The organism is Gilliamella sp. M0320, assembly GCF_016101635.1.
Classification (GTDB): domain Bacteria; phylum Pseudomonadota; class Gammaproteobacteria; order Enterobacterales; family Orbaceae; genus Gilliamella; species Gilliamella apis.
Genome location: NZ_JACFQD010000008.1, coordinates 1 through 57,671 on the forward strand (window position 1 = coordinate 1; position 57,671 = coordinate 57,671).

At 35.1% G+C, this 57,671-nt stretch carries 49 protein-coding genes and 1 riboswitch (1 of these 50 running past the window's edge); of the genes, 18 read left to right on the plus strand and 31 right to left on the minus strand.

All coding sequences use genetic code 11. The features are described from left to right. Positions 1-339 precede the first annotated feature (339 nt). Positions 340-885 carry an NADAR family protein gene (locus tag H3T83_RS09865; RefSeq protein WP_198215666.1) on the plus strand — a complete coding sequence of 182 codons (546 nt, stop codon included), beginning with the start codon at positions 340-342 and terminating at the stop codon, positions 883-885. Positions 886-954: 69 nt separating this feature from the next. On the opposite strand, the gene H3T83_RS09870 is transcribed toward H3T83_RS09865, so the two are convergent. From H3T83_RS09870 to H3T83_RS09920, 11 genes are all read right to left on the minus strand, one after another. Continuing rightward, positions 955-1,749: an ABC transporter ATP-binding protein gene (locus H3T83_RS09870; RefSeq protein ID WP_065578412.1), complete on the minus strand. Its 795-nt coding sequence runs from the start codon at positions 1,747-1,749 to the stop codon at positions 955-957. A gap of 2 nt (positions 1,750-1,751) precedes the next feature. Continuing rightward, positions 1,752-2,696: an ABC transporter permease gene (locus tag H3T83_RS09875; protein WP_065578411.1), complete on the minus strand. Its 945-nt coding sequence runs from the start codon at positions 2,694-2,696 to the stop codon at positions 1,752-1,754. A gap of 62 nt (positions 2,697-2,758) precedes the next feature. Beyond that, on the minus strand, positions 2,759-3,736 hold the full coding sequence (locus H3T83_RS09880) for an ABC transporter substrate-binding protein (RefSeq protein WP_065578410.1): 978 nt from the start codon (positions 3,734-3,736) through the stop codon (positions 2,759-2,761). A 247-nt stretch (positions 3,737-3,983) separates the two neighbouring features. After that, positions 3,984-4,946, minus strand: coding sequence for an ABC transporter substrate-binding protein (locus H3T83_RS09885; protein ID WP_198215667.1), 963 nt, complete (start codon positions 4,944-4,946; stop codon positions 3,984-3,986). A 119-nt stretch (positions 4,947-5,065) separates the two neighbouring features. Further along, positions 5,066-5,974, minus strand: a complete 909-nt coding sequence (fdhE, locus tag H3T83_RS09890) for a formate dehydrogenase accessory protein FdhE (RefSeq protein WP_198215668.1) — start codon at positions 5,972-5,974, stop codon at positions 5,066-5,068. An 89-nt stretch (positions 5,975-6,063) separates the two neighbouring features. After that, positions 6,064-6,762, minus strand: coding sequence for a formate dehydrogenase subunit gamma (locus H3T83_RS09895; protein ID WP_065614648.1), 699 nt, complete (start codon positions 6,760-6,762; stop codon positions 6,064-6,066). Beyond that, on the minus strand, positions 6,755-7,729 hold the full coding sequence (gene fdxH, locus H3T83_RS09900; RefSeq protein WP_198196256.1) for a formate dehydrogenase subunit beta: 975 nt from the start codon (positions 7,727-7,729) through the stop codon (positions 6,755-6,757). Before fdxH ends, H3T83_RS09895 begins: the two co-directional genes overlap by 8 nt. Before the next feature lie 15 nt (positions 7,730-7,744). Further along, positions 7,745-10,813 (minus strand): formate dehydrogenase-N subunit alpha, encoded by a 3,069-nt coding sequence (fdnG, locus tag H3T83_RS09905; protein WP_198215669.1) that lies wholly within the window; start codon positions 10,811-10,813, stop codon positions 7,745-7,747. A 287-nt stretch (positions 10,814-11,100) separates the two neighbouring features. Continuing rightward, positions 11,101-13,536 (minus strand): glycerol-3-phosphate 1-O-acyltransferase PlsB, encoded by a 2,436-nt coding sequence (gene plsB, locus H3T83_RS09910; RefSeq protein WP_232351152.1) that lies wholly within the window; start codon positions 13,534-13,536, stop codon positions 11,101-11,103. 334 nt (positions 13,537-13,870) lie between these two features. After that, positions 13,871-14,635: a type I 3-dehydroquinate dehydratase gene (aroD, locus tag H3T83_RS09915; protein ID WP_198215670.1), complete on the minus strand. Its 765-nt coding sequence runs from the start codon at positions 14,633-14,635 to the stop codon at positions 13,871-13,873. 23 nt (positions 14,636-14,658) lie between these two features. Continuing rightward, the gene (locus H3T83_RS09920) at positions 14,659-15,531 is read right to left on the minus strand and encodes a shikimate dehydrogenase (RefSeq protein WP_086320856.1); all 873 of its coding nucleotides are present in this window, start codon (positions 15,529-15,531) and stop codon (positions 14,659-14,661) included. A 359-nt stretch (positions 15,532-15,890) separates the two neighbouring features. Between H3T83_RS09920 and H3T83_RS09925 the strand changes: the two genes are divergently transcribed. From H3T83_RS09925 to radA, 4 genes are all read left to right on the plus strand, one after another. Beyond that, positions 15,891-17,234, plus strand: a complete 1,344-nt coding sequence (locus H3T83_RS09925; protein ID WP_065614644.1) for a Na+/H+ antiporter family protein — start codon at positions 15,891-15,893, stop codon at positions 17,232-17,234. Between the two features lie 31 nt (positions 17,235-17,265). Further along, entirely contained in the window at positions 17,266-18,555 is a 1,290-nt protein-coding gene (rsmB, locus tag H3T83_RS09930) for a 16S rRNA (cytosine(967)-C(5))-methyltransferase RsmB (protein WP_198215671.1), read from the plus strand. A 234-nt stretch (positions 18,556-18,789) separates the two neighbouring features. Then, positions 18,790-19,764: a phosphoserine phosphatase gene (serB, locus tag H3T83_RS09935; RefSeq protein ID WP_198215672.1), complete on the plus strand. Its 975-nt coding sequence runs from the start codon at positions 18,790-18,792 to the stop codon at positions 19,762-19,764. 9 nt (positions 19,765-19,773) lie between these two features. Next, a complete protein-coding gene (gene radA, locus H3T83_RS09940) occupies positions 19,774-21,150 on the plus strand; it encodes a DNA repair protein RadA (protein ID WP_198215673.1) in 1,377 nt (458 codons plus the stop codon). A 94-nt stretch (positions 21,151-21,244) separates the two neighbouring features. Here radA and ppnN read toward each other — a convergent pair whose 3' ends face one another. Further along, positions 21,245-22,621: a nucleotide 5'-monophosphate nucleosidase PpnN gene (gene ppnN / locus H3T83_RS09945; RefSeq protein ID WP_198215674.1), complete on the minus strand. Its 1,377-nt coding sequence runs from the start codon at positions 22,619-22,621 to the stop codon at positions 21,245-21,247. A gap of 417 nt (positions 22,622-23,038) precedes the next feature. Then, positions 23,039-23,162, plus strand: a riboswitch (molybdenum cofactor riboswitch). Between ppnN and moaA the strand changes: the two genes are divergently transcribed. Beyond that, entirely contained in the window at positions 23,160-24,134 is a 975-nt protein-coding gene (gene moaA / locus H3T83_RS09950; RefSeq protein WP_370528038.1) for a GTP 3',8-cyclase MoaA, read from the plus strand. Its footprint overlaps the riboswitch before it by 3 nt. On the opposite strand, the gene gluQRS is transcribed toward moaA, so the two are convergent. From gluQRS to syd, 5 genes are all read right to left on the minus strand, one after another. Next, complete coding sequence (gene gluQRS / locus H3T83_RS09955) at positions 24,114-25,004, minus strand: tRNA glutamyl-Q(34) synthetase GluQRS (RefSeq protein WP_198215675.1); 891 nt, start codon at positions 25,002-25,004, stop codon at positions 24,114-24,116. The genes moaA and gluQRS overlap by 21 nt on opposite strands. Positions 25,005-25,039: 35 nt before the next feature. Continuing rightward, entirely contained in the window at positions 25,040-25,495 is a 456-nt protein-coding gene (gene dksA / locus H3T83_RS09960; protein ID WP_065578398.1) for an RNA polymerase-binding protein DksA, read from the minus strand. Between the two features lie 135 nt (positions 25,496-25,630). Then, positions 25,631-26,116, minus strand: coding sequence for a 2-amino-4-hydroxy-6-hydroxymethyldihydropteridine diphosphokinase (gene folK / locus H3T83_RS09965; protein ID WP_065578397.1), 486 nt, complete (start codon positions 26,114-26,116; stop codon positions 25,631-25,633). 256 nt (positions 26,117-26,372) lie between these two features. Then, positions 26,373-27,548: an amino acid aminotransferase gene (locus H3T83_RS09970; protein WP_198215676.1), complete on the minus strand. Its 1,176-nt coding sequence runs from the start codon at positions 27,546-27,548 to the stop codon at positions 26,373-26,375. Positions 27,549-27,677: 129 nt separating this feature from the next. Beyond that, positions 27,678-28,211, minus strand: a complete 534-nt coding sequence (gene syd, locus H3T83_RS09975) for a SecY-interacting protein (protein ID WP_198215677.1) — start codon at positions 28,209-28,211, stop codon at positions 27,678-27,680. A 742-nt stretch (positions 28,212-28,953) separates the two neighbouring features. Here syd and rne point away from each other — a divergent pair. From rne to metA, 6 genes are all read left to right on the plus strand, one after another. Next, complete coding sequence (rne, locus tag H3T83_RS09980) at positions 28,954-31,638, plus strand: ribonuclease E (RefSeq protein WP_198215678.1); 2,685 nt, start codon at positions 28,954-28,956, stop codon at positions 31,636-31,638. 68 nt (positions 31,639-31,706) lie between these two features. Then, entirely contained in the window at positions 31,707-32,636 is a 930-nt protein-coding gene (locus H3T83_RS09985; RefSeq protein WP_198215679.1) for an ABC transporter permease subunit, read from the plus strand. Next, complete coding sequence (locus H3T83_RS09990; RefSeq protein WP_065578392.1) at positions 32,629-33,489, plus strand: ABC transporter permease subunit; 861 nt, start codon at positions 32,629-32,631, stop codon at positions 33,487-33,489. The genes H3T83_RS09985 and H3T83_RS09990 overlap by 8 nt, the downstream gene beginning before the upstream one ends. 2 nt (positions 33,490-33,491) lie before the next feature. Then, complete coding sequence (sapD, locus tag H3T83_RS09995; RefSeq protein WP_065578391.1) at positions 33,492-34,481, plus strand: putrescine export ABC transporter ATP-binding protein SapD; 990 nt, start codon at positions 33,492-33,494, stop codon at positions 34,479-34,481. A 21-nt stretch (positions 34,482-34,502) separates the two neighbouring features. Continuing rightward, entirely contained in the window at positions 34,503-35,315 is an 813-nt protein-coding gene (locus H3T83_RS10000; protein ID WP_086365112.1) for an ATP-binding cassette domain-containing protein, read from the plus strand. A gap of 188 nt (positions 35,316-35,503) precedes the next feature. Continuing rightward, entirely contained in the window at positions 35,504-36,436 is a 933-nt protein-coding gene (gene metA / locus H3T83_RS10005) for a homoserine O-succinyltransferase (protein WP_065614631.1), read from the plus strand. Positions 36,437-36,543: 107 nt separating this feature from the next. Here the strand turns inward: metA and H3T83_RS10010 are convergent, their stop codons facing one another. The 8 genes from H3T83_RS10010 to H3T83_RS10045 all read right to left on the minus strand — a co-directional run bounded on the left by H3T83_RS10010 (position 36,544) and on the right by H3T83_RS10045 (position 45,442). Beyond that, positions 36,544-37,320: a class I SAM-dependent methyltransferase gene (locus tag H3T83_RS10010; RefSeq protein WP_198215680.1), complete on the minus strand. Its 777-nt coding sequence runs from the start codon at positions 37,318-37,320 to the stop codon at positions 36,544-36,546. 16 nt (positions 37,321-37,336) lie between these two features. After that, positions 37,337-38,014 (minus strand): nickel pincer cofactor biosynthesis protein LarB, encoded by a 678-nt coding sequence (larB, locus tag H3T83_RS10015; protein WP_198215681.1) that lies wholly within the window; start codon positions 38,012-38,014, stop codon positions 37,337-37,339. A gap of 24 nt (positions 38,015-38,038) precedes the next feature. Further along, entirely contained in the window at positions 38,039-38,860 is an 822-nt protein-coding gene (locus H3T83_RS10020) for a hypothetical protein (RefSeq protein WP_081298843.1), read from the minus strand. After that, positions 38,857-40,158 (minus strand): LarC family nickel insertion protein, encoded by a 1,302-nt coding sequence (locus H3T83_RS10025; protein WP_065578387.1) that lies wholly within the window; start codon positions 40,156-40,158, stop codon positions 38,857-38,859. The genes H3T83_RS10020 and H3T83_RS10025 overlap by 4 nt, the downstream gene beginning before the upstream one ends. A 127-nt stretch (positions 40,159-40,285) precedes the next feature. After that, positions 40,286-41,563: an MFS transporter gene (locus tag H3T83_RS10030; RefSeq protein ID WP_065578386.1), complete on the minus strand. Its 1,278-nt coding sequence runs from the start codon at positions 41,561-41,563 to the stop codon at positions 40,286-40,288. Between the two features lie 75 nt (positions 41,564-41,638). Next, positions 41,639-42,937: a lactate racemase domain-containing protein gene (locus H3T83_RS10035; RefSeq protein ID WP_065578385.1), complete on the minus strand. Its 1,299-nt coding sequence runs from the start codon at positions 42,935-42,937 to the stop codon at positions 41,639-41,641. A 45-nt stretch (positions 42,938-42,982) separates the two neighbouring features. Then, positions 42,983-44,503: a UxaA family hydrolase gene (locus tag H3T83_RS10040; RefSeq protein WP_065578384.1), complete on the minus strand. Its 1,521-nt coding sequence runs from the start codon at positions 44,501-44,503 to the stop codon at positions 42,983-42,985. Positions 44,504-44,536: 33 nt separating this feature from the next. Next, positions 44,537-45,442, minus strand: coding sequence for a dihydrodipicolinate synthase family protein (locus tag H3T83_RS10045; protein WP_065578383.1), 906 nt, complete (start codon positions 45,440-45,442; stop codon positions 44,537-44,539). Positions 45,443-45,661: 219 nt separating this feature from the next. Here H3T83_RS10045 and H3T83_RS10050 point away from each other — a divergent pair, with 219 nt between their 5' ends. After that, positions 45,662-46,804: an iron-containing alcohol dehydrogenase gene (locus H3T83_RS10050; RefSeq protein ID WP_198215682.1), complete on the plus strand. Its 1,143-nt coding sequence runs from the start codon at positions 45,662-45,664 to the stop codon at positions 46,802-46,804. A gap of 56 nt (positions 46,805-46,860) precedes the next feature. Here the strand turns inward: H3T83_RS10050 and H3T83_RS10055 are convergent, their stop codons facing one another. Then, the gene (locus H3T83_RS10055) at positions 46,861-47,610 is read right to left on the minus strand and encodes an IclR family transcriptional regulator (protein ID WP_034901731.1); all 750 of its coding nucleotides are present in this window, start codon (positions 47,608-47,610) and stop codon (positions 46,861-46,863) included. Positions 47,611-47,867: 257 nt separating this feature from the next. Here H3T83_RS10055 and pgi point away from each other — a divergent pair, with 257 nt between their 5' ends. Further along, a complete protein-coding gene (gene pgi, locus H3T83_RS10060; protein ID WP_198215683.1) occupies positions 47,868-49,517 on the plus strand; it encodes a glucose-6-phosphate isomerase in 1,650 nt (549 codons plus the stop codon). A 58-nt stretch (positions 49,518-49,575) separates the two neighbouring features. Here the strand turns inward: pgi and crr are convergent, their stop codons facing one another. From crr to H3T83_RS10080, 4 genes are all read right to left on the minus strand, one after another. Next, the gene (crr, locus tag H3T83_RS10065; RefSeq protein WP_065578381.1) at positions 49,576-50,079 is read right to left on the minus strand and encodes a PTS glucose transporter subunit IIA; all 504 of its coding nucleotides are present in this window, start codon (positions 50,077-50,079) and stop codon (positions 49,576-49,578) included. Positions 50,080-50,088: 9 nt separating this feature from the next. Further along, the gene (gene ptsI, locus H3T83_RS10070; protein ID WP_034901725.1) at positions 50,089-51,816 is read right to left on the minus strand and encodes a phosphoenolpyruvate-protein phosphotransferase PtsI; all 1,728 of its coding nucleotides are present in this window, start codon (positions 51,814-51,816) and stop codon (positions 50,089-50,091) included. Between the two features lie 51 nt (positions 51,817-51,867). Further along, positions 51,868-52,125, minus strand: coding sequence for a phosphocarrier protein Hpr (ptsH, locus tag H3T83_RS10075; RefSeq protein ID WP_034901724.1), 258 nt, complete (start codon positions 52,123-52,125; stop codon positions 51,868-51,870). A 142-nt stretch (positions 52,126-52,267) separates the two neighbouring features. Next, complete coding sequence (locus H3T83_RS10080) at positions 52,268-52,612, minus strand: hypothetical protein (protein ID WP_034901722.1); 345 nt, start codon at positions 52,610-52,612, stop codon at positions 52,268-52,270. 123 nt (positions 52,613-52,735) lie between these two features. On the opposite strand from H3T83_RS10080, the gene H3T83_RS10085 reads away from it, so the two are divergent. Beyond that, positions 52,736-53,278 (plus strand): UPF0149 family protein, encoded by a 543-nt coding sequence (locus H3T83_RS10085; protein ID WP_065578380.1) that lies wholly within the window; start codon positions 52,736-52,738, stop codon positions 53,276-53,278. A gap of 32 nt (positions 53,279-53,310) precedes the next feature. Next, on the plus strand, positions 53,311-54,624 hold the full coding sequence (gene pepP / locus H3T83_RS10090; protein ID WP_232351154.1) for a Xaa-Pro aminopeptidase: 1,314 nt from the start codon (positions 53,311-53,313) through the stop codon (positions 54,622-54,624). Positions 54,625-54,730: 106 nt separating this feature from the next. Here pepP and H3T83_RS10095 read toward each other — a convergent pair whose 3' ends face one another. Continuing rightward, the gene (locus H3T83_RS10095; protein WP_198215684.1) at positions 54,731-55,576 is read right to left on the minus strand and encodes a TonB family protein; all 846 of its coding nucleotides are present in this window, start codon (positions 55,574-55,576) and stop codon (positions 54,731-54,733) included. Between the two features lie 155 nt (positions 55,577-55,731). On the opposite strand from H3T83_RS10095, the gene ispB reads away from it, so the two are divergent. Together ispB and H3T83_RS10105 are read left to right on the plus strand one after the other, a co-directional pair. Beyond that, on the plus strand, positions 55,732-56,715 hold the full coding sequence (ispB, locus tag H3T83_RS10100) for an octaprenyl diphosphate synthase (protein WP_198215685.1): 984 nt from the start codon (positions 55,732-55,734) through the stop codon (positions 56,713-56,715). Positions 56,716-56,880: 165 nt separating this feature from the next. Then, positions 56,881-57,671, plus strand: partial view of an EamA family transporter gene (locus H3T83_RS10105; protein ID WP_086356824.1) — the 5' portion only. 82 nt of this gene lie beyond the right edge of the window; 791 of the gene's 873 nt are visible here — the first part of the coding sequence; it begins with the start codon at positions 56,881-56,883; its stop codon lies off the right edge, out of view.

Below are 57,671 nucleotides of genomic sequence, written 5' to 3' on the forward strand. Positions count from 1 at the left end.
GTAGTGTGGGTATTACCCATGTGAGAGTAGGGTGCCGCCAGACTTTTAAATATACGAGCCCAGCAGCAATGCTGGGCTTTTTTGCGTTCTAGGATTAATAATACTATTGTAGATAGCCAAATAATTTCTATACAACGCTTTATCACAAAAATATAACGTTATATTTCTTTTACATATCATACCTAATCTTAAATACTTCTTATCGGCATCATTATTTTTGTTATATGAATGGTACACAGTTCTTTTCTATTAAAAACCAAAATATTTTTTTACTAATACAATATTGGTATTTGATGGAAATACATATAACATATTCGTTAGTGATGATAAGGAATTTCTATGGATTTATTGCAATTACACCAACAATATAGAAGTGGTAAACGGTATAAATATATATACTTTTGGGGACATGTAGAAAAGCAACCTTCTATCATAACAAAGAGTTGTTTTAGCCAATGGTATCCAAGTCGTTTTGAGATTGATAATATTTACTATCCAACTGCAGAACATTATATGATGGCTGAGAAAGCAAGATTATTCGGTGATAAGCAAATATTATCAAAAATACTTACTACTAATTCTCCTGGATTAGCAAAAGCATTAGGGCGTCAAGTAAAAGGATTCATACCGAAGATTTGGGATGAACACTGCTTTAATATTGTCATAAATGGTAATTATGCTAAGTTTTCACAGAATTCAAAGTTGACTGATTTTATATTATCAACCAAACAAAGAATATTAGTAGAAGCAAGTCCGGTTGATAAAATATGGGGGATAGGATTGTCTCAGGATGATCCTAATATTGAAAATCCGCTAATGTGGCGTGGAAAAAATTTGCTTGGATTTGCTTTAATGAATGTTCGCCAACAATTACAAGAAAAATAATGAATTATTTATACGAATCTTATTGGATAAGAAGCAATATTCAACTATTAAATATTGCTTGCTGATTTATTAACCTAATAATAAGGCATCGTCAGTTACTTTTTCACCACGAGTTTTTTCAAACATATCTAATAAATCTGTGACTGTTAGCTTATCTCGTTGTTCTCCTGACACATCAAGTACTACTTGTCCTTGATGTAGCATCACTGTTCTTGTGCCATATTCTAATGCTTGTTTCATTGAATGAGTCACCATCATAGTGGTTAGTTGGTTTTTCTGAACAATTTCATTAGTAAGATCCAAAACAAATTGTGCAGTTTTGGGGTCGAGAGCTGCGGTATGTTCATCAAGTAATAATATCTTGGATGGTTGCAATGTTGACATGAGTAGGCTAACGGCTTGTCTTTGTCCACCAGAAAGCAAGCCCATCATATCTGATAGTCTATTTTCTAAACCTAAATTTAGCGTTGCTAGTTTTTCTTTAAATAGAACACGCAGTCTACGATTTAAAGCTGGTCGTAAAGTAAAATTATTGCCACGGTTGTAAGCGATAGCTAAATTTTCTTCTATGGTCAGGTTTTCACAAGTTCCGACCATTGGATCTTGGAATACTCGTGCTACCATTCCAGCTCTTTTCCAAGCTGGCCATCGTGTAACATCTTTATTATTAATGGTAATATGACCAGAATCAGCAATCAGATCACCACTAATGACATTAAGTAATGAACTTTTTCCTGCGCCATTACTACCAATAATAGTAACAAATTCCCCTTTTTTGATATTGAGATTCAAACCACGTAATACATGATTTTCAATTGGCGTTCCTTGATTAAACGTCAATTGTAATTGTCCTACTTTAATCATGCTTACTTACCTCTTTTTTTAGAATATTTTTTTAGTTGTTTTGGTAATACTAATGCCAATACAACCAATATTGCTGTAATAAGATTTAGGTCTTCAGTACCTACACCAATTTCTTGTAAGAATTCATTACTGAGTGCGAAAGCGATAAATAATCGATATAAGATTGCACCAAAAATAACTGCAATCATAACTGCCCAGATGCGTTTTGTTGGGAATATACTTTCACCAATAATAATTGAAGCAAGACCGATAACAATAGTACCAACCCCAATAGTGATATCGGCACCACCTTGTGTTTGCACAAATAATGAACCACCTAGAGCAATTAATCCGTTTGATATTGCCATCCCTAAAATAGTGATCGCACCCGTTGGAATGCCTTGAGATTTTGCCATTCGTTGATTAGTACCTGTTGCTCTTAGTGCTAATCCAACTTGAGTATTTAGAAATAGATTGAGTAGTAGCCAAAAAACTACAACAAACGCTAAAATCATCATGGGTTGTACTAGATATTGATTGCTGTAATCTTCAGCCATAAATGGTGAAAAAATAGTTTTTGCATCTAGTAATGATAGATTAGGGGATCCTGCCATTCTTGGGGTTTCGCCCATAATATATGGGCCTATCCCTAAAATTCTTAAATTAATAGAATACAGACCTATCATTACAATAATACTGGATAGTAATTGCAATATATTAAGTTTAACATAGAGTAGTCCAGTCATTGCACCTGCAATACAACCAGCAAACATACCTAAAAATGTTGCTATCCATGGATCAATACCAACGTACATACATAATCCACATACTGCACCACCAAGTGGAAAACTTGCATCAGCTGTTAGATCGGGAAAATCAAGTAATCTAAATGAGATAAACACACCCAAACTAACTAATGCGTAAATAAGTCCTATTCCAATTGAGCCTAATAAAAATTCAAATGACATGAAAAAATCCACTAAAAAAGTAACCGCCAAATTTGGCGGTTTAGTTATTAAAACGGTTTAAATTATTTTTCGACAACTTTTGCCGCTGATTTTAATACTTCTTCCGATAGCGTTACACCTTGACGTTCAGCCGCTTTCTTATTTATTGTTAACTGTGTGATATTACCAACTTGTGGTGCAATATCACCTGGTTTTTCACCGTTAAGAATTCGAATAACAATTTTACCAGCTTGGCGACCAAGATCATAATAACTCATTCCTAAAGCGGCAATCGCTCCTCGTTCAGCTGAATCTGGGTCAGATGCTACTAGCGGAATTTTGTTTTCATTGGCAACTTTAGCTAAAGCTTCATAGGCCGAAACGACGTTATTATCGGTTGTTGTATAGATCAGATCAACTTTTCCTTTTAAACTTCTTGCTGCAGTTGAAATGTCGGAGGTTCGTTGTGCTGGTGCAGCGATGATTTTCATGCCACGTTTTTCAAGTGCAACTTGTAATTCTTTAAGTACAATTGTTGAATTAACTTCACTAGGACTGTAAACATAACCGATATTTTTTGCATCTGGTTTGATTTTTAACATCATATCGATTTGTGATTCTAATGATAAAGCATCGGAAACCCCGGTTACATTTGTTTTAGATGCATCCCAACTTGGTGTCAATTTAGCTGCAACCGGATCTGTTACTGCAGTAAAAACGATAGGGATTAATTTAGTTGTAGCAACTAACGCTTGGGTACTTGGTGTTGCAATCCCTACGATAGCATCTGGTTTATTGGCAACAAATTGTTTAGCGATTTGGGCTGCATTAGCGCTACTACCTTGGGCACTAGCAAATTGTAATTTTAGGTTTTCACCAGCAATATAGCCATTATCTTTTAACTCATCTTCAACACCTTTACGGACATTATCTAAGGCAGGATGTTCAACAATAGCGGTGATAGCAACAAATTTTTGTTCGGTTTTATTATCAGCAGATGAAAAAAATGTTACTGCGGATAAACTGAGTAACATAAAAAGTTTGATTATTGAATTTCGCATTTGCTACTCCTGTAATATTTATTTTACATTCAATCTAAGTATTTGCTTACTATAAAGCAAAATCGGACAATTTTCTATAGTTAAAAGAAAGTATATGTGTAAATTATTTGTTACAGCTTGTGTTATTTTGGTCGAAATAAATGCATTATTTAGCAATAAACGATAGTAATAATTTTTGAGGAGAGGGGTTTTTAAAACCTTGCTCATTTAATGAGCAAGGGATTTGATGATTATCTCAGATAAGGATTTATTTTTGACCGATAACTTTATAGGCTGATTCGATAACATCTGTTGATAAATCAATTCCTTGCTTCTTAGCAGCATCAATATTGACCACCAAACGTAATGCTTGACCTATTTCTGGCATAATATTTCCTGGTGCTTCACCATTTAAAACTCTTACCACAAGTTTGCCTGATTGGCGGCCAACATCGTAATAACTCATACCATAAGCGGCAACTGCACCACGTTCAATTGCATCGGGGAATGATGCTAACAGAGGTATTTTATTTTCGTTGGCAAATTTAACTAATGATTCATAAGCCGAAACAACATTGTTATCTGTTGTCGTATAAATAAGATCAACTTTTCCTTTAAGTGTATTGGCCGCAGTTGAGATATCTGCGGTACGTTGAGCCGGTACCGCGATTAATGATATATTTTGTTGGCTAAGTTGTTGTTGTAGATTTTTTAGCACTACAGTTGAGTTAATTTCACTAGGACTATAAATATAACCCACCGCTTTTACATTAGGCACAATTTTCTTCATAAACTCAATTTGAGGGCCTATTTCTTGATAATCTGAAACACCAGTAACATTGTTATGTGTTGGCTCCCAGTTTTTGATTAATTTAGCTGCAATTGGATCGGTAATTCCAGCAAAGACGACTGGGATTTGTTTGGTCGCGGCAACCGTTGCTTGGGCACTTGGTGTAGCGATAGCGACGATAACATCAGGTTTAGCTGCGACAAATTGGCGTGCAATTTGTGCGGCTGTAGCACTACTACCTTGGGCACTTCGATATTGTACCTGCAAGTTTTCATTCAATTTAAAACCACTTGCGATTAACTCATCTTTTACCCCATCACGGATTTGATCTAATGAAGGATGTTCAACAATTGCTGTTATCGCAACATTTTTTATGGTATCAGCTAAACAGGAAAATGATGTAATTACTAACATCACTATCAATAATAAATAACGTTTCATTATCAAGAACTCATAAACTAGTACAGTGATATTATTCTAGTCCTAATAATTTAAAATGTTAAGTAATATTTTTATAATTAATTATTATAAAAAGATAAAATGTTCCTGATTGAAAAATTCTATTTTTGTGCAAAAACAAATGGGTTTATCCCACTTTTTGCGAATCCTTCTTCTTCTGTTTTTATATCTAAGATTAATGATGCTACATCATCGGCAATAACTTCTATGTGAGGATCTTTATCTTGATCTAAAATTTTCAAATAGCTATGACAGGCATCACAACATTCAGTTTTTATTGCTGCCATTTCGTTATCTAATGAGAAATATTGGATATCTTGCATATTATCGCAACAAGTACATTTTACCCGCGGTACATACCATTCGCTTTCACACAAACTACAATGAAGATATCTTAAACCATTATTACCGCCAAGTTGAATCACACTAGCAACCGGTAGGCTATTACAAACAGGGCATAGCCAATTTTGATCAGTATTTTCAGCAACTGCTTTTCCTTTAATTTGATTAGCCAGTTGACTGTAATAAACCGATAATGCAGACCAAATAAATATAGATTCGTTGCCTTCGACCAGATCAAATTTACCCTGTAGTAAACTAATCGCTTTTTCTTGAAGTTGTTCAGGATTATTTTGTTTTAATCGTTGAATTACGGCTTCAATTTGTTCACTGGTATCGGAAAAAGAATTTAATAGTTCAGATAAATAATCTTGCCAAATATCATTTAATGGTAAATTCTCTAAATTTAATGGCGCTAAGCCATTATTGAGTAAATTTGGTGCTTCAATAGCGTTTTGTTGATTAATTAATTTGGCTTGTTGCTCTGCTATTTTTGCACAAAATAGTAAATAATCGCTTAATGGGTTATTTTCGGCTAAAGTTTTTAAACGTGCCGCACGGTGAATATAAAGTGTTTTCGTTGATGGATAAAATAGCAATGGGATCTGCCTAATTACTGAGCTTATATTTTGTTGTTCAAGTTGTTCTTGTGAAATGATTTTTATACTCATTATTGATTACCACTTTGAGGTTTTATCCAGAATTGATTTAGCCATTTAGTAGATCTGCTGATTAATATCAGCAGATCTACTATTAGACTTTATAAAGCAGGTTTTTGCTCAGTTTGCGGTGATTGCTCAACCTTGGTTTCACTCTCGGCATTAAGTTCTTGCTGATAAACTTTTTTCATTTCTTCTTCGTACCAGGATGAATGATTTTTAAACGCCCAAGCTCGAGAAACATAGCCAGTTATCATACCTTTTATGGAACCTTTTACCCAAAGTGCCATATAAGCATGGCCAATGGCTAATAAAATAAGACATATAGCGGCAAAAGAATGTAAAAATATGGCAATACGAACTATTTGAATTGGGAAGTAATCGGAAACATAGCGACGCCACATAATTAAACCTGTGACAAATAATACAAAGATCAGACTCATAATGCACCAGAATAGAAATTTCTGACCAACATTATACTTACCGATCGGAATACCTTCTTCTTTACCCATAATGACGTGTTTAAAGTTTTTAATCCATAACAGGTCATTTTTATTTGGAATATTATGATGTGCTAGTTTTATAAACATAAACATTAATAAAACGAATACTACACAACCAATGATTGGATGCAACGCTCTAACTAGTTGTGGTGTACCAAGAAATAATCCAAATAGCTTAATGGATGGAAAAAACAGCGACAAACCAGATAGTGCCGTTAGAATAAACAAACAGACCATACACCAATGACAGAAACGTACAATAAGTGGTGTTCTTAATATCATTCCTTTTTTATTCATGATGAGCCTCCGATTGCGACGAATTAGGCGTATTTTTCCGGCCAAAAATAGGCAATCCTAAACGTTTTCTTGCTTGTTTATCGGCTTCTTTTTCGTGTTCTATATCTGCTTCATCGACTTCAATCGCACCGACACCCATATAGTGGAACAGCAATCCACCAAAAGTAGCGACAAAAGCAGCTGCTGATAGTGGCTTCCAAGCACCTTTCCAGAATTTAACAATTTCACTAACTTGCGGGTCTTTTGGTAAGCCATGATAAAGTTCAGGTTGATCGGCATGATGTAAAACATACATAACATGTGTGCCACCCACACCTTCTGGATTATAGAGACCAGCGTGTTCAAATCCACGTTTTTTCAAATCAGTAATTCGATGCTCGGCATGACGAATCATATCTTGTTTGGTGCCAAAATGAATCGCTCCCGTTGGGCAGGTTTTTACACAAGCAGGTTCTTGGCCAACTGCGACACGATCAACACATAATGTGCATTTATATGAATGATTATCTTCTTTGCTGACTCGCGGAATATTAAATGGACAACCAGCCACACAATAACCGCACCCTATGCAGTGTTCCGATTGAAAATCAACAATACCATTTGCATATTGGATGATTGCTCCTTCTGATGGACACGCTTTTAAACAACCGGGATCGGCGCAGTGCATACAACCGTCTTTACGGATAAGCCATTCAAATTTGCCATTGATCTCCACTTCTGAATAGCGCATAACGGTCCACGCTTTTGGTTGTAAGTCGGCTGGATTATCATAAACGCCGACAGTATTGCCTACTTCTGCTCGTAGGTCATTCCATTCGCTACAAGCGACTTGGCAAGCTTTACAACCGATACAGGTAGTTACATCAATTAACTTGGCAACTTCCTGCTGATAATCTCGTACACGAGGTGCAGGGGTTAAAGCGTTAGTTGCTGAGCGGCGAATAATATCTTGAGTTTGTAATGACATAATTTATCTCCCTCCTTATGCCGCTGTGGTAACTTTTTCGATGTTAACTAAAAACGACTTATATTCAGGTGTTTGTGAATTAGCATCACCTAAATGTGGTGTTAATTCATTAACCAAAAAGCCTTTTTTCGTTTGCCCCGTGAATCCCCATACAATTGGAATTCCTATGGTTTCGATCTCTTTACCATCAACAGTCAAAGTTGGTAAACGTTTTGTCACAACTGCTTTGGCTTTGATATAACCTCGATAAGAGGTAACTTTTACTGTATCGCCTAATTTTATGCCTTTCTTATTGGCAAGATTTTCACTCAGTTCAATAAATTGTTCCGGTTGTGTGATGGATGCTAATCTCGCATGTTGCGTCCAGAAGTGGAAGTGTTCAGTAATACTGTATGTGGTGCCAACATAAGGAAACTCATCTGCTTTACCTAAGCGAGCTAAATCCTCTTTAAATGCTCGAGCAACTGGGCTATTAACTTGTTTAGGATGCATAGGATTATTGGAAATTGGTGTTTCAAATGGCTCATAATGTTCAGGGAATGGACCATCAACCAAACGATTTAAGCAGAATAATCCACCTAAACCGTCATTATTCATGATAAATGCACCGGCACCAGAGCTTGGTGATAATGTACCGGTAAAGTCAGCGACATCATTACCATCCCAATTTGTACCATTCCATTTGATTAACACTCGATTTGGATCCCATGGTTTACCATTTTCGTCGGCCGAGGCTCGGTTATACAACACTCGTCGATTCATTGGCCATGCCCATGCCCAGCCAGCATGGATACCTTTACCGGATGGATCACTAGGATCGCGGCGAGCCATTAGATTACCTTGCTCAGTCCAAGAGCCACAGAATATCCAGATCCCTGATGAGGTAGAGCCGTCAGCTTTTAATTGTGAAAAACCGCTTAATAGTTGGCCTTTTTTCAGGATGACATTGCCACTGTTATCCGTTAAGTCAGCTAATGCTCGACCATTACACTCTTTAGCGAGTTCTTCAGCCGATGGACCTTCTGGATCTAGATAATCCCAGCTTAAATTGTTAATTGGTTCGTGATAAGCACCACCATCTTGTTCATAAAGCTCTTTAATTCTTAAGTAAATGCGGGCAATAATCTCTGGATCATAAAGTGATTCGTAAGGTGGTCTGGCTGCTGCCCAGTGCCATTGTAATAAACGTGATGAGTTAACAATTGTGCCGTTTTCTTCAGCAAAGCAGTTAGCAGGAAGCCTAAATACCTCGGTTTGAATTTTGCTTGGATTAACATCGTTGGATTCGCCATGATTTTTCCAAAACTCAGCGGTTTCGGTTGGCATTGGATCAATGCTAACTAAAAACTTAAGCTTAGATAATCCATCACGGATACTATTTTTATCAGGCAGTGCTGCTAATGGGTTGAAACCTTGGCAAATAAAACCATTAGCTTGACCATCACGCATCATTTTGCTGAATCTTAAAACATCATAGGTTTTATCCCATTTTGGTAACCAATCAAATCCCCAATTGTTATCTTGAGTGGCATTCTCGCCGTACATTGCTTTCATAAAGCTAACAAAGAATTTCGGGTAATTACCCCAAAAATTGACCTCATTTGGACCGAGTGGTTTAGGGGTTTTTTCTGTCAGATATTGCTCTAGTGAAGTTTGCGATTCTTTGGGTAAGTCAAGATAAGCAGGTAATCGATTAGATAGTAATCCTACATCAGTTAAACCTTGAATGTTTGAGTGTCCACGTAAAGCATTGATACCACCGCCCATAACACCAATGTTGCCAAGAATAAGTTGGATCATCGCTGCAGTGCGAATGATTTGAGTTCCATAGGTGTGCTGAGTCCACCCTAAGGCATATAAGAAAGTTGCTGCACGATCGTTGGTTTTGGTACTAGCAAGAGATCGACAAACATGTAAAAAACCGTCTATTGGACTACCGGTAACTTTGTTTACCATTTCTGGCGTATAACGACTCACATGTTGTTTTAATAAATTCCATACACAACGTGGATGACTTAGGGTTTTATCTCTTAATGCATAACCACTTTCATCTTTTTGATATGCCCAACTGGTTTGATCGTATTGACGGTTAGCTGCATCATAACCACTAAATAAACCACTATTTGTATCAAAGTTAAAATCATCACGGACAATTAAACTAGCATTAGAGTGGGTAACTAGATATTCAAAGTTTACTTCGTTATGTGAGATAAGGTAGTTAATAATGCCAAGTAAAAAAGCAATGTCAGAACCAGCACGAATTGGTACATAATGATCGGCGACAGAGGCAGTTCGATGAAAACGTGGATCAATCGCAATCAGTTCCGCGCCGTTAGTAATTTTAGCTTCAATAGCCCATTTAAATCCAACCGGGTGGGCTTCCGCTGCATTACCCCCCATAACGATAACCACATTAGCATTTTTGATATCATTCCAATTATTGGTCATCGCGCCTCGACCGAATGTCGCAGCTAAGCTAGAAACAGAAGGACCATGACAAACCCTAGCTTGGGTTTCGAGGCTTAACATTCCTAATGAACGAGCAACTTTAAACGCTAACCAACCTGTTTCATTACTCGCTGCTGAGGTAACCAACCAGCCGGTTGTTGTCCAGCGATTAACGGTTGTACCTTGTGCATTTTTTTCTTGAAAGTTTTTATCTCGGTCAGCTTTCATTAGTCGGGCAATACGATCAATTGCTTCATCCCAACTAATCCGTTGCCATTTGTCAGAACCAGGAGCACGATATTCAGGATATTTAACTCTTTGTTCGCTTTTAATATAATCAAGTACTCCTGCACCTTTTGGACAAAGAGAGCCTCGGCTAACTGGATGATCAGGGTCACCTTCGATATGAAAAATAGATGATTCGGCATTTTTTGCTCCATCGCCTCGGCTATAAAGGAGCATTCCACATCCTACTGAACAGTAAGTACAATTATTTCGCGTCTCTTTTGATTTTAATAATTTATATTGGCGAGTTTGTGCAAGAGCTATGCTCGGTGCCAGTCCCAGCGTAGCTACTGTGGTTCCAGCCATGCCACCAGCACAGATCTTAAAGAACTGTCTACGGTTAAATAGCATATGAACTCCTTAAAAAGCTGACATTACATTATTTAGATTATTATGTAGGAATTTATAAACATCCTTATTAATTGTAATGATAATATTTAATTGAATGGAAATAAAGGGATAAATATTTAAAAGTTTGACATATGTCAAAAATATCAATTGCTATTTGCTTGTTGTAATATTTTATTGAGATTAAATACATTTTTAGTAAAACTAATTAAGCAAGGAAATGTTTAAATTAAAGGTTGGAAGCGTAGTATATTCGGCTTACTGATAGCAATCAAGTAAGCCTTAGTTTATTATTTTAGATTAATTTCGTCAATTGTCTGCATTACTCGGTTGGTGATTAATGGTTTAAGTATTTTATTCATAGTGTCAATTTTTGCTAAATTGGCATCGTCTTTATCATCTAAATAACCTTGTTCACGAAGTGAAGCAACTAAGGTTGAAAAAACACCTTTATCAAAAAACTCTGGTGCATTAATACCATGAAGTATCGATAAACGTTCGGCTATTAATCGGCCTTCTTTTTCTAAACTTGCTCGGCTGATGGTTGGATCTTTTTGCAATAATGAAAATGCAATGACATAGCGTTGTAATGTATCTTTTGAGGATGATGCCAATAGCTGTAAACCTGACATTTTTAAGTAGTTCAAGGTTAATTTGTCTGGAGTGTAACTGATTAGATTCAATTCGGCATAAGTTGCAATAATGTTATTTACGTACTCAGTTAGTTGTTCATCATTGTGATATAAAAATAGTTCTGATTTTATTAATGGGAACAGCAGTTTGACTTGCATAAGTACTTCATCAAGCGAAATACGGTTATTTTTAAGCAAAATTCGCGCGACAATTGCTGGAATGATCAGTAAATGCTGAATGTTATTACGATAATAGGTCATCAATACTGCTTGATCGGCGGTTAGACCTACCATTTCACCAACTTCATCAGTGGTAATAACAAATTTGCCCATTTCTTTAGCATGTTCAAACATCTGTTCAGCAGTTTGATCAGGAATGGTAATTAATTCGGAATAAGGAATGTTTTTTAATAATTTTAAGAGATAATCAATATTTTCTAATAATTTTACTTTGGTTAATGTACATTGGTCAGCAGCTAACAATATTGAACAACATAAATTCATCGCATTAATTGCAGCAGATGAATTTATGTGTTCCATTATTTGTGTAGCCAGCAGATTAGTTGTGGGTGTTAACCAGCTAGGACGTTGTGTTCCTGTTGGATCAATCGCATCTCGCCAATCAGGAATTTGTTGATTTAAAAATTGGTTTAAAGGGATAGGATCACCAAAGTTAACATAACCAAAGCCTAATTTTTTCAATTTTAAAAATGCTTTAATTGTACGCCACAAGCTCTCTTTTTCTTTTTTTGCGCCACGAAGTTCATTGGCATAAGTGGCAACTTCTAAAACATGTTCATAACCAATATAAACAGGAACGATTGTGATTGGCCGAGGATCACCACGCAATAAAGTCTGGACTGTCATCATTAACATTCCTGTTTTAGGATCAAGTAACCTACCTGTACGTGATCGACCGCCCTCGATGAAATACTCTACCGAATAACCTCGGATAAATAGTTCAGCTAAATACTCCCGAAATACAGCGGTATAAAGTTTATTACCTTTAAATGAGCGGCGAATAAAAAATGCTCCTAAGCGCCTAAAAATAGGTCCTGCTGGCCAGAAGTTTAAATTAATACCTGCGGCAATATGTGGTGGCACCAGTCCTTGTCGATAAAGTACATAGGATAGTAATAAGTAATCCATATGACTGCGATGACATGGCGCATAGACAATTTCATGGCCATTTTCAGCTAATTCTCGAACAGGATCTGCATTGGTGACTTTCAAACCTTGATAAAGTCTATTCCATGCCCAAGTCAGAACAAAATCAGTCATTCTAAGCATGCGATAAGAAAAATTAGCCGCAATTTCGTTTAATAATGATAAGGCATTCTTTCTGGCTTTATCCTGATCTATTTTTTTGCTTTTAGCTTCTTCTTGTATAGCTTCGGCAAGGGCAGGATTAGTTAGTAATTTGTTAAGCATCTCTTGACGAACAGGTAACTTCGGACCAACAGATGCAGCCCTTTGTTTGGCAAAGTGTATGCGTGCGACACGAGCAAGTTTGTGGGCTAGAACAGAGATATCTTGGTTATCGTCAACCTTAATATTTTTAAATGATACCGTTCGAGAGAATCGGGTGTAACAGTCACGACCAGAAATTAAGATTTTATAAAGTTTATACGTTGCGCCTAAAACTTGTAGTGAAGGCATTTTTTTACCTTCTTTATCTGGTTTTCGCCCAAACATAACGGAAACCGGCAACATTTGCACATCAAGTTCATCATTTTGTTGATGCGCTGAGATATATTCTCTTAAAATTTCAATTGATTTATTTTTTTGTTTTTTAGAAGCAAAAATACCCGGTCCTTTATCAATATAAATATAAGCAGGAATAGTATTACCATTAATATCAATGCCTAATAAAGGATCTGGCAAATCATATTTAAGACAAAGTGATCTCACTACCATTAAGTCAATTTGTGAATTATAAGGTAGTACATACAAAATTGGTCGATGGATATCGAGATCCAATTCAGTAATGGGATCAGTAGGGATCGGTTTACTTTTAACAAAAAGCTTAACAGGGATCTGAATTAGTGAAAAATAAACTTTTGTCCACCAAGAAAACATAAAAATAAACCTCATATTTTGTAGCTAATTATATATTTAAATCATTGTTAGCTATTAGTTTATCGACTAACTTGTCGATGCATAAATTGCAAATTTATATTGTTATTTTACTTTTTAACAATAAACATTAATCCAAGTATATATGTGTTATTGTCTAACTGTTAGTTAATTTGCATAATCTTTCAGCTAGATTGTTTTAATTTATAGATGCCTATGTCTACCCATTATAAAGACATATTAATAGCAACACTATATAGTTTATTGAAATTAAGTTATCACAATGGTTGTATTAATGAGCGAAAACTAGCCATCACAATCCAGTTTAAATCGTGATGGCATCAGTCTATTATCAAGCTTTGCTTTGATACATTACATCTAAAATGTAACGTAATTGTTTAACATCGAGTTGACCTGGAGCTGAGGCGTTTTTGGCGGCACCAAATGTCATGGCTGAACCAAAGGTTGTCCCTGCAATGCGGCTGATTGCACCAAGACCGGCCATTGACATGGTAATAATTGGTTGTGTAGCAAATTTTTCACTCATTTCGCTGGTTGCGGCAAGTAATGTTAATACATCATTAGTATTTTGTGGCATCACAGCAATTTTAGGAATATCTGCACCTAAGTCTTGCATTTTTCTTAATCTATAGACAATATCACTTTGTGATGGTGTTTTCTCAAAATCATGGTTTGAAGCAACCACGAATACGTTATTTTTATGCGCAATATCGATAATTTCTTTTACATTGTCATCGCCAATAAAGACTTCAACATCAATTAAATCAACTAAGCCACTGCTTGCCATTGCTTTATTTAGTTGTATATAAGCATCTAATGGCCATGGTTTTACGCCACCTTCATTTGCGGTACGGAAAGTAAATAAAATTGGTTTATTGGGCAATAAGGTAGCTATTTTTTGTGCTATGGATTTGACTGCATCAATATTATCAACTTGTGTAAAGTGGTCAACTCGCCATTCTAAAACGTCAAAATCAATAGTTTGTAAAAACTTTACTTCATCAATGAGTTCATCTTCGGTTTTTCCAATAATTGGCACAATTATTTTTGGAGTACCTTTACCTATCTCAAGCTGTTTAACTGTTACTATATTCATTTTATTTCCTGTTCACCACTAAATTAATCATTAAATCCCATTTGTTCTTTGACATAATCAATTGGTGCATCTTCGCCTGTCCAAATTTTTATTTGTGCCGCTCCTTGCCATAGCATCATACCGATGCCATTGAGTGTTTTACATCCTTGTTGTTCGGCCATTTCTAATAGCTTAGTTTTGCGTGGGCTATAAATACAATCTGTAACAACGAGATCTGATCTCAATATTGTTGGCTCGGTAATTAAACTTTGCCCTTCTAATGGTTTCATTCCAACACCAGTGGCGTTACAAAGTACATCGCTATCAGCAATTTGTTTTTTTAGCTCATTCTCATCAGCTAGATCGGTAATATGTACTTTACATTTTGTCTGTTCATTTAATTTTTTTATTACCGATTCTATCTTTGTATAGCACTCATCTTTCTGATTAAAAATAGCAATTTCTTTTACACCATCAAGTGCTGCTTGTACGGCAATTGCGGTTGCCGCACCTCCGGCACCGAGAATGGTTATTTTTTTATCTAGCATATTAATGCCAGCTTCTGCTAGCATACGCATATAGCCAATGCCATCAGTGTTATAACCGGTCAATACGCCATTATCATTTGAAATAGTATTACAGGCACCACTCATTTCTACCGCAGGTGTTAATTTATCAAGGTATTGGCAAACAAGTTGTTTATTGGGCATTGAAATAGCACTACCTCGTAACCCAAGTGCTCGTAAACCTTTTATTGCATCGGCTAGCTTTGGTTGATCGACTTCAAATGCTAAATAAATAAATGGAATATTTAATTTAGAGTAAATGGTATTTTGCATTTGTGGTGACAGACTATGACGAATCGGATAAGCCATTAAACCAATCAATAGAAAATGACCATCAATATTACTTCTCATTTGAAATTCTCCGTAACTAATCTAAATTTTGTCCAAAACTGATCATATACCATGATGTTTGTGTCTAGTAATTTTGTTTAGCCGAAAAGCTGGCAATGTTGACCTTAGCTTATTTAATTCAATAGGATAATTATTTAATTGTAATCTCAGTTTTGCTATTGCTTTTATAATGACACGAGATCAAGTGTGCTACAACCTAAAGATTAACAATATTATTTGTTTTATTAATTCACATTTTAATATGGTCAGTTAATTGATGATTAAAAAAGCTCTATGCGAGTAAGCGTATACTAACAATTGCACTTTAAATAGCTATCGCCTAGAATAACCACCTTTATCTCGCTACGAAGAATCTATTTATGAATACTATTCTTGAGCTGTTTTCCTCAGTAAATGCAGTTGTTGTTGCTGTTATTTTAATGTTAGTACTTTCGCTTTGCCGAGTTCATGTGGTAATTAGCTTAATTATTGGTGCATTTGCAGGTGGTTTATGCAGTCATCTAACCCTAAAAGAGACCATAGACGCTTTTAATACAGGTATTAGTAATGGGGCTAATATTGCCTTATCTTATGCTATGTTAGGTGCGTTTGCGGTGGCTATTTCTAAATCAGGTTTACCAGAATTATTAGCTGATAAAGCCATTAAACAATTAACTACTAATGATGCCAAAACACGAATTAAATGGTTATTAATTATTATTATCGGGTTAGTTAGTATTTCCTCACAGAATATTATTCCAATTCATATCGCCTTTATTCCGCTATTAATTCCACCACTTTTATATGTGATGTCGAGATTACAACTAGATAGACGAATGATTGCGTGTATTATGACATTTGGTTTGATTACGCCATATATGTTTTTACCGGTCGGATTCGGTAATATCTTTCTAAATCAAATTTTGTTAAAAAATATTATTTCATCGGGGATGGATGTTAGTCATGTTAATGTCATGCATGCTATGGCTATTCCAGCTTTCGGTATGTTTGTTGGTTTACTATGGGCTATTTTTGTCAGTTATCGTAAACCGAGACAGTATGAACTTATCCGTGAAGAGAGCCATGCCGAACAGTTTAGTAATGTAAGTGTTCGTTCACTTATTATTTCATTATTAGCGATTATTCTTTCTTTTACCGTGCAACTTTGTACTGGATCGATGATATTAGGCGCGTTAATTGGTTTTATTTGCTTTATTGTTTCAGGTTCAATCAAATGGGGCGAAGCGGACGGAATCTTCACCGATGGTATCAAAATGATGGCAATGATTGGTTTTGTGATGATATCTGCGCAAGGATTTGCCGAAGTATTAAAACAGACGCATGAAATAGAACCTTTAGTCATTAATAGTGCAGCGTTATTTGCTGGTAACAAAGTCGTGGCCTCTTTCATGATGATGTTAGTTGGTTTGGTCATTACGCTGGGAATTGGCTCATCATTTTCTACTGTTCCAATTATTGCAGCAATTTATGTTCCGTTATGCGTTCAATTAGGATTTTCACCAATTGCGACCGTTTGTTTAATTGGTGCATCAGGAGCTATCGGTGATGCCGGTTCACCACCTTCAGATACTATTTTAGCCACATCTGCTGGTTTAAATAGTGATGGACAGCATGACCATATTAGAGACAGTGTTATTCCAACCTTTACCCATTTCAATATTCCGTTATTTATTGCTGGATGGGTGGGATCATTGATTCTTTAAACAATCAAAAGAATTAAGGCTATTATTAGTTATGAATAAAAAGTCATACCGAAATATTCGTGCGCTTTGTGCAAAAGCTATTTTTGCGGTACTTGAAGAAGGACAATCACTTAGTACGGCTTTAGCCTCTTTGAATCATCAAGTTGCTGATAAAGACAAAGCACTAGTGCAAGAGATCTGTTTTGGTGTAATGCGAGTGCTACCAGAACTAGATTTTTATATTCATAACTTAATGAGCAAGGTCTTAACTGGAAAAAATAGAATTTTACATTACCTATTGTTAACTGGATTGTACCAAATTCTTTATACCCGAATTCCTGAACATGCCGCTGTAGGTGAAACAGTAGGTGCGGTTAATGATTTAAAAAAACCGCAATTAAAAGGTGTGATTAATGGCGTTTTACGTGAATTTTTACGCCAACAGTTGTCATTAAAACAAAAATTTCAGCAAGATAGTAAACAACAAATTAGTCAGACCTTACATCCTAGTTGGTTATTAAATCGTTTAAAATCAGCTTATCCAGAACAGTGGCAAGCAATTGTTAATGCGAATAATCAGAAACCACCGATGTGGTTACGAGTTAATCTTAACCATTATTCGGTTAGTGAATACCAACAATTACTTGAAAAACAACAAATTGTTTCCGAGACTTGTGCTGATATTCCTTGTGCTATTCGCTTAACTACGGCGGTAAATGTGACTAAGTTACCGTTTTTTGCTGAAGGAGCGGTAACCGTACAAGATTTATCAGCACAATATGCGGCTTATCTATTAGCACCTAAAAATGGTGAGCAAATTTTAGATATGTGTGCCGCTCCTGGCGGTAAAACCACTCATATTTTAGAACTTGCGCCAACAGCTAATGTATTAGCTGTAGATGTTGATGCCAACCGAGTTAAACGAATTGATGAAAATTTAACACGCCTAAAACAACATGCACAAGTCAAAGTTGGTGATGGTTTAACCCCTGAGAAGTGGTGTGATGGGCGTCAGTTTGATCGCATCTTGCTTGATGCTCCGTGTTCGGCTACCGGGGTTATTCGTCGTCATCCTGATATAAAATGGTTACGACGTGATAGCGATATCGCTCAGCTCACCGAACTACAATATGCTATTTTGACACGTATCTGGCCTTATTTAAAAACAGGTGGCACCTTAGTTTATGCCACTTGCTCCGTATTGCCAGAGGAGAATAAGTTACAAATTGCCCGTTTTTTACAACAAACCCCCAACGCCAAACAGCAGGGAGAACTTAAGCAGTTTTTACCGACGGAATTGGCTGGTGACGGTTTTTTCTATGCTGTATTAAGGAAAGAATAGTTATTAGTTATGTTTATGGGGTAAAGCAATTTAGTTGTCATTTTTGCCTTTTTAATTGTTAGTTGGTTTGCAATAATTAATGATGAATTAAATTCTGACTCATAAATTTTTGAGGAACGGGGTTTTTTTTAACCATAAAATTTAATCAATAACATCTTATCATCGTTACTTGGACAATTTTTGGCAGATATGGTAAATTCCGAATCTGTTTTGTACTTTTAAGACTCTCGAAATATGGCTTACACATTAACCTATAGTGATCTCCCCGAAAATATACAATATTGGCAAGGTTTACCTTTATCTTTAAATGGTTGTGAGGTCGTTCCATTAGATTACAATGCCGGAAAAACCGGTTGGATTATTTATGGTAAAAAGTTAAATAAAACCTTGCTGTCAAAATTTCAAAGACAGCTAGCAATGCCGATGGTTGTGGTTTCTTCATGGAAAATTAAAACCTATCAAATTGTGCGTATTGCAGGGGTAATGCCGAAAAAAGCCAAATCGATTTCGTTAAGCTTAGGGATTGATGTTGCACCAATCGATAATTTACCAACCTTACATTCTCCTGGCTTATTGGTTATGGATATGGATTCAACCGCAATTGGTATTGAATGTATCGATGAATTGGCAAAGCTACAAGGTGTTGGTGAACAAGTTGCTACAGTTACTGAACTTGCTATGCGAGGTGAACTTGATTTTGCCACCAGTTTACGCAAACGCGTAGCAACGTTAACTGGTGCACCACAAGATATTTTAGAGCAAGTAAAAAAAGCACTACCGCTAACGCCGGGATTAACTTATTTAGTTAAAGAGCTACATAAAAAAAATTGGCACGTTGCTATTGTTTCTGGAGGATTTACCTATTTTGCTGACCATTTAAAACAGAAGTTGAAACTGGTTGCTGCTCATGCTAATGAGTTAGAAATTAAAAATGGTAAGCTAACTGGTAAAGTGATCGGCCAAATTGTTGATGCTAAATATAAAGCTCGAACCTTGCAACAATTAGCTACCTCTTTAGATATTCCTATTGAGCAGACTGTTGCGATAGGTGATGGCGCCAATGATTTAATGATGATTAGAATTGCTGGACTTGGTGTTGCTTATCACGGTAAACCTAAAGTCGTTGAAAAAGCTAGAATTAGTATCAATTATGCCGATTTAACTGGTTTATGGTGCATCTTATCAACCAGTTTACTAAGTGAAGGTTAGGAGAAAAATTTGGCCAAAACCGTAAAGCGCGCTTATGTATGTAATGATTGTGGCGCCGACTATCCTCGTTGGCAAGGTCAATGTAGTGCTTGTCATGCTTGGAATACGATTACTGAAGTAAGGTTAGCGAGTACTTCGTCACGTAATGATCGATTAACCGGTTATGCAGGTGGCGCCGGGCAAACTAGAATCCAAAAATTATCTGAAATTAGTTTAGAGGCTTTACCTCGGTTTTCAACTGGATTTTCTGAATTTGACCGCGTACTTGGTGGTGGCGTGGTACCAGGTAGTGCAATCTTAATTGGTGGTAATCCTGGTGCCGGTAAAAGTACTTTGTTATTGCAAACCATGAGTAAATTGTCTGCACAAATGAATACACTCTATGTTACTGGTGAAGAGTCACTGCAACAAGTGGCGATGCGTGCCCATCGTTTAGGTTTACCTACTGATAATATTAATATGTTGTCTGAAACCAGTATCGAGCAGATCTGTTTATTGGCCGAACAATCTCAACCAAAATTAATGGTTATCGATTCAATTCAAGTGATGCATCTTGCTGATATTCAATCTTCACCGGGTAGTGTGGCACAAGTTCGTGAAACAGCAGCTTATTTAACCCGGTTTGCCAAAACCAAAGGAATTGCCATTATCATGGTTGGCCATGTGACTAAAGATGGATCACTGGCTGGGCCTAAAGTCCTTGAACACTGTATTGACTGCTCGATTTTACTCGATGGCGATGCTGATTCTCGATTTCGTACTTTGCGTAGCCATAAAAATCGTTTTGGTGCCGTAAATGAACTTGGTGTGTTTGCCATGACCGAACAAGGCTTGAAAGAGGTTAGTAATCCGTCAGCAATCTTTTTAAGTCGTGGTGAAGAGATGTTATCTGGTAGTTCAGTAATGGTGCTGTGGGAAGGCACTCGGCCATTATTAGTTGAGATCCAAGCGTTAGTTGATCACTCTGTTTATGGCAATCCAAGACGAGTAACTGTCGGGCTTGATCAGAACCGATTGGCACTGTTATTGGCTGTTTTACATCGTCATGGTGGTTTACAAATGGCCGATCAGGATATTTTTGTTAATGTTGTCGGTGGGGTAAAAGTGACTGAAACGAGCGCTGATCTAGCATTAATTGCCGCATTGGTATCGAGTTTTCGTAATCGTCCTTTACCACAAGATGTGGTAATTTTTGGTGAAATAGGATTAGGTGGTGAAATCAGACCGGTACCAAGTGGCCAAGAGCGTATTTCAGAAGCGGCTAAACATGGCTTTAAAAAAGCGATAGTACCTATTGCCAATATGCCGAAAAAGAAACCAGAAAATATGCAGATCTTTGCGGTTAAGAAAGTATCTGAAGCACTAGATATTTTAAGTGATTTGTAGGGTTTTTCTTGTTGAAAATATTCCGCCGATTTAATTTTGCAATTTAGTCTTAGAATTTAACTATCGGCGGAAAAGAAGTTATTTAATTTTAGCGTTAATAACAAATTTCATAACAAGGTTGGTAAGCACTACCTCCAGGTAGCTTCATACGGTCTTGTTTAACATAGCTAAGCAGTAAATTATCTAATTGTTTCATAATCTCTGGATCACCTTGTAACTTATAGCGTCCATGTTCGGCAATTTGCTTCATACCGAATTCTTTTACATTACCGGCTACGATACCTGAGAAAGCTCGACGTAAGTCAGCTGCTAACATTTCAACAGGTTGATTTTTATGTAGGTTAAGTGATGCCATATTTTCATGGGTTGGTTCAAATGGATGCTGTAATGATTCATCGATTTTAAGTAACCAGTTAAATCCGTAAGCATCTCCAGTTGCTAAACGTGATGATTTAACCTGTTTGACGCCATGTTTCATGATGCGAGCGACTTGTTCTGGCGAATCAATGATAATTTCATACAGTTTAGTTGCTTCTTCTCCTAAGGTATTGCGGATAAATTGGTCAATTGCAGCAAAATAATCTTCACACTCTTTGGGACCAGTTAAAATAATTGGTAAAGTTTGATTTTTATTGGCAGGATTGAGCATAATCCCCAAAATATAAAGCAATTCTTCCGCGGTACCTGGGCCTCCAGGAAAAATAACAATACCATGCGCCATACGCACAAAGGCTTCAAGTCTTTTTTCAATATCCGGCATTATAATAAGTTCATTAACCAGTGCATTTGGTGGCTCTGCGGCAATAATGGATGGCTCGGTCATACCAATAAAGCGACTATCTTTGATCCGTTGTTGAGCGTGCCCAACCGCAGCCCCTTTCATAGGTGCTTCCATAATACCCGGTCCACAGCCTGTGCAGATATTGAGTTCGCGCAGTCCTAGTTGCATACCAACTTGACGAGCATAATAATATTCACTTTCGTTAATGGAATGCCCACCCCAACAGACAATTAAATTAGGTTCTTCACCCACATGTAAGGCATTGGCATTACGTAAAATTGAGAAAACAAGATTGGTGATGTAATAGGAGTGTTCTTTTTCCAGTTTATCATTAGGCACCAAATGTCTAATTGCACTAATTTGGCTATTTAAAAACAGGATATCACGCAATACCGCAAATAGATTGGCTTGAATGGAGCGAATAATTTTTTTGTCGACAAATGCGGTTTCAGGAGCATCAATAAGCTCTAATTTGACCCCTCGTTCTTTGCTGATAACGTTAATTTCGAAAGATTTAAATCTATCCAATAATTCTTGAGTATTATCCGTTTTGCTACCTGCATTGAGTGTGGCTAGTGAACAATTTCTAAATAATTGGTATAGTTCACTATTTGCTGATTTTTTCAGAATATCGACTTCTGCTTGAGCAAGTAGATCCATTGATCCTAATGGACTAATATGGGTAATCATCACAACCTCCATTTGACGGTTTTATCGACAAAAAATCATTATATATTCAAACAGAATAAAAAATAAGTAAAGCTGATAATAACCTAATTTATCAATTAAATTAATTTAACATGAAAATATGTAACTATTTTTTCAAATTGAATTTTTCAATATTACATTAACCAATGATTTAAATATCATTGTAGTAAAAAATTATCGCAATTTTAATTATTAAATAAGTGTGTCATCAATGAAAACAGATTTTTGTTTACTTAAAGGTAGAGTCAGTCAGCTAAACAAGGACATTACCTGATTAGCTTAGCGTTATCGATACTGAGTATAGTAATAACCATATTGGATGTTAGTTAAAAATAAATTGTTTTTTATTAGATTGATATTAAATAATTGTCCATAGTCAAAAAATAAACGCTATGCTAGACTAAACCAAACTCTGAAGCTACTTTGCCTAAGTGATAATATTATTCATATGGTAATTTAGCCGCGGTATAGCTCAGAAATGGCTATGCTTCCCGATTTGGATAAGGTGTTTATTATATATATGCAATTAGTGGATAATTATCAGCGTCGCTTTCAATATTTGCGTTTATCAATTACTGAACTATGTAACTTTCAATGTCAGTATTGTTTACCTAATGGATATCGACCTAATAAAGATCATAAATTTTTATCGTTAAATGAAATTGATAATGTCATATCAACATTTACCGAACTCGGTGTGCATAAAATTCGCTTAACTGGTGGCGAACCGACTTTGCGTCGAGATTTTATGGATATTTTGTCAATTATTTCGGCTTATCCAAGTATTAAACAATTGGCAATTACCACCAATGGCTCACGATTATTAAAAAATGTCCATTATTGGCAACAAGCTGGGCTTAATGCTATTAATATTAGTATTGATAGTTTTTCTCCTTATATTTTTAAACGAATAACTGGCCAAGACAAACTGCAAGAGTTAATGCAAGGAGTTGAAAAATCATTAGATGTTGGTATTGAGAAAGTTAAAATTAATACTGTTCTAATGAAAAATATGAATGATCATCTGAGTGATTATTTAGCTTGGATTAAACACCGGCCAGTAGAATTACGTTTTATTGAACTGATGGAAACAACCGAAAGCCGTCAATTATTTAATCATTATCATTTAGCTGGTCAAGCGATGGAATCTCAACTTGTTGAACAAGGTTGGCAATTACAAGCAAAAGAGGCATTATCTGGCCCTGCTAAAGTTTATGCTCATAGTGATTATCAGGGGAAAATTGGTCTAATTATGCCGTATTCGCAGGATTTTTGTAAAAGTTGCAACCGGTTACGAGTTTCATCGCTTGGTAAACTTCATTATTGCCTGTTTGGTGATGCCGCAGTTGATTTACGAGATTTGCTAAGCAGTCCAAAACAGAAAGCACAACTTAAGGCACGAGTGTTAGCTTCGCTATTAATAAAACCGGAAAAACATTTATTACATGAACATAATCTAGGTATTACACCTAATTTATCTTATATCGGAGGTTAACACTCTGTTTTGTTTCGGTACTTGGTTAATTTTCCAGTGAGTGATTGCCCAATCTAATAACTGTGTTTGTGAGGCATCTTGCCAGCTTTCAGGTAATTGTTGACCTAAAAACTGTAATGCTTGTGCGGTTAATAAATTCGCTTTTTTACTATCAATCGGGCTAGCATGGTTCTGTTTTGACAGTTTATTACCATGACTATCTAAAGCCAATGGTAAATGGCAGTAATTGGGGATAGTAAAATTAAATAATCGATAAAGCGAAATTTGTTTAGCGGTCACCGGCAGTAGATCTGCACCGCGAACAATTTCAGTTATTCCTTGATAATTATCATCCAATACTACAACTAAATTATAAGCAAATAGACCATCTTTACGATGAATAATAAAATCCTCTAAAGCATTAGCGGAATCAATAGTTTGTTGACCACGAATTTTATCATCGAAAGAAAAAACTGGCTGACTTTGCTTTAATCGAATAGCACATTGCTGTTGGCTAGTGGATGCTAAATGTCGCTCACGACAAAAGCCATCATATATCCCATTGCTAAGATTATGGATCCTTTGTCTGGTACAATCACAATAATAAGCTTTTTGCTGAGTAATAAGTGATTGTAGTACGGCTCGATAACGCTCACTACAATTTGATTGATATAAAACTTGGTCATCCCAATACAGCTCGAAAGCCTCTAAGGTTTTTAATATTAACGATGCGGCGCCTTTGACTTGCCGTGGTGGGTCAATATCTTCAATGCGAACAAGCCACTTACCAAAATTGGCTTTGGCTTGTAAGTAACTACCGAGAGCCGTCACCAAAGAACCAAAATGTAATGGTCCAGATGGTGAGGGGGCAAAACGACCAATATATTGCATGGGCGTATTGAATAAAACAACGGTTTAAATGGAAATTATATACCCATTTGTTTTTCACGAAGTTCAGCTAATGTTTTACAATCGATACATAAATCAGCTGTCGGTCTTGCTTCTAAACGACGAATACCAATTTCAACACCACATGATTCACAAAAACCAAAATCATCGGTTTCAATCTTCTTTAATGTCTTTTCAATTTTTTTGATCAATTTGCGTTCTCTGTCACGCGCTCTTAATTCTAAGCTAAACTCTTCTTCTTGAGTAGCGCGGTCAGCCGGATCTGGGAAATTTGCAGCCTCATCTTGCATGTGAGAAACTGTTTTACCCATTTCACCTTGTAACTGTGACAGCCATGCTTCTAAGATAAGTTTGAAATGTTTTAATTGCTTAGGATTCATGTACTCCTCACCTTTTGCCTCTTTATAAGGCTCAAGCCCTGCAATAGCAAGTAGGCTAAGAGAAGATGTATTTACTTTTTGTTCCTTTTTCACAGCAATCCCCTTAAGTACAGATTATTTGCGAGCGGTAAACTATAGCAATAATTTAGGCTTTGGCAAATTTTTTTTATTATTTTTTGGCATTTAGACTATAAAAATTTACAACTATATGGTTATTAATAAGATTAATTATTCATGCCATTTTTTTAATCCATTCATGGGACATTTTGTTAATAAATTAAACAGCTTATCGTTATCAGGTAATATCAGATCAGGTGAAATATCAAATAAAGGATAAAGTACAAATTCTCTCTTTTTCATATGATAGTGTGGTATGGTAAGCCTTTCTGTATTTATAACTAAGTCATCATATAACAATATATCTAAATCTAATGTTCTTGCTCCCCAACGATTTTCTTTACGGACTCTACCTTGTGACTTCTCAATGGTTTGTAAATGATCTAATAGTGCTATTGGTGTCAGAGACGTGGTTAATTTTATGACTGCATTGAGATAATCATTTTGATCTTGTGGTCCCAATGGTTTGCTACGATAAAATGGTGAAATATCAGAAACAACTGTTTCAGGTAATTGTTTTAAGGCTGCAATAGCTTGATTAGTTTGTTCTAATGGATCGTTAAGATTACTGCCTAAGGCAATATAACAAATTGACATAATTAGATTCAATTGAGGTGATGTTAAAACATAGTGATATTTTAACATATAAACAAGTTAGTAACTAACAAAGGAAATAGAATAATGTTTCAATTAAATTTTTGAAAAAAATTGAGGAGCGGTTTTTTTGAGTTTTATAACTATCTATTTATTGTCATTTTTTTATGATATTTTTACTAAAAACTGGATGTGAATTTGGTTCAATTAAACCATAAACACATCCAATTATGAAGAATATACGTTATTTTAGTTTATACTATAAAACTTCGACAATTGATTCACAAAGTCTAGACATATTATCGATAGTCATTCCGGCGACATTGATTCGTCCTGAATTAACAATATAAATACCATAATCATTACGCAATTTAAGTACTTGTTCTTCAGTTAAACCACTAAATGAAAACATACCATTTTGTTTGGCAATAAAACTAAAATCTTGGTTGGCACCTTTATCTTGTAAAGTTTTCACAAATAGTTGGCGCATACGATGAATACGTTGACGCATGCCTGTTAATTCATCAATCCACTCTTCTTTTAATTCAGCATTGTTTAATATATAAGAGACAATCTGAGCACCATGGGCTGGAGGATTAGAGTAGTTGGCTCTGATAATGGTTTTGACTTGACTAAATGCCCGATCGGCAATTTCGCTATCCGCAGCAATTAAAGTGAATGCACCAACACGCTCATTATATAGACCGAAATTTTTTGAGTAAGAGCTAGCGATTAGTAGTTCAGGTTGATTATTCGCAAACAATCTAAGTCCATATACGTCTTCTTCTATACCTTGGCCAAACCCTTGATAAGCGAGGTCAAATAGTGGTAACCAACCATTTTTTAAGGCTAACTCTGAAATCGCTTGCCATTGTTCTGGAGTCGGATCGATACCAGTAGGGTTATGGCAGCAACCATGAAATAGCACGGCTTCGCCGGCGACAACTTGATTTAAATCACTCATTAAACTATCAAAATCTAGGCTTCGAGTTTGAGCATCATAATAACGGTATTCGCGAACTTCTAATCCCGCAGTTTGAAAAACGCTGCGATGATTAGGCCACGATGGATTGCTTATCCATACTCGTTTTATTTTCGTACGGCGAGATAAAAAATCTGCCATAATGCGTAATGCACCGGTTCCGCCAGGGGCTTGTGCAGTTCTCGCTCGTTGATTTTCACTACCGAATAATAAGATTTGAGTGGCAATATTAAATGAATTAACACCATCAATGGGTAAATAGCTTTTGGTGGTTTCATCATCTAGCAATAGATGCTCAGCTTTTTTTACACTTTCTAAAATAGGTGTTTTGGTGGTCTCATCTTTATAAACACCTACACTTAAATTAATTTTGTTAGTGCGTTCATCCTTGTTGTAGAGATCCGCTAAACCTAAAATAGGATCTGCCGGTGCTGCTAATAAATATTCAAACATAAGTTACCTATTTCTTTAAGTGACACTTATTGCATTATATACACATTGTTTGGCAAGTTACAATTTGTAAACCACAATGAGGTTGAGCCTCATTTTTACCACAGCTTAGTAATTATCGAAAGCTAATTATTATGTTATAACGATAAGTTTTTCAAGAAATGTTGCTAAATTAGATGATAATGTTGTCAATTGCCCAGTTATTAAATCTTCTTTAACCACTTCGCCTGTCAAATTATTTAATGCGACGATTTCAGTATCTTCATTGGTTGAGGCGATAAAAATGGTCGGCGTTCGCTTTAATTTTTTTTGTTGCGATAGGTGAGCAATTAAATTTTTTTCTAAATTTGAAAAGTCATCATCATTCCACGCTTGCAACAAAATTAAATTAACGTCAGCAAATTTTGCTGTCAGATTTGCAGCATATTGTGTGCCGTAAAATATATGTGCACTTGGGTGGATTCTGAAGTTAATAACTTGTTCTGCGATGGTTAAATCTCTTGGTGGATTAAGTAAAAAGGGTTGCCAATAAACGGCAAGATTTTCAGTTTTGATAATGCAAGGCGAGGGTAAACCGTGTAATTCTTCACTTTGTGGAGCTTTTTCAAATTGAGCGATCCAACGCTGGGTAAAATCAATCAATGCTATTTTTTCAGGCGCTTCCATAACTAAATATTATCTCATAGTTTATTTTATAATCGATAGTTGTTTAATATTATACGGATCAAATTGGCATATATACAATTGTTAAAGTTAAGTTTTTAAATTCATAAAATGCGTTATAAATCGATGTAAAAAATTTGCCGAATTTATCGACAATTAAATGATGAAAAATTAGTGATCAAAGCTTTTTTTTATTGTATTTTCAGTCTAATTTTAAGGTAGTACAAAACCAGCATTAAATTGTTTATAAAATAGTCAGTTTAATTTGCTTGCTATCCGTTGCTGAAACGTGAATAATAGACATGGATATTTTATCCATGTAATGCAGCAATGGCGTTAGACATTACAGTTTGTCAAAATAAAATAGCGTAAGTAGAATTATTATAATTAATTAATATGTTTATTTTAAACAATCATATAAAGATTTAGTGGTTTGTTAAATTGTAGAAAAATAGAATTTGCAAACTCATCATTGAAATAATATCAATAATTGTATATTTAGTGGTGTTCAAAAAGTGTATAGGTGTTTTGAATGTAATATTACCTCTAAAAAGTGTATTGATGTTGGATAAGTTATACTGATTTCACATAAAATAATAACAAAAATAACACAAATAAAATAATGAATACGGTATAAAAAATATTTAAGTAAGTACTATTGTTTATCATTGTTAAAAATAAGCGGTTATTGTTAATAATAAAATTCTACCTACAGTTAATTTAGATTAATGAAGAGTGTAGAATAATGAAAAGAATGCTAATCAACGCAACCCAGCAAGAAGAGCTGCGTGTTGCCCTTGTTGATGGCCAACGCTTGTATGATTTAGATATCGAAAGCCTTGGTCACGAACAAAAAAAAGCCAATATTTATAAAGGCAAAATCACTAAAATCAATCCCAGTTTAGAAGCTGCATTTGTCTCTTACGGTGGAGAACGAGATGGTTTTTTACCTCTAAAAGAGATTGCTGAAAGCTATTTCCCTTCCAATATCTCTGGTCGTCGTAGTATTAAACATTTACAAGAAGGCCAAGAAGTTCTTATTCAAATAGAAAAAGAAATTCGTGGTAAAAAAGGTGCCGCTTTAACGACTTATATTAGTTTAGCTGGTAGCTATTTAGTTTTAATGCCAAATGATCCTAGAGCCGGTGGTGTTTCTCGTCGAATTGAAGGTGAAGAGCGTGCTGATCTTAAGCGTATTATTGATGCGTTGGAAAAGCCAAAAGGTATGGGCGTTATTGCTAGAACCGCTGGTGTTGGTAAAAGCCAAGAAGAGTTGCAACAGGATTTGAATGCTTTGGTCAATTATTGGACTGCGATTCAAAATGAATCTAAAAATCATCCAGCGCCAAGTCTAATCCATAAAGAAAGCGATATTATTACTCGCGCATTCCGTGATTACCTCCGTGATGATGTTGGTGATATTCTCATTGATAATCCAAAAGTACTTGAAATTGCTAAAAAACGATTAGCTGATTTAGGCCGAGTTGAGTATGTTAGTCGCCTAAAACTTTATGAGGGTGATGTACCATTATTCAATCATTTCCAAATTGAAGGGCAGATTGAATCAGCATTCCAACGTGAAGTTCGATTACCATCTGGTGGCTCTATTGTTATTGATGCGACCGAAGCATTAACCGCTATTGATATCAACTCAGCGAAATCTATCCGTGGTAGCGATATTGAAGAGACTGCATTTAATACTAACCTTGAAGCAGCGGAAGAGATTGCTCGTCAATTACGCTTGCGTGATTTAGGTGGTTTAATTGTGATCGATTTTATCGATATGACGCCAATCCGTAATCAGCGTGAAGTCGAAAATCGTTTGAAAGAGGCGATGAAAACTGACCGAGCAAGAATTCAAACCACACGTATTTCTCGTTTTGGTCTACTTGAGATGTCTCGTCAACGTTTAAGCCCTTCGTTGCGTGAGGCCACTCACCATATTTGTCCTCGTTGTCAAGGGACAGGTACGGTTCGTGATAATAACTCATTATCACTGTCAATTCTTCGCTTAATTCAAGAAGAAGCGATGAAAGATAATACCGTGCAGATTGATGTGATTGTGCCAGTGCCAATTGCAAGTTATTTGCTTAATGAAAAACGTCGAGCCATTACCAATATCGAAAGAATGCATCCAGATGTTAAAATCGTTATTGCTGGTGATGAAGAGATGGAAACACCGCTTTATAAAGTCATCCGTAAACGTCGTGGTGAAGAGACCGATGTATTAAGCTATAATTTACCTAAATTGATTCGTGAGCTTGAAGAAGAGGAAGAAGATCAAGTTACTGAATTGGTGGTAGAAGAAGCAGTATTATCTGGCCCTAAAGTAGAAGCAAGCAAAGCGCCAAAAGCAAAAGCTGAGCCGAAGAAAGTTGAGAAATCAACAGGTTTATTTAGTGGATTGTTTAAAAAGATTCGCCAACTATTTGTGACTGAAAAAGAGGCTCCAAAACCTGAAGTTAAGCCTCAGCAAAATAGACGACGAGACAATCAACGTTCAAATAATCGACGTCAACGTAATAATCGTAACAATAATGCAGCAGCTGCAGCAAATAATACAACTACTGAAGAAGTTAAAGAGCCGACACGTAATAATCGTCGTAGCAAACAAAATAACAATGGCAACACCAATACAACGAATAATATCAAGGCAGATAAAGTAGTTAATGAGACTGCACAACCAAAACAAAAAGAAGCTAAGCCACGCAGACAACCACGAAACTTAACTAAGAGTGTTCGGGTCAAAAATAGTGATGCGCCAGTTCAGAACGAACAAGAGCGTATTGTGATTCCTTCTTTATTGTTACCAATTATTGTTCCAGAAACAGGTGAAAATAAAGCTGTTGGCGAATCACAACCAAAACGTCAACGACGCACATCTCGACATTTGCGTATGAATACACCGCGTACCAAACGTCGTGGTAAAAATACTGAACTAAAACAGTCGCCAGTGCCGTTGTCATTTGCTGCTGCGTCTTTAGAGCTAGCATTAGGTCGGGTAGCGGTTGATTATAGTCAAGTGAATAGTGAACAACCAAATAACGCTGTACCAGTCATTCCTTCACTTTTATTACCAATCGTAATTAAAGATGAGGTGAATACTAATAGTGCTGAAAAAGCGGTTGTTAGTGACCGAAAATCACAACAACCAAAAGTAGCAGCAACAAGCTCTCAAGCTGATATTGATGTTCAAGAAAATAAACCGCAGACAGATGAAGTCGTCACTATGCCTGCAACAGAAACGACTGCTGGTTATTCTTCATCAGTGATGACAAAGGCTCCTGCTCCAGATTATGTAGAATCTAATAGTGGGATAAAAACTCGCGAAGAGTTAGATTATCATTATGAAGGTAAAGGTAACGCGGGTGGCTTAAGTGCACAAGATCACGCTTATGCAGCTGCAAGTAAACCGGTTATACCTGAGTAGTGTATAGATAAATAACGGTGACAAATGTCACCGTTATTCTTAACTCATAAAAGCGATAAAGATAAACAATGATTATCTATATTTTAAAAAAAATAGTGACGTTTTTATTTATTATCTGCGTACTTGCCCAGATCAGCTTTTGTCTGGTTTATTTTGTTCCTCAATCTATTTTTAGTGATTTAACTTTTATTGATGCATATAGCGCTTTTTTTAAGCAACTATTGCAAGGTCAATTTAAGTTAATATCTGGTGAAACCGTTCCTTTTTTCGATACGTTATTAACGACATTTGAGCTTTGTATTTTAGCGTTACTTGTTGCGTTATTTATTGGTATTCCGTTAGGAATTTTTCTTGGTTTAAGTAATATAAATTGGCTAAATACCACAATTCGATTAGGTTGTTTAATCTTTTATTCCTGTCCGATTGTTATGTTAGCAGCATTAGTGATGTTTTATCTTTCATCAACATTGCCAATATCAATGAACTTCGATATATCAATATCAGTAACGGGAAGTTCTTTATTAGATATTATTCTTTCATCGCGAACAGACAAATTACCGGCAATTTTGGATCAACTACATTATTTACTTTTGCCAACAATCATTTTAGCGATTCAGCCAAGTATTGTGACTATTCAATTAGTCAGTGAAAATGTTAAAAATACCTCAAGGCAAAATTATATTAAAATGGCAATTATTCGCGAGCGCTCACCGTTTAAAATTTTACGTCGACATTTATTACCAAATTCAATTCCGGCGACAATCCCACAGTTGACATATAATACAACCACTCTATTATTTTCAACGATGGTGATTGAAATCTTGTTTAACCGTGTTGGTCTTGGTCAATGGGTTATGTTGGCTTATCGTAATCATAATTATTTTATTATTTCGATAGCAATCCTTGCTTGTGGAACAGTAATTAGCTTATTAACTTTATTAGGTGAGATAACGGCTATTGCTATTTATCCATTACGTCATAAGGAACATTATGTCTAGGATAATTCAGTTAGGTAAGCGAATAAATTCGTGCTTTCATCGACTTCATAGCAATTTATATCTGATTGTCAGCTTTTATGGGATTTTAGCAATTGCTTTTATTGCATTATCGACTAAATGGTTTTTTCATGCTCATTTAAATCCAGTATATGTCGCTTCTTTGCCTCCCGCTTGGTGGCCGACTGGTGATATCAATCATATATTAGGAACAACGGCTCAGGGACAAGATATTTTCGATTTTTTATTGATCGGCTATCGGTCAACTATTTCAATGACATTAAAAGCGGTTTTTTATGTCATTATCATTGGTGGTGTGATTAATTATTTGATGTTTTTTGTTTCATTTATTCGACCGTTTATCTTATTTATCTTTAGATTCTTTATGGTTGTGCCACCATTATTGGGTGTGATTGTAATTAGTTTGCTATTAGAAGATGATATTACCAATATCTTAGTGATTATTGGTTTATCTTATGCACCAAGATTTATTTATAATATCCATCAACGTGTTATTAAAGAATGGAATAAAACTTACATCACAGCTTATCGACTTGATGGTTTATCTTCATTTTCTATTTTAAATCATTATATTGTACCTAATATCCTACCGGTTTATTTGACTGAGATAGTGTCTTTATTTGGTTCGGTTATTTTAGCTATCACAACCATTACGTTTTTAGGCTTTGCGAATGATTTTTCTCGACCTGATTTAGGCATGATGATGTTTAAGATGAAAGATATAATGGATGTTAATTTATTGGCCTTTTTAGCTCCAGGAATCGCCGTCTCTGTTACAATTATTTTGGTTTATTTATTCAATTTTGGGTTATATGGTCAGCGAGTAGGGCATTAATCATGGCACTATTAGACATTCGTAACTTAACTATAGAGTTTATTACTCCTGATGGCCTGTTACGGGCGATTGATCGCGTCAATTTAAAACTATCAGAAGGTGAAATTCGAGGTCTAGTTGGTGAATCAGGTTCAGGTAAAAGTTTAATTGCTAAAGCGATACTTGGTGTCACTAATCATAATTGGAAGATTTCTGCTGATCGCTTCTATTTTAATGATGTTGATTTATTGAAGTTGACACCGAAACAACGACGAAAAGTGATTAGTGATAATATATCCATGGTATTCCAAGAGCCACAATCTTGTTTAGATCCGTCTATGAAAATTGGCCAACAGTTAATTGAGGCTATTCCGCGAAGAACATTTAAAGGACATTGGTGGCAACGACTATTTTGGCGTAAGCATCGCGCGATTGAGTTACTACATCGTGTTGGGATTAAAGATCATAAAGAAATACTTAAATCATACCCATTTGAATTAACGGAAGGCGAATGTCAAAAAGTGATGATCGCTATAGCATTAGCTAATCAACCTAAATTACTTATTGCCGATGAACCAACCAATGCCATGGAAGCGACAACCGAAGCGCAAATATTTCGTTTGCTTGCGAGTATGAATCAAAATATGGGGACAACTATTTTATTGATTAGCCATGATTTGCAAATGGTTACTCGCTGGACTGATCGTATCAATGTCCTATATTGCGGACAAACTGTTGAGGTTGCTGATAGTGAAGATTTGATTAAATCACCTTATCACCCTTATACTCAGGCATTGATTTATGCTATTCCTGATTTTGGTAAAGCGATGCCTCATAAAAGCCCTTTAAATACCTTACCTGGCGTTATTCCATCATTGGAACATTTACCCATTGGTTGTCGATTAGGACCTCGTTGTCCTTATGCCCAGAAAAAATGCATACAGGCACCAGAACTTATCCCAATCAAAGATCATTCGGTAGCCTGTCATTTTCCATTAAATACTGATGAGTAATTTGAGATATAGGAATAGTTAATGAACCCAATATTAAAAGTCCGTAATTTATCAAAGCGATTTAAAATTCCTAAAGGACTCTTTGGTCATTTACAAATTGATGCCGTTAAACCCTTGTCGTTTTCGCTAAACGAAGGGAAAACGCTAGCCATTATTGGACAAAATGGTTCCGGAAAATCGACATTAGCTAAAATGCTGGTTGGTATGATTAAACCAGATAGTGGCGATATTTGGATTGATGGTAACAAAGTAGAATATGGCGATTTTGGCCATCGTTCTCAACTGATTCGAATGATATTCCAACATGTTGAAAGTTCATTTGATCCACGGCTTCGTATTGGCCAATTGCTTGAAATTCCACTTAAACGCAATGCCAATTATAGCAGTCATGAACGGGAAAAATTAATCAATGATGTTTTAAAACAAGTTGGTTTATTACCGGAACATGCCTCTTATTATCCGTCAGTGATGGCAGCAGGGCAAAAACAACGAGTCGCTTTAGCTAGAGCACTAATTTTAAAGCCTAAAGTGATAATTCTTGATGAAGCTTTAGCTGCATTAGATATTTCAATGCGTTCACAAATTGTTAATTTAATGTTGTCATTACAAGAAGAGCAACAGATATCTTATGTTTATGTCACACAAGATATCGGTATGATGAAACATATTAGTGACCAAATTATCGTTATGCATAATGGTGAAGTGGTTGAATATGGTAATACTGCCGAAGTTTTAGCTTCGCCACTAAGTGATATTACTCAAAAACTTATCAATAGTTATTTTGGTGAAGCATTAACAGCCGATACTTGGCGGACAGATACTCGAGCTTTTTAGTTTTATTTTGCAGCAGAATAAACCAAATAACTTAGTTATTATTCTGATTTTGTTTAAAATATTCTATTTATTTCCCAATAAATACTCGACAAATTTTTTAAAACGCTCTATATTTAGCTATATAGATTTCTAGACGTCCGTTTTTCAATGTTATAGAAGATAATTTATTATTGTTAGGAGCTTTTGTTATGCCTATATGTATTCCTGATTCATTACCGGCAGTTGATGTTCTTCGTAATGAAAATGTATTTGTAATGACTTCAACGCGTGCTAATACTCAAGAAATTCGCCCACTTAAGCTTCTTTTCTTAAATTTGATGCCGAAAAAAATAGAGACTGAAAATCAATTTTTGCGGTTACTTTCTAACTCATCTTTACAGGTGAATATTCAGTTATTAAGAATAGATCAACGTGAATCCAAAAATACGCCAATAGAACATTTGAATAGCTTTTATTGTGATTTTGATGATATTCGTGAACAGAATTTTGATGGACTTATTATTACTGGAGCGCCATTAGGTAAAGTCGCTTTTTCAGATGTTGTGTATTGGCCTAAGTTAGCTGAAATTATTACTTGGGCGAAAGATCATGTAACCTCAACCATGTTTGTTTGTTGGGGAGTGCAAGCGGCATTAAATGTTTTATATGATTTACCTAAATTCACTCGTTCACAAAAGTTATCCGGTGTTTATCAACACCAAATCTTGCAACCAAATGCTATTTTAACCCGAGGCTTTGATGATACGTTTTTAGCTCCACACTCTCGTAATGCTGATTTTCCAATTGATAAAATTAAAAACTATACCGATTTAAATATTTTGGCTGAATCAGATATAACTGGCCCATACTTAATGGCAACCGCTGATAAACGAATGGCGTTTGTTACTGGGCATCCAGAATATGATTCATTTACTTTAGCCAATGAATATTATCGTGACTTAAAAGCGGGTATAAACCCTGAAATCCCTTATAATTATTTCCCAGAAAATAATCCTAATTTAACTCCGAAAGCAACATGGCGAAGTCATGCTTATTTACTATTTAGTAATTGGCTCAACTATTACGTTTATCAATTAACGCCATTTGATTTAACTACTCGTAATTTGACGATTGATGATTAAAAATTATATATATCAGTTATTTTACGTTGTAATATAAATAATTAATCTAAATTTGACCATTTTCTTGGTCAAATTTAGTAATGACTAGATTTTATGGGAAAACTATTTTATTCCTTTTCGGCTACTATTAAGAACATTGGAGTTGAATGGTAATTAATTTGTTCAATTTCATCCCAAACAACTTTTGATATATCGTTTTCAATACGAATATTTTTATAACCAATTGATTGTAAAATCTTCTTATCCCATTCAGGTCTAATTTCCTTACTTAATGGTAGTAATTTCGCTATTCGTTCCATCTCTAGTGTATCGGTTTGTCGATAATGATCCTCAATGCCATATTCCATGGTATTTTGTCTATCTTGCATATATTGTGAATAAAGATTTTTATTAAAAAGAAATAGATACCAATTGGCATCAAAATTAAGTAATTTACCTTTAGTATTTAATACTCTAAACCATTCTTGATATGCTAAAGTTGGATTACTCAAATTCCACGTTACATTACGCAATATAATTAAATCAAAACTATTGTCTTGGAATGGTAAGCAATGAACATCTGATAAAACAAAATTAACCTTTACTTGGTATTGTATTGCATTGTTTTTTGCTTGATTTATCATTTCTTCAGTAGCATCTACAGCAGTTACCTCATGTCCGGCTAACGCTAACGTGATAGCTAAAAAACCGGGACCAGTACCTATATCCAATACGCGTAATTTCTCTTTTTGTGGAGCATGATGCAGAATTAACTTTTGCCAGATAATTCTTTTTTCAGTTGCTAGTTCATCTTGATTGGTTTGGCTGTACTCTTTTGCTCGGTTTGCCCAATAAATGATAAGATCCCTTAAAATATTATCATCAATATTATTCGCTAATATCACTTAATCTTCTCGCTTTTTATTTTGAATTTTTAATTATTTTTTTATAAATTTTTATTGCAGCACAGGCAGCCCCATAACCATTATCAATATTCATTGTCATGATTCCTCCTGTGCAACTTGATAAGCAGGCATTGAGAGCAACATGACCTCCAGTAGCTACGCCATAGCCAACGGATGTAGGTACAGCAATAATAGGAGTATCAATAAGGCCAGCTAAAACAGTAGGTAATGCCGCTTCCATACCTGCAATAGCAATAATAATGCTGTATTTTTGTAAGTTAGGAAGTTGTTGTTGTAGACGCCATAATCCTGCAACACCTATATCCTGATATAAATCTGCTTTTATGCCATGGTAATTTAAGGTAATTAGTGTTTCTTCACACACTGAAGCATCAGACGAGCCAGCAGAGACAATAGCTATATGAGTTTGTTCTTTTTCATTGACCGATTCTCGTTTAGCAAATATAGCGCATTGACTAATTTCATGATACTTGATTTGTTTTTGCCAATAGTTATTTAAATTATTATATTTTTCATAAGATAAATGAGTGAATAGTAGTGATGTTTGGTTTTGTTCAGCAATAGATAAGATCTTTTCAAGTTGTGTAACTGTTTTATATTGGCTAAACACGGCTTCTGAAATACCACATCTTTGGCTCCGTTCAAAATCCATAATAATATCAGAGGATTTCATTTTTATTGCTCCTTTGAAATATAATCAATTATTTTTAACGCCAATAAACGCACTTCCTTTTTCATAAGTTGATATCTGGATATCATGTGGAATAGCTAGTGGAGTAATGATAATTTTTATTTTATTGATAATGAGATCTCTTTGAGAATTTGTTAACTGTTCAACAATATGAGGTTCTAATTCAAGTACGACTTTATCATTGCGTATCCTAAATCTAACCAAAGATACTTTTAATTCTAAACGAATAATATTTTCTATTTTATCAATTGTTTGTAGATGATTAATATCAATTTTAACACCTGTTTCAATGCGACTAGATAAACAAGGTGATGCAGGAATATCTTTTAAATCATGAAGTTGAAAATAATTAGCTATTTTCCTTATCATTGCTTTATCAATGTTTAGTTCAACATAGGGTTGTCTTACATTTTGTTCTTTTGCTGCTATTAGTCCTGGTCGATAATCACCTAAATCATCTAGATTTGTTCCGGTTATCAAAACTCCATGGTTTAGTTTTTTCAATTTTTCAAATAGACAGCTTTTACAATAATAACAACGATTGACGGGATTATTTCTATAAGATTCATTATTTAACTCTCCAGCATCAATAAATTCTACATGCCAATAATATTTGTTGGCATATTCTCGGATACGATTAGCATCTAAAATAGGAACAGAAACCGACGTTGAATGAGCAATTAGAGCTTCTTTTCCTATAGTTTTATTGGCTATATAAGCGAGTAACATACTATCAATGCCACCACTTGTCGCAATTGTGCATGTTTTGATTGTTTGAAACCACTTTGTTAGTGATAAAACGGTTGATTCAATATCTAAAGTTGTCATGATTTGATATCCTTTTCATGATCATTTAATTTTTGACTAAGATTTTTTAAGGCTGTTTGCTCAATTTTATATTTGATTATTTGGCATTCAGCATATGATTTACCTATTAATTTTAATTTGTCAGATTCTAATTTCGCTGTGTAATTATGATTAGGGCGAGTAGCGACTTTCACTGGCCATTGTTGTTGATCTATATTTAACGTGATATGCTCTCTTGAAAGTTTGAAACGATTAATCGGCCAATATCTAACACCTAATGTACTGGTTTCTGTAAATAATTGATGGCAGATATTGGTCAATTGTTCTGATAAACATAATATCTCTATTCGGTTCATCCAACGTCCTTTCTTGCCTTTTATTTGTAGACTAACTAAATCAATAACACCAGATAATATTCTTAATTTATCTTCTGCTATTGCAAGGCTTTCAGATGTCATATCATCAATATCACATTGAATAATAAAAATACTATCTTGTTCTAAATTAGCTTGTGATTGTGTTGTAAAAACATTGGCTCTTAAAATATTTGGTTTTTGTTTAAAAGTTCGCTGTCCGCAACCATAACCACTTTTAACAAATGAACCATTTAAGAAGCTTGAATTGTGCTTCATTAGCCAAGCAAGAATAGCAGCTCCTGTTGGAGTGATGCGTTCACCAATTTCATCATCATGAATCCATTGAAAATTTGTTAGTATCTTTAATATAGCTGGCGCCGGAACGGGTAAGGTTCCATGTGCACATTTTATCGAACCTTGTCCCCAAGGTAGTGCAGAACAAGACCAACTTGATACATTACTATGGGTGATTAGAAATGCAGCTGTAATTATATCGATTATGGCATCGTCGGCACCTACTTCATGTAGAGCTATATTTTGTAAATCAATGCCGTGTATTTCGCTCTCAGCTTGAGCAAGAATCATATAAATCTCTTTTGCACATTGGTAAGTTTTATCATGTGCTTTAATTTGATTTAACTTCACTAATATATCTTGCCATGCATAGTGTTCATGATTATTTGTTTGTGTATTTTTAGCTACAAAGTGAGCTTGTGTTTTTAAAGGTTTTAATATCAGATGTTGAGAATCATCAATTGCCTGATTATTTTTTAAAACAACAAACTGTTTACCTACAATCTCTTTTTGTCGTGTTGTTTTGATTTCTAATTGATATGATCTAAAAATAGCTAAAGGAGATAAAAATGCCCGTAATGGGGATTCTAGTTCAGGAAATGCATCTAGCATTGCTGAACAGAACATATCTCCTGCTATTCCTCCAACTATGTCCAGATGAATATGCATTATTTAACCTTTCAAAATTTTCCTAAAATACAATGTACTTAAAATTTATTCTAAATACATTGTATTCGTTATACTAGTTATTTAATCTGTATATTACTTAATTTATTGGTTATTTTTCTGTTATAACCTAATCATTTGTACCCACATTTTTTGGTAGCACAAAAATAAGGATAGAACCAATTACTACCACAATGCCAATTGATAATAAACCGGCAGCAGGAGTACCGACGATATTTTCAGAATGTTGCCTTAAAATAGGTGCGCCAAAACTAAATAATGCACCAAACATATTAACAAAACCAATACCTGCAGCTAGAGCATTACCAGTTAAAATTGATGAAGGCATAATCCAGAAAATAGGTTGGCAGGCGAAATAAGCAGTACCCGCGATACATAGCGCAATAATAGCAGGTACAGCTCCAACATAAGCCGATAATCCCAATGCCAGTCCACCGACTAATAATGTTGTTGCACAGGTATTACGTCTTTCTTGAACTTTATCTGAATATCTAGGTATAAAAAATGTACCTAATAATGCGCATAACCATGGTAATGTTGTAACTAAAGATGTCATGAAGTTAACTTTACTTCCCATAATGCTAGCAACTTGACTTGGTAAAAAGAAGATAAGACCATATACACCACATTGAATGCAGCCATAAATAATAGCAAAGTGCCATATTCTTGGATTTTTTAAGGCATCCATAAGTTTAGCTGAAGCTGCTTTTTTGTTGTTTTCTTCTGATTGCATTTGATTTGCCAGCAATTGTTTTTCTTCTGCAGATAAGAATCTTGCTGTTTCAGGTGTATCATCCAAATAGAAAAATGTCCAAATACCTGCAATAATTGCAAGTGCACCTTCAATTATAAACATCCAAAACCATCCCGGATGGTTTAAAAATCCATGAAGTTCTAAAAGAGCACCAGAAAGTGGTGAACCGAATGCCATAGCTAATGGTGCACCCATATAAAATAAGCCCATCACGGCAGCACGATTTGCTTGAGGGAACCATTGTGATGTTAAATAGATCATACCAGGAAAGAACCCAGCTTCAGTAATACCAAGTAATATCCTGATTGTTAAGAATTTAACTTCTGAATCAGCAAATCCCATTCCTGCTGATAAAACACCCCAAGCCAATGTAGTTACACCAATCCAATTTCTGGCACCAAATTTCTTTAGACATAAGTTTGCTGGTGCACCTAAAAATGCATATACTACAAAAAATAATCCTGCTCCTAATGCATAAGCTTCATTACTTAATCCAATGTCAATTTGGTAACTTTCTTTGGCAAAACCAATATTTGAACGATCTAAAAATGCTAAAACATAAAGTATTAACATAAATGGAATTAATCGAATTTTTGTTTTTTTTATTACCGATAATAAGTTAATATTACTCATAGAGAACTCCCTAGCCTTCAATTGAAGACTATAATTTAAATTTTTAATAATTCTTAGCTATTATTAATCACATATTTACATGCCAATACCTATATCAGTTACATTGTTATTGTCATCGAAAGATATGTATTCAGGTTTAGTTAGAATCTCGATTTGTGGATTTGACTTTGCATCTTCAAGCATATTTTCTGAAATATAAAACTCATCAATATGTAATGTATTAGCTATTCTGATAATGCGTGCTTCTTTTCGTCCATCTAAAATAATGCATGTCTTAATAGCTGCTTGCATGGCTTGTTTATCATTAGCTAATATTACTGGTACATAGCCGTCTTGGCTTAATCGAGAGGTTAATACATTTGGATAAGTTTCAGGAAAATCTACTTTATCTAACAAACGTTGAGTTGAAAAATCCGCAAATCCCATTCCGGTAGCATTTCCGCCACTTTTTTCATGTAGATCTAAAACCACTATTCGGTCAGGACGGATTGTGGCAATCGGTTGCATAAATGGTGTACAAGCTCTGCCGGTTACATGACAATCCATGCCTCCACCAGAATAAATTTTTCCCATTAGATCAACAATACAAACATCGACATTATCAAACATCACTTTCGGGAAATAGCTTTTAGATTTTGATAACAATATTTTTTCACGTTCTTCAAGTTTATTGGCAGGAATAGCTTCGATATCAACGACTTGATCATAGGCGTTTTCAATTGTTCCGATTCCGAATAAGAAAGGTGTATTGGCTATTTTAACTTTTGCCATCTCGACAATATTATTTGCCATACAACCAAATCCATAAGTATGGCAAGAATCCGCACCTTTTTGTTTAGCAAAACCAATTGAAAGCATTTTTATAATTCCACTTTCAATGGGTGCAGTAAATGCGTTATGTGCTTTTATGCGATTAATACAAATAATACCATCAGCTTGCATGGCATTTTTATCCATTAATACTTCAAGCCCATTAGGTAACTGTCCAACTTTTATTGTTTCCATTGAAGAGCGAATTTCACATCCTAAAAATTCTTCTGTCATACCTAATTTTTCTAGAACATGAATTTGTCCTTCAGCAGTAGCTCCTCCATGACTACCCATAGCTGGAACACCATAAGGGTTAGCGCCTAGAGCTTTTAACTCATTAATCACCGCTCTTGCAATTAAGTGTATTTTGGCAATACCTCTACTACCGAGACCAACTGCAATGGACATGTCTTTTTTTATTAAATTTTTGATTTCTGGCTTCGAAAATTCAGCGTGAACTTTAGCATCAATATCTTGAATTTCATCGGGTGACTCAAAGTGTTGCTTAACTCTTACCATCCTAGGTATTTTTACATCATTAAGTAATTCATCAACAAATGACATAGTTTTCTCCTTATTTGTAATATAATTAAGATTTAAAACAAAATATTACATAATTGCACCGGGCTGCCATGGGACGAATTCAAGTGAGCCGTATCCAAATTTTTCACTTTTAGTCTTTTCACCAGAAGCAACAGCTAATATTGTTTCAAATATTCGCTTACCTGCTTGCTCTAATGTTTCTTGTCCATCAGCTACATCACCACAATTAATATCCATATCTTCCTCTTGACGACGCCATAGAAAGTTGTTGGATGCGATTTTTATGCATGGGGTTGGTTTTGAACCATATGCAGATCCCCTTCCTGTTGTAAAACACATAATATTGGCTCCACCAGCAATTTGGCCTGTACATGCAAATGCGTCATATCCAGGGGTATCCATAAATACCAATCCTTTTGCGGTTACTGGTTCTGCATATTCATATACATCAATAAGATTAGTACTTCCTGCTTTACAAATCGCACCAAGTGATTTTTCAAGAATGGTCGTTAATCCTCCTTCTTTATTGCCTGCGGATGGATTATTATTTAATTCTGCGTGACATCTTTTGGCATAATCCTCCCACCATAAAATTCGATTAATTAGTTTTTCACCTACTTCTTTGGAAGTTGCTCGGCGAGTAAGTATATATTCAGCACCATAAATTTCAGGGGTTTCGGCGAGTATTGCTGTACCTCCTTGCTGTACGAGTAAATCAACAGCTACGCCAAGTGCAGGGTTAGCAGAAATGCCTGAGTAACTATCAGAACCACCACATTCAAGTGCTAAAACTAATTCTGATGCAGGTACTTCTTCTCTGGTGTATTGATTTGCTTCATTTAACATGCTTTCAATAATAGTTACGCCCTTATCGAAAGTTTTTTGTGATCCACCTGTTTCTTGAATAGTCATATGTTGTAGCATAGGACCTTCATTTAAACCTTTCACTTGAATAAGATCTTTGATTTGATTTGATTCACAACCAAGGCCAATTATTAGAATACCGGCAAAGTTAGGATGATTTGCATAACCGCTCATTGTGCGTTGCATCATCTTCATCAAATCACCTTTCATATCCATGGCACAACCAAAACTTTGAGGTAGGGCTACGATTCCATCTATATTGGGATAATCAGCTAATCCTTTAGCTTTAAAGTGATCTTCAAGGCGACGTGCAACTGTTGCACTACAGTTGACGGATGTTAGTATGCCAATATAGTTACGGGTTGCTATTTGGCCGTTTTTACGCTTATAGCCCATGAAAGTCCTTTTTTCACTAGCCATTGGTGTTTCTTGTTTATCTGCACAAAAGTCATATTCGTGCCCATAATCACCCATTTTTAGATTATGTAAATGGATATGTTCTCCAGCTTGAATATCACAAATTGCATAACCTATAATTTGATTATAACGTTTAATTGGTTGATCTTTTTCGATATTGTGAAGCGCTATTTTATGTCCTTCTTTTATATCGGAAAGTACAGAAACATTAGCTTCTTGAATGATGTATCCTTTGGATACAGGAAAACGAGCTATGGCAACATCATCATTGGGATGAAGTATGATTACTTTAGATACTTCGCTCATAATTTGCTCCTAAAACTAATTAGTAATAAATTTTTATAAAATTTTTGAATCGGATAATAATTTTTTTAGAACTTTCTTTTTATCGGAAGTTAATGGCATTACTGGAGCTAAAACTTCTGTTGAAATATCAACACCGGACAGTTTTATTGCTTGTTTGATTACGCCAAAGAATGGAGATTCAATTGCATAGACAGGCATTAATTTTGCTAATTGACGTTGTAATTTAAATGCTTTTTCATAATCTTTTTTAACAAAAGCTTTATAAATTCCTTTAGTAATTTTTGGGGCAAAATTAAATGTTGCTGGAATGCCACCATGACCACCAAGAATAAGCGTGTCTAACATATATTCATCAAATCCACTGAAGATAATAAAATCTGGACGGAAGGCGTGAACTCTGTTGATAACTTCTCGGGTATGGCTTATGTTATCAATGGTGTCTTTCAAACCAATAATATTTGGTTGATCCTTGGCTAATCGAGTAATAACATCAATACCAATATCTTGGCCGGTTAATGCCGGGAAATTGTAAAGTAATACTGGTATATCAAGATTTTCAGCGACAGTTTTATAATGGTGATAAATGGCATCACTATTCAATAAAGCATAATATGGATTAACCACTAAAACGGCATCTGCGCCTATTTGTGCTGCATGCTGACCATATTGAATAGTTTCTTTGGTACTTGGACTGGATATTCCAATCATCACCGGAATGCGTTTATTGATATGTTTTACCGCAAATTCAGCAACTTCATATCGCAACTTAGGTGGCATATGGCAGAACTCACCACCACTACCTAGAATTAAAACACCATCAGCTTCGTTATCGATGAGATGATCTAATAATTTGCCCATTCCTTTTTTATCTAGTTCCCCTTTTTTATTAACGATAGTAGGGACTGGAGGGAATATACCTTTAAATTTTTCTAAATTCATTTTTTCTCCTTGTTCATGATGTAGAACATTATTTCTTACATTGGAACAAATTATTGGTAAAAAAATCTAGAATTGCAATGTATTAATTCAAAAGAAAATTAATTTTGTGATCATCCTCTCATTGTCAAAAATAATTTTTTTTGTAATTAGTTTTTTCCGTATAATGAAATATAGTTCTTTTTGTGGGAATTTTTTAATGTTATTAATTAAGAGGTAAATATGATTTATTACATTCCAGCGGTTAATCTATTGGGTAAAGGATGCTTATCTGAATTAGGTGTACCGGTTAAAAAACTAAATTGCCGAAAAGCATTCGTTGTTAGTGATAAGTTTTTAGTGGGTAATGGTACTGTAGATAGAGTAGTAGATATATTGGCAAAAGAGGGGATTGAATCGGTTATTTTTTACGATGTAAAACCAAATCCAACCGTTACTAATGTTGAAAATGCACTAAAATTATGTCAAGAATCTAAATGTGATTTTATTGTCTCAATTGGTGGTGGATCGCCACAAGATTGTGGTAAAGCTGTTGCTGTGTTGGCGACGAATGGCGGTAAAATTACTGACTATGAAGGGATGCATAAAAGTAAACATAAATGTTTACCAATTGTGGCAATAGCAACAACTGCTGGTACCTCTGCGGAAGTGACGATAAATTATGTTATTACCGATGAAAGTAGACACGTGAAAATGATTATGGTGGATCCAAATACATTGGCGTCAATAACGGTTAGTGATCCTGATTTAATGATCTCAAAACCAGCCAATTTAACTGCGGCAACAGGTATGGATGCATTAACTCATGCTATTGAAGCTGTAGTGGCTAAAGGCGCGATGGATGTTACTGATTCAACCGCATTATATGCGATTGGTCAAACCTTTAAATATTTAGCTCGAGCGGTTAAAAATGGTAACGATATCGAAGCAAGAGAACAGATGAGTTATGCCTGTTTTTTAAATGGGATTGCCTTTAGTAATGCCGGTCTGGGTAATGTTCATGCGATGGCTCATCAACTAGGTGGTCTTTATGATTTACCTCATGGGGTATGTAATGCAATGTTATTATCGGTAGTTGAAGAAGAAAATGCTAAACATGCACCAGAAAAATTTAGAGTTATCGCAGAAACAATCGGATTAGATACTAAAAATAAAACGGATCAAGAGTGTGTTGATTATGTGATAAAACGAATTAAAGATTTGGCACAAGAGGTAGGTATTCCTAAATCTTTAAAAGAAATTGGTGTTGATAATCCAGATTTTGAATTATTGGCTGAAAATTCGATGAAAGATGCTTGTGCCGGAGCAAATCCAGTATTTTTTGATAAACAAAAACTGATTGAGTTATTTAAGAAAATAGCTTAATAGCTAATTTATCCAATGATTTAAAATAATATTGAATCATTATGATTCAATATTATTTAAAACTTATCCGTCAATTGTTGGCATGCATCACGTACTAATTGTGAATATTTATCGATTTTATCCACAGGTAGTTGAAAAAGAACTCCCGAAATACTAATAGCGGCGATGGGTTCGTTATTTTTATTGAAGATTGGTGCAGCAATACAATGAACACCTTGAACATCTTCCTGATTATCATAAGCCCAACCTTGAGACCTAATTTTAGCAAGCTCTTTTTTTAACTGTTTCTTGCTGGTTATTGTTGTGTCGGTATATTTGATTAATTTATCTTCGGGAATAAGTTGATCAATTTTTTCTTCTGGTAACCAAGCTATTAATGCTTTGCCAATACCAGAGCTATGCAAAGGCAATTTTTTACCAATCCAAGTGCGAATACCAATAGCCTGATCATTTTCAATTTTAGCAATATAAACAGAATAAAGACCATCAAGAACACCTAAATGGCAGGTCAAATTGGTTTTATCTCGCAGTTTAATCATTAAAGGTTCGGCTATTTTAGTGATATCAAACTGTTCTAGAGATTTATCTCCCCATTCATGCAATTTTAACCCAAGATAATACTTATTTTGATCTTGTCGCAAAATACCATGCATGACTAAGGCATTTAATAGTGTTGATGTACTGCTTTTAGGTAAATTGAGATCTTGAAATATTTGACTAAAAGTAGCCCCTCTGTGGTTATCTAAATAATCACAAATACGGACAATTTTATCTAATGCTGGTACCAGTGTTTGAATATTGGGCATGAAATATCCTAATATAATAATGTAAGAAATATATTTATTTTATTGATACTAATTGTTTAGAAAAACATATTATGAACGGTTTAGTGTATTAAGTGTCTTATCTTCAACATTATATTCAAGTTATTTGATAAGGAAAAGAAAATAACTTTTATTATTTTTCTCGCTTTGTGAATTTAAATCGATAAATCCTTATCTTGCATCATGTTAGGCATAGTTATATTATGAGTGACAATGCTATATTATTTAAGGAATGAGCTATGTTAAAATCAATAGATCCAACCTCTACATCTTCTTGGAAATCCCTTCAAGCCAGTTATCAAAAACATCATAATAAAACTATAGCCGAAATATTAAAAGACGAGCCTAAGCGCGTCGAAAAACTGAGTATTCCGTTTGAGGATGAGTTTTTGGTTGATCTTGCAAAAAATCGTGTAACGCAAGAAACATTAGAAATCCTTTATCAGCTTGTGGATGAGTGTGATTTAAATGGTGCGATTGAAGCAATGTATAGCGGTGAAAAAATTAATCGCACAGAAGATCGAGCCGTGTTACACGTTGCACTTCGTAATGTATCTAACTCTCCAATTTATGTTGATGGCAAAAATGTTATGGATGATGTCAATGCAGTGCTTGCTAAGATGGAGTCCTTTAGTAAAAAAGTGATTAGCGGAGAATGGAAAGGTTATACCGGTAAGGCTATCACCGATGTTGTTAATATCGGTATTGGTGGTTCAGATTTAGGCCCTCACATGATTACTGAAGCCCTTCGACCTTATAAAAACCATTTAACGATGCATTTTGTATCTAATGTTGATGGCACTCATATTGTAGAAGCGTTAAAAGATCTTAATCCAGAAACAACACTCTTTTTAGTTGCGTCGAAAACTTTTACAACTCAAGAAACGATGACCAATGCGCAAACGGCTCGTCAATGGTTACTTGATGCGGCAAAAGATGAGAAAGCCGTTGCGCTTCACTTTGTGGCGTTATCAACTAATACTAAAGAAGTTGAAAAGTTTGGTATTGATACTGCTAATATGTTTGAATTTTGGGATTGGGTTGGTGGTCGCTATTCGTCTTGGTCGGCAATTGGTTTATCAATCGTTCTTTCTATTGGTTACGAAAACTTTAAACAGTTTTTAGCTGGTGGCCATGCAATGGATAAACACTTCCAAACAGCGCCGGTTGAGAAAAATATTCCAACATTACTTGCGTTAATTGGTCTTTGGTACAATAACTTCTGTGGAGCAGAAACTGAAGCAATTTTACCTTATGATCAATATATGCATCGTTTTGCTGCTTATTTTCAACAAGGTAATATGGAATCAAATGGTAAAAGCGTTGATCGTAATGGTAATAAAACGACTTATACTACTGGACCTATTATTTGGGGTGAACCTGGTACTAATGGCCAACATGCCTTCTATCAATTGATTCATCAAGGTACTAAACTGATTCCTTGTGATTTTATTGCACCAGCAATTAGCCATAATCCGGTTGGAGATCATCATCCTAAATTACTTTCAAATTTCTTTGCACAAACTGAAGCTTTAGCTTTTGGTAAAACTGAGCAACAGGTAGAACAAGAATTCCTTGCGGCTGGTAAAAGCCTTGATGAAGTTAAATCTATTATTCCTTTTAAAGTTTTTGCCGGTAATAAGCCAACCAACTCTATTTTAGTCAAAAAAATCACACCTTATGCATTAGGTGCATTAGTTGCTATGTATGAACACAAAATCTTCACACAAGGTGTTATTCTTAACATCTTTAGTTTTGATCAATGGGGTGTTGAACTAGGTAAACAGCTAGCTGGTCGTATTTTACCTGAATTAGCCGATGATAAACCTGTGAGTTCTCATGATGATTCAACTAACAACTTAATCAATCAATACAAGAAATGGCGTTAGAGCGAGTTTAACAATAGATAAAAAACCTTCAGTTTTAACTGAAGGTTTTTATAGATGATTATTTTTTAATACGCATAATTGGCGTTTTACCTGCTTCAACAGAACCAGTTAGTTTGGTTAGTTCAACTACTGTTTCCATATTTGAAATTACAACAGGAGTTAAAACTGATTTAGCTTTACTTTCAAGTAACGGTAGATCAATTTCAATGATAGTATCACCAATTTTAACTTGTTGTCCTTCTTCAGCAACACGAGTAAAACCTTCACCTTTTAGTTCAACGGTATCTATACCAAAATGAACAAAAAGTTCAATACCTTCATCTGACTCAATCGCAAAAGCATGATTAGTTTCAAAAATTTTGCCAATTTTACCATTTAATGGTGCGACAATTTTGTTGCCAGATGGTTTAATTGCAACGCCATCACCAACGATTTTTTCAGCAAAAACAACATCAGGCACATCTTCGATTTTAACGATCTCTCCACTAAGAGGTGCAATAATTTCAATGCTATTTTTGTTATCGTCAGAGACAAACTGTTTTATTTTATCAAATAGACCCATTATGGCCTCCTAACAAATTTGCTTTTCAGCAGTATATTTTTCAATTAAATCAGTTATTTCTTTAGCGGTTGCTTTTTCTAGTGCAGTTTCAGCAAATTTTTTCGCTTCTTCGTAATTGGTATTACGAATTAATTTTTTGATTTTAGGAATTGATACAGCACTCATACTAAACTCATCAAGTCCCATACCTAATAATAGGATAGTTGCTCTTTCATCACCAGCAAGTTCACCACACATTCCTGTCCATTTGCCTTCTTTATGAGAAGCATCAATGACATTTTTAATTAATGTTAACACTGATGGTGAAAACGGATTATAAAGATGTGAGATAAGCTCATTACCACGGTCAACAGCAAGTGTATATTGGGTTAAATCGTTAGTACCAATACTGAAGAAGTCAACTTCTTTAGCTAAGTGACGAGCAATAACTGCTGCTGCAGGTGTTTCGATCATAACACCAATTTCAATTTCTTTATCAAACGCTTTACCTTCAGCGGTTAATTGTTCTTTAAGAATGTTGATTTCAGATTTTAAGATACGAATTTCTTCAACTGAAATAATCATTGGGAACATGATACGTAATTTACCAAAGGCTGAAGCACGTAGAATTGCGCGTAATTGTGCATGTAATATCTCTTTACGATCTAAACAGATACGAATTGCACGCCAACCTAAGAATGGGTTTTCTTCTTTTGGTAAATGCATATAAGGTACATCTTTGTCACCACCAATATCCATGGTACGAACAATAATTGATAAGCCATTAGTTGATTCGGCAACTTCTTTATATGCTTTGAATTGTTCTTCTTCATTAGGATACGCATCACGATCCATAAATAAGAATTCAGTGCGATAAAGACCAACACCTTCATAACCATTACGATCGGCACCAGCAATATCACGAACTGTACCGATATTGGCACAAATTTCCACTTGATGACCATCAAGAGTTACCGCTGGTAAATCTTTTAATTTTGCTAATTCTTCTTTGTCAGCAATATATTTTGCTTGGACTTGTTTTAATTTTTCTTCAGTAGTGTGATCAGGATTAATATAGATAGCGTTGTTGATAGCATCTAAAATAACAAAATCACCTTGTTTGATTGCTTGGGTTGCATTAGAGGTACCAACGATAGCTGGAATTTCTAATGAACGAGCCATGATTGAGGTATGTGACGTACGGCCACCTGCATCAGTGATAAAGCCTAATACCATATCTAAATTTAATTGTGCAGTTTCTGATGGTGTTAAATCAGTTGCAACTAGGATACATGGTTGGCTAATAGCACTTAAATCAACAATTTCAATACCGAGAATGTTTTTCAATAGACGTTTGCCAATATCACGGATATCTGCAGCACGTTCTTTTAAATATTCGTCATCTAAGTTTTCTAACTCTTTTGCTTGCGTTTCAAATACAGATTGAACGGCAGCATCAGCACTTGAGTGTTTACTTTGGATACGAGAGATAACTTCTTGTTCAAGATCTTCATCTTCAAGAAGCATTATGTGACCTTCAAAAATAGCAGCTTTATCTTCACCTAATGTAGTTTTTGCTCTCTCCATGATAGCATTTAATTGTTCGCTTGATTTTTGACGAGCTTCTTTAAAGCGTTCGATTTCAGCATCAATTTTGTTATCAAGAATTTGCCTATTATTAATTACAATAGGTTCTTCTTTTAATAATAGCGCTTTTGCAAAAGCGATACCTGGGGAAACAAGTATACCTGATACCATAATATTTAATCCTTATTCAATATTAAAACCGTTCAATAATAATTGGGAGTATTATTCCAATTCAGGAATTAATTTTACTAGATGAGTTACTGCTTCTTTTTCATCTTCACCTTCGGCTGAAATAGTAATAGTTGTGCCTTGAGTTAAGCCTAATGTTTGTAATTTGAATAAGCTTTTAGCGCTAGCACTTTTTCCGTTTGATGTGACAGTAATTTCAGCATTAAAGTTTTTTGCTTCTTTTACAAATTGCGCAGCAGGGCGAGTATGAAGGCCATTCGATGCAGTAATGGTTACATCTTGTTTGTACATAATTATTTTACTCCCAAAAATATGTTTTTTCAGACGACAATATAAATAAAAACAGCGTGAAAGGCTAGTAAGATTTCACTGTTCTTTAACAATTCGCCCAATCTTGATGGTGATAAATCAACCAAGTTAGCCGATATTATTGTTAATATCGGTAAATTCGAGTGATTTTATCACGACATTTTTTAAATTCCACCTGCCCGTGAATTCCTCGTTTGATATTTTCAAACACAACTTCTTCACTACCATCAAGTTGTGAAGCTCGGATCTCTTCGTGGCAAAAAGATTCAAATTTTTCAAGCTCTTGTTCGCTGTTGCCTAAATGATAATTTTTAGGTAAATCTTGGCTAGTTATAGAGGTATTTGTTTGATTCTGTACATTAAGAACAATCACGCCTTTATTGGGCACCCATGAACTACATGCAGTTAATGACATAACAAAGAATAAAAATAGCGAGGGCAATGCTACGATCAATCTAAAAATGTTCAAAATATTTCCTTTATAAAGCACAATAACCTGTTTATTATTTATAGCTAGGCATAAATTATATACTATTAATCCGTGAAAGTGCAGGGGTGTGTTTTCACGGTATTTAAGACTAAGGTGGATCTAATGACTAATAGCAATAATTACAATGAGCTTAATCGCCAACTTATCCAAAATAAAATCGGCATGACAGTGGCTGAATTACATGGTTTTTTATCAGGTATATTAGCTGGCGGCAATCATGATGAAAGCTGGAAAATTTTAACTAAGGATATGTTAAATGATGGGCAAAGCATTGCTGAACCTTTAAACAAAGAAATTGAAAAATTATATCATTTAACAAAACAGCAGCTTATTGATGAAGATTTTGAGTTTCAATTGTTACTCGGCGATCAAGATTTATTTACCCAAATTGATGATTTAGTCGGATGGGTCAATCATTTTTTATTAGGAATTGGTTTGGTACAACCTAAAATTAATCGGGTTAAAGGTGATGTTGGTGAGGCAATATACGACCTGAGACAAATCGTTAAATTGGGTTATGATGAAAATGAAGATCAGCAAGAGTTAGGCTTTGCATTTGAAGAAATTAAAGAATACGTTCGGATCACGGCGATGCTTTGTTTTGATGAATTTAACGAATCTGATATAACCCCAACTATTCATTAATATCAGTATCATTGATTTTTAAGGTGCAAGTTATGGTAGATATGCATAGCAAAACAGAACTTTTAGCGCGACGAAATAAATTATTGGCACAAATGGAGCCAAATAGTATCGCTTTGTTTTTTGCTTCACCAGAGGTTACGCGAAGCAATGATACTCACTATCCTTATCGGCAAGATAGTGATTTTTGGTATTTTACTTTTTTTGCCGAGCCAGAAGCACTATTGGCGGTAATAAAGGAATCTGATAATCAGGCTCGATACATATTATTTAACCGTAAAAAGGATCCTTTAGCGGAAACATGGACCGGATATCGGTTAGGTCAACAAGCTGCACTTGAAAAAGTTTTAGTAGATGAAGCCTATCTTTTTGATGAGATTGATGAGGTTTTGCCTAATTTAATCAATGGTAAAAAAGCTATTTATTATGCTGACCAGCTATATCATTATGCTGACGAGATAATTAAAAAAACGCTTAATACGCTACGGCAAGGCGGTCGATTCAAACTTTCAGCGCCAAGCATTGTTATTGATTGGCGACCAATCGTTCACGAAATGCGGATGTTTAAGTCTGAATATGAAATCGCCATTTTACGCCAGGCTTGTGAAATAAGTGCTAAGGCACATATTCGAGCAATGCAAAAATGTCAGTCTAGTTGGTATGAATATCAGTTAGAAGCGGAAATTTTACATGAGTTTGCTTGGCATGGTGCTCGTTGGCCGTCCTATAACACTATTGTTGGTGGGGGAAATAATGGTTGTATATTGCATTATGAAAATAATAGTGACCAATTGAAAGATGGCGATTTAGTCTTAATTGATGCTGGTTGTGAATATCAATATTATGCCGGTGATATCACCCGTACATTTCCTATAAATGGTAAATTTAATCAGTCACAACGTGAAATATATGACATTGTGTTAACCGCACAATACGCGGCAATCAAATTATTACAACCAGGTACTGCAATATCAATAGTAAACCAACAAATTATTCGAATTATGGTTGAAGGTTTAGTTAAACTTGGCATTATGCAGGGCGATATCGAGACGTTAATTGCAAATAAAGCTTACATGGCATTTTATATGCATGGTTTAGGACATTGGCTAGGTATTGATGTGCATGATGTCGGTAGCGATCGTGATCGTATCCTTGCTCCAGGCATGGTGTTAACGGTTGAACCAGGGCTCTATATTAATCAAGAAGCCCATGTTCCTGAGCGTTATAAAGGAATCGGCATCCGTATAGAGGATAATATTTTAATTACTGATTCAGGCAATGAAGTTTTAACCGCAATGGTGCCTAAAGATCCTCAACAAATTGAGAAGTTAATGCAAATCAATAAATAAACTTATGATCAAGTAAGGTGCTAATCAATAAATTAAGATTAGCACCATTAAGTTTTATTTTAAATAAATACTATTGAATGATAGTTATTGATTGATAAATGTCAGTTTAGCCGTTACCTAAACTAATTGAACTATCACGATTAAAGATAATCTTCATTTTGATATCTTTACCAGCAATTGGTTTGTATTTCCATGTTTTCATTGCTGTGATCACTGAGCGATTAAAAATATTATTGGGTTGAGCTTCAATAATTCTAATATTTTCAACTCGCCCTTCACTATTTACATCAAACATGACAATAACATGACCTTCTAAGCGCATGTCTAGTGCTCTTCTTGGATATTCTGGGCGATTTCGGCTAATCGGTGTTGGAGTGCCCGAATATTGCTGACTATCAGAGATTTTAGGTGCTACTGATGTTTTTGCCGTATTATCACTAATTGCTTCTTGTCTAACTTGTTGATGAGAAGCTTTTTGTGTAGGTGGCTTTTTCTTTTTTGGTTTCGGTTTTGGTTCTGGTTTTACTATTGTTGGTTTATCCGGTTCAACAGTAGGTTTTTCGGGTTCTTTTTCCGGTGTTGGCTCAGGTGTTTCTTCTTTAACAACTTCAGGTTCTACAACAGGCTCAACGGGTTGCTCTTCAATAGGTTTATTATCTATGATTTCACTGTTTTCAGCACCTTGAATATCAGGCGTATTTTCAACTAATGATTGTTCTGGGGCTGCTAACTGAGTAAGGTCAACCATTACGGCTTTAATTGAATCATCACCTTCATCAATCATGATATTATTTGCGAACAACGCCGAGCTAAATAATAATCCTAATAAAAGTAGATGAGATATCACAGCAACAGATGCAAATACATATATATAATCATCCTTTTGCTTACTTGTAGCAGATGATTGCGGCTCTTTTTCTGTGTTGATATCTATATCAAAATTGATCTTCATAACAGTAATAATTTTTCCCTTAGGGTGTGTATTCTAAATGAAAATGCTTATCATTTGTAGCATTTTTTTAAATATGATTTATCAATAACTTGTTGCATAAAAATATTTATCAGATAATAGTAAGTAAATATCTCTCATTTGTAGCGGTTAGACTGATGAATAATCTATCGATAAAACAAATACTCGATCTAGTACAAGAAGATTTAGTGAAGGTTAATCAGGCAATACAAGCAGAGCTTAGCTCTGATGTTGTATTAATCAATCAATTAGGTAATTACATTATTAGTAGTGGCGGTAAACGTATTCGTCCAATCATTGCCTTGCTCATTGCTAAAGCACTGAATTATCAGGGTGATAAACATATTATAACGGCTGCTTTTATCGAATTTATTCATACTGCAACCTTATTGCATGATGATGTTGTTGATGAGTCAGATTTACGGCGAGGAAAATCAACAGCTAATGCATTATTTGGTAATGCTGCTAGTGTTCTAGTGGGCGATTATATTTATACTCGTTCTTTTCAAATGATGGTTCGTACCGAATCATTTAAAGTATTACAAATTATGTCTGAAGCCACAAATGTTATTGCAGAAGGTGAAGTTCAACAACTACTTAATTGTAATGATCCTGATATTACTAAAGAACAATATCTACAAGTCATATATCGTAAAACAGCAAGACTATTTGAAGCGACTTCTCATTCCGCAGCGGTTCTTGCTGAAGCAACTCCAGAACAAGAATTTGCCTTGCAAGAATATGGAAAATATTTAGGTACTGCTTTTCAAATTATTGATGACTTATTAGATTATAGTGCCGATAGTAATCAAAAATTGGGTAAAAATTTGGGTGATGATCTTAATGAGGGTAAACCGACATTACCACTATTACATGCTATGCATCACGCTAACGCGCAGGATGCGGCTTTAATTCGGCAAGCGATTGAACAAGGAAATGGTCGTCATTTGTTAGAGCATGTTTTAGCTGTGATGAAATCATGCGGATCGCTTGAATTTACTTTAAAAATAGCCCAGCAAGAGGCGAACAAAGCGTTTAATGTGATTTCAATTTTACCAGATTCTCCTTATAAAAAAGCATTACAAGATCTGGCATTGTTATCAGTAAAAAGGGAAAACTAACAGTGAAGTTTATTTGATAATTTTAAATACATTATTTATACAATTTGTTTAATTAACACTGTTTTTACTATAGATGGTGAAAATTTTAAATTGAATTTTATTCTGTTATGCAAACAGTTTGTTCCCTTTTTATAACAATCCCATTGTTCAAATAAGGTTATTATTATGTTCAAAAGATCTTGGCCAGTTTTATTAATTTTTGTATCAATGATTTCTGTACAATCAAGTGCGTCATTTGCTAAATATTTGTTCCCAATACTTGGACCAGAAGCAATGACTGCGTGGCGTTTATTTTTTTCCTCTATTTTATTGGTCATAATCTTTAAACCATGGCGTAAAAAGATTTCAAAATCAGCAATTAAATATATTATTTTGTATGGTATTGCCATGGGTTGCATGAATTTATCTTTTTATAATGCTATCTCTCGTATTCCTTTAGGTATTGCTGTCGCAATTGAATTGACAGGCCCAATTATGGTGGCTATGTTTTCCGGTCGACGATTAACCGATTTTATTTGGTTAGGTATTGCCATAATTGGATTAGTTATGTTGTTGCCTATTCATCAAGCAGGCAGTGACTTAGATCCGATTGGTCTTTTACTTGCTTTATGTGCGGGAAGCTGTTGGGCTGGTTATATTCTTTTTGGTCGTAAAGCTGGCGAAATATATGGTGCGCCAAGTGTTGCGCTCGGTTCGATTGTTGCTTCAGTATTACTCTTTCCAATTGGGGTATGGCAAAGTGGTAGTACAATGTTTTCCTTGGATATTTTGCCATTGGCTTTCATGGTTTCTCTATTAGCGTCAGCGATTCCTTATGGCCTTGATATGGTTGCATTACCACGCTTACCAGCCCAAACTTTTAGTACCTTAATGAGTTTGTCACCGGTATTTGCGGCGTTTTCCGGATTAATTGTGTTGCACGAACAGTTAACACATTATCAATGGTTGGCTATTAT

Coding starts and splice junctions, on each gene's coding strand:
- H3T83_RS09865 (WP_198215666.1), top strand. CDS start 340: ATGGATTTATTGCAATTACACCAACAATATAGAAGTGGTAAACGGTAT.
- H3T83_RS09870 (WP_065578412.1), bottom strand. CDS start 1,749: ATGATTAAAGTAGGACAATTACAATTGACGTTTAATCAAGGAACGCCA.
- H3T83_RS09875 (WP_065578411.1), bottom strand. CDS start 2,696: ATGTCATTTGAATTTTTATTAGGCTCAATTGGAATAGGACTTATTTAC.
- H3T83_RS09880 (WP_065578410.1), bottom strand. CDS start 3,736: ATGCGAAATTCAATAATCAAACTTTTTATGTTACTCAGTTTATCCGCA.
- H3T83_RS09885 (WP_198215667.1), bottom strand. CDS start 4,946: ATGAAACGTTATTTATTATTGATAGTGATGTTAGTAATTACATCATTT.
- fdhE (WP_198215668.1), bottom strand. CDS start 5,974: ATGAGTATAAAAATCATTTCACAAGAACAACTTGAACAACAAAATATA.
- H3T83_RS09895 (WP_065614648.1), bottom strand. CDS start 6,762: ATGAATAAAAAAGGAATGATATTAAGAACACCACTTATTGTACGTTTC.
- fdxH (WP_198196256.1), bottom strand. CDS start 7,729: ATGTCATTACAAACTCAAGATATTATTCGCCGCTCAGCAACTAACGCT.
- fdnG (WP_198215669.1), bottom strand. CDS start 10,813: ATGCTATTTAACCGTAGACAGTTCTTTAAGATCTGTGCTGGTGGCATG.
- plsB (WP_232351152.1), bottom strand. CDS start 13,536: ATGAGGTTTATTTTTATGTTTTCTTGGTGGACAAAAGTTTATTTTTCA.
- aroD (WP_198215670.1), bottom strand. CDS start 14,635: ATGAATATAGTAACAGTTAAACAGCTTGAGATAGGTAAAGGTACTCCA.
- H3T83_RS09920 (WP_086320856.1), bottom strand. CDS start 15,531: ATGAGAAGTAATATTGATGGTCATTTTCTATTGATTGGTTTAATGGCT.
- H3T83_RS09925 (WP_065614644.1), top strand. CDS start 15,891: ATGAATACTATTCTTGAGCTGTTTTCCTCAGTAAATGCAGTTGTTGTT.
- rsmB (WP_198215671.1), top strand. CDS start 17,266: ATGAATAAAAAGTCATACCGAAATATTCGTGCGCTTTGTGCAAAAGCT.
- serB (WP_198215672.1), top strand. CDS start 18,790: ATGGCTTACACATTAACCTATAGTGATCTCCCCGAAAATATACAATAT.
- ppnN (WP_198215674.1), bottom strand. CDS start 22,621: ATGATTACCCATATTAGTCCATTAGGATCAATGGATCTACTTGCTCAA.
- moaA (WP_370528038.1), top strand. CDS start 23,160: ATGCAATTAGTGGATAATTATCAGCGTCGCTTTCAATATTTGCGTTTA.
- gluQRS (WP_198215675.1), bottom strand. CDS start 25,004: ATGCAATATATTGGTCGTTTTGCCCCCTCACCATCTGGACCATTACAT.
- folK (WP_065578397.1), bottom strand. CDS start 26,116: ATGTCAATTTGTTATATTGCCTTAGGCAGTAATCTTAACGATCCATTA.
- H3T83_RS09970 (WP_198215676.1), bottom strand. CDS start 27,548: ATGTTTGAATATTTATTAGCAGCACCGGCAGATCCTATTTTAGGTTTA.
- syd (WP_198215677.1), bottom strand. CDS start 28,211: ATGGAAGCGCCTGAAAAAATAGCATTGATTGATTTTACCCAGCGTTGG.
- rne (WP_198215678.1), top strand. CDS start 28,954: ATGAAAAGAATGCTAATCAACGCAACCCAGCAAGAAGAGCTGCGTGTT.
- H3T83_RS09985 (WP_198215679.1), top strand. CDS start 31,707: ATGATTATCTATATTTTAAAAAAAATAGTGACGTTTTTATTTATTATC.
- H3T83_RS09990 (WP_065578392.1), top strand. CDS start 32,629: ATGTCTAGGATAATTCAGTTAGGTAAGCGAATAAATTCGTGCTTTCAT.
- sapD (WP_065578391.1), top strand. CDS start 33,492: ATGGCACTATTAGACATTCGTAACTTAACTATAGAGTTTATTACTCCT.
- H3T83_RS10000 (WP_086365112.1), top strand. CDS start 34,503: ATGAACCCAATATTAAAAGTCCGTAATTTATCAAAGCGATTTAAAATT.
- metA (WP_065614631.1), top strand. CDS start 35,504: ATGCCTATATGTATTCCTGATTCATTACCGGCAGTTGATGTTCTTCGT.
- larB (WP_198215681.1), bottom strand. CDS start 38,014: ATGAAATCCTCTGATATTATTATGGATTTTGAACGGAGCCAAAGATGT.
- H3T83_RS10020 (WP_081298843.1), bottom strand. CDS start 38,860: ATGACAACTTTAGATATTGAATCAACCGTTTTATCACTAACAAAGTGG.
- H3T83_RS10025 (WP_065578387.1), bottom strand. CDS start 40,158: ATGCATATTCATCTGGACATAGTTGGAGGAATAGCAGGAGATATGTTC.
- H3T83_RS10030 (WP_065578386.1), bottom strand. CDS start 41,563: ATGAGTAATATTAACTTATTATCGGTAATAAAAAAAACAAAAATTCGA.
- H3T83_RS10035 (WP_065578385.1), bottom strand. CDS start 42,937: ATGTCATTTGTTGATGAATTACTTAATGATGTAAAAATACCTAGGATG.
- H3T83_RS10040 (WP_065578384.1), bottom strand. CDS start 44,503: ATGAGCGAAGTATCTAAAGTAATCATACTTCATCCCAATGATGATGTT.
- H3T83_RS10045 (WP_065578383.1), bottom strand. CDS start 45,442: ATGAATTTAGAAAAATTTAAAGGTATATTCCCTCCAGTCCCTACTATC.
- H3T83_RS10050 (WP_198215682.1), top strand. CDS start 45,662: ATGATTTATTACATTCCAGCGGTTAATCTATTGGGTAAAGGATGCTTA.
- H3T83_RS10055 (WP_034901731.1), bottom strand. CDS start 47,610: ATGCCCAATATTCAAACACTGGTACCAGCATTAGATAAAATTGTCCGT.
- pgi (WP_198215683.1), top strand. CDS start 47,868: ATGTTAAAATCAATAGATCCAACCTCTACATCTTCTTGGAAATCCCTT.
- crr (WP_065578381.1), bottom strand. CDS start 50,079: ATGGGTCTATTTGATAAAATAAAACAGTTTGTCTCTGACGATAACAAA.
- ptsI (WP_034901725.1), bottom strand. CDS start 51,816: ATGGTATCAGGTATACTTGTTTCCCCAGGTATCGCTTTTGCAAAAGCG.
- ptsH (WP_034901724.1), bottom strand. CDS start 52,125: ATGTACAAACAAGATGTAACCATTACTGCATCGAATGGCCTTCATACT.
- H3T83_RS10085 (WP_065578380.1), top strand. CDS start 52,736: ATGACTAATAGCAATAATTACAATGAGCTTAATCGCCAACTTATCCAA.
- pepP (WP_232351154.1), top strand. CDS start 53,311: ATGGTAGATATGCATAGCAAAACAGAACTTTTAGCGCGACGAAATAAA.
- H3T83_RS10095 (WP_198215684.1), bottom strand. CDS start 55,576: ATGAAGATCAATTTTGATATAGATATCAACACAGAAAAAGAGCCGCAA.
- ispB (WP_198215685.1), top strand. CDS start 55,732: ATGAATAATCTATCGATAAAACAAATACTCGATCTAGTACAAGAAGAT.